General features: G+C 70.2%; 52 protein-coding genes and 4 tRNA genes (1 of these 56 cut by a window edge). 15 read left to right on the top strand and 41 right to left on the bottom strand.

What is annotated here, in order from left to right; genetic code table 11:
* Positions 1-152: the 5' portion of a nucleotidyltransferase domain-containing protein gene (locus ACYVGQ_RS17920; RefSeq protein ID WP_460786046.1), read on the bottom strand. 631 nt of this gene lie to the left of the window's left edge; 152 of the gene's 783 nt are visible here — the first part of the coding sequence; its start codon is at positions 150-152; its stop codon lies off the left edge, out of view.
* Between the two features lie 143 nt (positions 153-295).
* Between ACYVGQ_RS17920 and ACYVGQ_RS17915 the strand changes: the two genes are divergently transcribed.
* The 3 genes from ACYVGQ_RS17915 (at position 296) to ACYVGQ_RS17905 (ending at position 2,763) form a co-directional block, all read left to right on the top strand.
* Positions 296-670: an L-rhamnose mutarotase gene (locus ACYVGQ_RS17915; protein WP_460786045.1), complete on the top strand. Its 375-nt coding sequence runs from the start codon at positions 296-298 to the stop codon at positions 668-670.
* Positions 667-1,833 carry an L-rhamnose isomerase gene (gene rhaI / locus ACYVGQ_RS17910; RefSeq protein WP_460786044.1) on the top strand — a complete coding sequence of 389 codons (1,167 nt, stop codon included), beginning with the start codon at positions 667-669 and terminating at the stop codon, positions 1,831-1,833. The genes ACYVGQ_RS17915 and rhaI overlap by 4 nt, the downstream gene beginning before the upstream one ends.
* An 84-nt stretch (positions 1,834-1,917) precedes the next feature.
* Positions 1,918-2,763, top strand: coding sequence for an alpha/beta hydrolase (locus ACYVGQ_RS17905; protein ID WP_460786043.1), 846 nt, complete (start codon positions 1,918-1,920; stop codon positions 2,761-2,763).
* Between the two features lie 12 nt (positions 2,764-2,775).
* Here the strand turns inward: ACYVGQ_RS17905 and ACYVGQ_RS17900 are convergent, their stop codons facing one another.
* The 10 genes from ACYVGQ_RS17900 to ACYVGQ_RS17855 all read right to left on the bottom strand — a co-directional run bounded on the left by ACYVGQ_RS17900 (position 2,776) and on the right by ACYVGQ_RS17855 (position 14,664).
* The gene (locus ACYVGQ_RS17900) at positions 2,776-4,206 is read right to left on the bottom strand and encodes a xylulokinase (RefSeq protein WP_460786042.1); all 1,431 of its coding nucleotides are present in this window, start codon (positions 4,204-4,206) and stop codon (positions 2,776-2,778) included.
* A complete protein-coding gene (locus ACYVGQ_RS17895) occupies positions 4,203-5,258 on the bottom strand; it encodes a 2-hydroxyacid dehydrogenase (protein ID WP_460786041.1) in 1,056 nt (351 codons plus the stop codon). The genes ACYVGQ_RS17900 and ACYVGQ_RS17895 overlap by 4 nt, the downstream gene beginning before the upstream one ends.
* A gap of 81 nt (positions 5,259-5,339) precedes the next feature.
* Entirely contained in the window at positions 5,340-6,332 is a 993-nt protein-coding gene (locus ACYVGQ_RS17890) for a sugar ABC transporter substrate-binding protein (RefSeq protein WP_460786040.1), read from the bottom strand.
* Positions 6,333-6,386: 54 nt separating this feature from the next.
* Positions 6,387-7,379, bottom strand: a complete 993-nt coding sequence (locus tag ACYVGQ_RS17885; protein WP_460786039.1) for an ABC transporter permease — start codon at positions 7,377-7,379, stop codon at positions 6,387-6,389.
* Positions 7,376-8,878, bottom strand: a complete 1,503-nt coding sequence (locus ACYVGQ_RS17880; RefSeq protein ID WP_460786038.1) for a sugar ABC transporter ATP-binding protein — start codon at positions 8,876-8,878, stop codon at positions 7,376-7,378. The genes ACYVGQ_RS17885 and ACYVGQ_RS17880 overlap by 4 nt, the downstream gene beginning before the upstream one ends.
* 137 nt (positions 8,879-9,015) lie before the next feature.
* Positions 9,016-9,765, bottom strand: coding sequence for a DeoR/GlpR family DNA-binding transcription regulator (locus tag ACYVGQ_RS17875; protein WP_460786037.1), 750 nt, complete (start codon positions 9,763-9,765; stop codon positions 9,016-9,018).
* Between the two features lie 130 nt (positions 9,766-9,895).
* The gene (locus tag ACYVGQ_RS17870; protein ID WP_460786036.1) at positions 9,896-10,969 is read right to left on the bottom strand and encodes a substrate-binding domain-containing protein; all 1,074 of its coding nucleotides are present in this window, start codon (positions 10,967-10,969) and stop codon (positions 9,896-9,898) included.
* Between the two features lie 61 nt (positions 10,970-11,030).
* Complete coding sequence (locus ACYVGQ_RS17865; protein ID WP_460786035.1) at positions 11,031-12,038, bottom strand: ABC transporter permease; 1,008 nt, start codon at positions 12,036-12,038, stop codon at positions 11,031-11,033.
* On the bottom strand, positions 12,035-13,621 hold the full coding sequence (locus ACYVGQ_RS17860) for a sugar ABC transporter ATP-binding protein (RefSeq protein WP_460786034.1): 1,587 nt from the start codon (positions 13,619-13,621) through the stop codon (positions 12,035-12,037). The genes ACYVGQ_RS17865 and ACYVGQ_RS17860 overlap by 4 nt, the downstream gene beginning before the upstream one ends.
* A complete protein-coding gene (locus ACYVGQ_RS17855; RefSeq protein ID WP_460786033.1) occupies positions 13,618-14,664 on the bottom strand; it encodes an NAD(P)-dependent alcohol dehydrogenase in 1,047 nt (348 codons plus the stop codon). The genes ACYVGQ_RS17860 and ACYVGQ_RS17855 overlap by 4 nt, the downstream gene beginning before the upstream one ends.
* A gap of 144 nt (positions 14,665-14,808) precedes the next feature.
* On the opposite strand from ACYVGQ_RS17855, the gene ACYVGQ_RS17850 reads away from it, so the two are divergent.
* The gene (locus ACYVGQ_RS17850) at positions 14,809-15,741 is read left to right on the top strand and encodes a sugar-binding transcriptional regulator (RefSeq protein ID WP_460786032.1); all 933 of its coding nucleotides are present in this window, start codon (positions 14,809-14,811) and stop codon (positions 15,739-15,741) included.
* Positions 15,742-15,765: 24 nt separating this feature from the next.
* Here the strand turns inward: ACYVGQ_RS17850 and ACYVGQ_RS17845 are convergent, their stop codons facing one another.
* Entirely contained in the window at positions 15,766-17,214 is a 1,449-nt protein-coding gene (locus ACYVGQ_RS17845) for a rhamnulokinase (RefSeq protein ID WP_460786031.1), read from the bottom strand.
* A 27-nt stretch (positions 17,215-17,241) separates the two neighbouring features.
* A complete protein-coding gene (locus ACYVGQ_RS17840) occupies positions 17,242-18,027 on the bottom strand; it encodes an SDR family NAD(P)-dependent oxidoreductase (RefSeq protein WP_460786030.1) in 786 nt (261 codons plus the stop codon).
* Between the two features lie 117 nt (positions 18,028-18,144).
* Between ACYVGQ_RS17840 and ACYVGQ_RS17835 the strand changes: the two genes are divergently transcribed.
* The 3 genes from ACYVGQ_RS17835 (at position 18,145) to ACYVGQ_RS17825 (ending at position 22,531) form a co-directional block, all read left to right on the top strand.
* Positions 18,145-18,906, top strand: coding sequence for a DeoR/GlpR family DNA-binding transcription regulator (locus ACYVGQ_RS17835; RefSeq protein WP_460786029.1), 762 nt, complete (start codon positions 18,145-18,147; stop codon positions 18,904-18,906).
* Positions 18,907-18,999: 93 nt separating this feature from the next.
* A complete protein-coding gene (locus tag ACYVGQ_RS17830; protein WP_460786028.1) occupies positions 19,000-21,036 on the top strand; it encodes a bifunctional aldolase/short-chain dehydrogenase in 2,037 nt (678 codons plus the stop codon).
* Positions 21,037-21,124: 88 nt separating this feature from the next.
* Positions 21,125-22,531: a rhamnulokinase gene (locus ACYVGQ_RS17825; protein ID WP_460786027.1), complete on the top strand. Its 1,407-nt coding sequence runs from the start codon at positions 21,125-21,127 to the stop codon at positions 22,529-22,531.
* 63 nt (positions 22,532-22,594) lie between these two features.
* Here ACYVGQ_RS17825 and ACYVGQ_RS17820 read toward each other — a convergent pair whose 3' ends face one another.
* The 12 genes from ACYVGQ_RS17820 to serS all read right to left on the bottom strand — a co-directional run bounded on the left by ACYVGQ_RS17820 (position 22,595) and on the right by serS (position 33,212).
* On the bottom strand, positions 22,595-23,455 hold the full coding sequence (locus ACYVGQ_RS17820) for a MurR/RpiR family transcriptional regulator (protein WP_460786026.1): 861 nt from the start codon (positions 23,453-23,455) through the stop codon (positions 22,595-22,597).
* A complete protein-coding gene (phnE, locus tag ACYVGQ_RS17815; RefSeq protein ID WP_460786025.1) occupies positions 23,433-24,251 on the bottom strand; it encodes a phosphonate ABC transporter, permease protein PhnE in 819 nt (272 codons plus the stop codon). The genes ACYVGQ_RS17820 and phnE (ACYVGQ_RS17815) overlap by 23 nt, the downstream gene beginning before the upstream one ends.
* Complete coding sequence (phnE, locus tag ACYVGQ_RS17810) at positions 24,248-25,063, bottom strand: phosphonate ABC transporter, permease protein PhnE (RefSeq protein WP_460786024.1); 816 nt, start codon at positions 25,061-25,063, stop codon at positions 24,248-24,250. Before phnE (ACYVGQ_RS17810) ends, phnE (ACYVGQ_RS17815) begins: the two co-directional genes overlap by 4 nt.
* On the bottom strand, positions 25,060-25,845 hold the full coding sequence (phnC, locus tag ACYVGQ_RS17805) for a phosphonate ABC transporter ATP-binding protein (protein ID WP_460786023.1): 786 nt from the start codon (positions 25,843-25,845) through the stop codon (positions 25,060-25,062). The genes phnE (ACYVGQ_RS17810) and phnC overlap by 4 nt, the downstream gene beginning before the upstream one ends.
* Positions 25,846-25,869: 24 nt before the next feature.
* Positions 25,870-26,886 (bottom strand): phosphate/phosphite/phosphonate ABC transporter substrate-binding protein, encoded by a 1,017-nt coding sequence (phnD, locus tag ACYVGQ_RS17800; RefSeq protein WP_460786022.1) that lies wholly within the window; start codon positions 26,884-26,886, stop codon positions 25,870-25,872.
* Between the two features lie 7 nt (positions 26,887-26,893).
* A complete protein-coding gene (locus ACYVGQ_RS17795; RefSeq protein WP_460786021.1) occupies positions 26,894-27,592 on the bottom strand; it encodes an HAD family hydrolase in 699 nt (232 codons plus the stop codon).
* Positions 27,593-27,674: 82 nt separating this feature from the next.
* A complete protein-coding gene (locus tag ACYVGQ_RS17790; protein ID WP_460786020.1) occupies positions 27,675-28,304 on the bottom strand; it encodes an amino acid deaminase in 630 nt (209 codons plus the stop codon).
* A gap of 48 nt (positions 28,305-28,352) precedes the next feature.
* A complete protein-coding gene (locus tag ACYVGQ_RS17785) occupies positions 28,353-29,591 on the bottom strand; it encodes an LCP family protein (RefSeq protein WP_460786019.1) in 1,239 nt (412 codons plus the stop codon).
* 26 nt (positions 29,592-29,617) lie between these two features.
* Positions 29,618-30,901, bottom strand: coding sequence for an LCP family protein (locus ACYVGQ_RS17780; RefSeq protein WP_460786018.1), 1,284 nt, complete (start codon positions 30,899-30,901; stop codon positions 29,618-29,620).
* A gap of 47 nt (positions 30,902-30,948) precedes the next feature.
* A tRNA-Ser gene (locus ACYVGQ_RS17775) sits at positions 30,949-31,033 on the bottom strand.
* A gap of 41 nt (positions 31,034-31,074) precedes the next feature.
* Positions 31,075-31,938, bottom strand: coding sequence for an HAD family hydrolase (locus tag ACYVGQ_RS17770; protein WP_460786017.1), 864 nt, complete (start codon positions 31,936-31,938; stop codon positions 31,075-31,077).
* Positions 31,935-33,212: a serine--tRNA ligase gene (gene serS, locus ACYVGQ_RS17765; protein ID WP_460786016.1), complete on the bottom strand. Its 1,278-nt coding sequence runs from the start codon at positions 33,210-33,212 to the stop codon at positions 31,935-31,937. Before serS ends, ACYVGQ_RS17770 begins: the two co-directional genes overlap by 4 nt.
* Before the next feature lie 209 nt (positions 33,213-33,421).
* Between serS and ACYVGQ_RS17760 the strand changes: the two genes are divergently transcribed.
* Positions 33,422-34,420, top strand: coding sequence for a diacylglycerol/lipid kinase family protein (locus tag ACYVGQ_RS17760; RefSeq protein WP_460786015.1), 999 nt, complete (start codon positions 33,422-33,424; stop codon positions 34,418-34,420).
* Between the two features lie 265 nt (positions 34,421-34,685).
* On the opposite strand, the gene ACYVGQ_RS17755 is transcribed toward ACYVGQ_RS17760, so the two are convergent.
* The 3 genes from ACYVGQ_RS17755 to ACYVGQ_RS17745 form a co-directional block, all read right to left on the bottom strand.
* Positions 34,686-35,423 carry a hypothetical protein gene (locus tag ACYVGQ_RS17755; RefSeq protein WP_460786014.1) on the bottom strand — a complete coding sequence of 246 codons (738 nt, stop codon included), beginning with the start codon at positions 35,421-35,423 and terminating at the stop codon, positions 34,686-34,688.
* A gap of 39 nt (positions 35,424-35,462) precedes the next feature.
* Positions 35,463-36,908: a cardiolipin synthase gene (cls, locus tag ACYVGQ_RS17750; protein WP_460786147.1), complete on the bottom strand. Its 1,446-nt coding sequence runs from the start codon at positions 36,906-36,908 to the stop codon at positions 35,463-35,465.
* A 95-nt stretch (positions 36,909-37,003) separates the two neighbouring features.
* The gene (locus tag ACYVGQ_RS17745) at positions 37,004-37,180 is read right to left on the bottom strand and encodes a hypothetical protein (protein ID WP_460786013.1); all 177 of its coding nucleotides are present in this window, start codon (positions 37,178-37,180) and stop codon (positions 37,004-37,006) included.
* A gap of 122 nt (positions 37,181-37,302) precedes the next feature.
* Between ACYVGQ_RS17745 and ACYVGQ_RS17740 the strand changes: the two genes are divergently transcribed.
* Positions 37,303-38,421, top strand: coding sequence for a DUF4192 family protein (locus ACYVGQ_RS17740; RefSeq protein WP_460786012.1), 1,119 nt, complete (start codon positions 37,303-37,305; stop codon positions 38,419-38,421).
* 47 nt (positions 38,422-38,468) lie between these two features.
* On the opposite strand, the gene lysS is transcribed toward ACYVGQ_RS17740, so the two are convergent.
* Entirely contained in the window at positions 38,469-40,019 is a 1,551-nt protein-coding gene (gene lysS, locus ACYVGQ_RS17735; protein WP_460786011.1) for a lysine--tRNA ligase, read from the bottom strand.
* A 96-nt stretch (positions 40,020-40,115) separates the two neighbouring features.
* Between lysS and ACYVGQ_RS17730 the strand changes: the two genes are divergently transcribed.
* Positions 40,116-42,083: a DUF2207 family protein gene (locus ACYVGQ_RS17730; RefSeq protein ID WP_460786010.1), complete on the top strand. Its 1,968-nt coding sequence runs from the start codon at positions 40,116-40,118 to the stop codon at positions 42,081-42,083.
* Positions 42,084-42,130: 47 nt separating this feature from the next.
* Here the strand turns inward: ACYVGQ_RS17730 and ACYVGQ_RS17725 are convergent, their stop codons facing one another.
* The 10 genes from ACYVGQ_RS17725 to hpt form a co-directional block, all read right to left on the bottom strand.
* A complete protein-coding gene (locus ACYVGQ_RS17725) occupies positions 42,131-42,811 on the bottom strand; it encodes a DUF2520 domain-containing protein (protein WP_460786009.1) in 681 nt (226 codons plus the stop codon).
* Entirely contained in the window at positions 42,801-44,819 is a 2,019-nt protein-coding gene (locus ACYVGQ_RS17720) for a PH domain-containing protein (protein WP_460786008.1), read from the bottom strand. The genes ACYVGQ_RS17725 and ACYVGQ_RS17720 overlap by 11 nt, the downstream gene beginning before the upstream one ends.
* Positions 44,816-45,361: a PH domain-containing protein gene (locus ACYVGQ_RS17715; RefSeq protein ID WP_460786146.1), complete on the bottom strand. Its 546-nt coding sequence runs from the start codon at positions 45,359-45,361 to the stop codon at positions 44,816-44,818. Before ACYVGQ_RS17715 ends, ACYVGQ_RS17720 begins: the two co-directional genes overlap by 4 nt.
* Positions 45,362-45,419: 58 nt before the next feature.
* Positions 45,420-45,911, bottom strand: a complete 492-nt coding sequence (locus tag ACYVGQ_RS17710) for a DUF3180 family protein (RefSeq protein WP_460786007.1) — start codon at positions 45,909-45,911, stop codon at positions 45,420-45,422.
* Positions 45,908-46,438 (bottom strand): 2-amino-4-hydroxy-6-hydroxymethyldihydropteridine diphosphokinase, encoded by a 531-nt coding sequence (folK, locus tag ACYVGQ_RS17705; protein ID WP_460786006.1) that lies wholly within the window; start codon positions 46,436-46,438, stop codon positions 45,908-45,910. Before folK ends, ACYVGQ_RS17710 begins: the two co-directional genes overlap by 4 nt.
* Complete coding sequence (gene folB, locus ACYVGQ_RS17700) at positions 46,438-46,815, bottom strand: dihydroneopterin aldolase (protein ID WP_460786005.1); 378 nt, start codon at positions 46,813-46,815, stop codon at positions 46,438-46,440. The genes folK and folB overlap by 1 nt, the downstream gene beginning before the upstream one ends.
* Positions 46,816-46,817: 2 nt before the next feature.
* Positions 46,818-47,621 (bottom strand): dihydropteroate synthase, encoded by an 804-nt coding sequence (gene folP / locus ACYVGQ_RS17695; protein WP_460786004.1) that lies wholly within the window; start codon positions 47,619-47,621, stop codon positions 46,818-46,820.
* A gap of 145 nt (positions 47,622-47,766) precedes the next feature.
* Positions 47,767-48,360, bottom strand: coding sequence for a GTP cyclohydrolase I (gene folE, locus ACYVGQ_RS17690; protein WP_460786003.1), 594 nt, complete (start codon positions 48,358-48,360; stop codon positions 47,767-47,769).
* A gap of 2 nt (positions 48,361-48,362) precedes the next feature.
* Complete coding sequence (gene ftsH / locus ACYVGQ_RS17685) at positions 48,363-50,372, bottom strand: ATP-dependent zinc metalloprotease FtsH (RefSeq protein ID WP_460786002.1); 2,010 nt, start codon at positions 50,370-50,372, stop codon at positions 48,363-48,365.
* A 144-nt stretch (positions 50,373-50,516) separates the two neighbouring features.
* A complete protein-coding gene (gene hpt / locus ACYVGQ_RS17680) occupies positions 50,517-51,068 on the bottom strand; it encodes a hypoxanthine phosphoribosyltransferase (RefSeq protein WP_460786001.1) in 552 nt (183 codons plus the stop codon).
* An 86-nt stretch (positions 51,069-51,154) separates the two neighbouring features.
* Between hpt and ACYVGQ_RS17675 the strand changes: the two genes are divergently transcribed.
* Positions 51,155-51,745 (top strand): DUF937 domain-containing protein, encoded by a 591-nt coding sequence (locus tag ACYVGQ_RS17675; protein ID WP_460786000.1) that lies wholly within the window; start codon positions 51,155-51,157, stop codon positions 51,743-51,745.
* Positions 51,746-52,024: 279 nt separating this feature from the next.
* Here ACYVGQ_RS17675 and tilS read toward each other — a convergent pair whose 3' ends face one another.
* Complete coding sequence (tilS, locus tag ACYVGQ_RS17670) at positions 52,025-53,065, bottom strand: tRNA lysidine(34) synthetase TilS (RefSeq protein ID WP_460785999.1); 1,041 nt, start codon at positions 53,063-53,065, stop codon at positions 52,025-52,027.
* Positions 53,066-53,139: 74 nt separating this feature from the next.
* Between tilS and ppa the strand changes: the two genes are divergently transcribed.
* Complete coding sequence (ppa, locus tag ACYVGQ_RS17665; RefSeq protein ID WP_460785998.1) at positions 53,140-53,631, top strand: inorganic diphosphatase; 492 nt, start codon at positions 53,140-53,142, stop codon at positions 53,629-53,631.
* Between the two features lie 73 nt (positions 53,632-53,704).
* On the opposite strand, the gene ACYVGQ_RS17660 is transcribed toward ppa, so the two are convergent.
* The gene (locus ACYVGQ_RS17660) at positions 53,705-55,090 is read right to left on the bottom strand and encodes a M23 family metallopeptidase (RefSeq protein WP_460785997.1); all 1,386 of its coding nucleotides are present in this window, start codon (positions 55,088-55,090) and stop codon (positions 53,705-53,707) included.
* Positions 55,091-55,322: 232 nt separating this feature from the next.
* Between ACYVGQ_RS17660 and ACYVGQ_RS17655 the strand changes: the two genes are divergently transcribed.
* From ACYVGQ_RS17655 to ACYVGQ_RS17645, 3 genes are all read left to right on the top strand, one after another.
* Positions 55,323-55,395 (top strand) — tRNA-Glu (locus tag ACYVGQ_RS17655).
* 27 nt (positions 55,396-55,422) lie between these two features.
* Positions 55,423-55,496 (top strand) — tRNA-Asp (locus ACYVGQ_RS17650).
* Positions 55,497-55,568: 72 nt separating this feature from the next.
* Positions 55,569-55,641 (top strand) — tRNA-Phe (locus ACYVGQ_RS17645).
* Positions 55,642-55,681: the final 40 nt, after the last annotated feature.

Genomic DNA, 55,681 nt, shown 5'->3' with positions numbered 1-55,681 from the left:
GCCTCCGCCGTGACCACGAGGTACACGTCGACGTCCGAGTCCTCGCGCTCCGTGCCGCGGGCCACGGAGCCGACCAGCACCACGCCGAGCGTGTCCGGCGACGCGGCGACCTGATCGACGTACGCCGCCAAGGCGCGTTCCTGATGATCCATGTGCGCTCCTTCGCGTCGTGGCCTCGCGGCGGCATCCGTCCGATGCAGGGAAACCGTACAGCCTGCGCGCCGATGTTGCGCGATCGACCGCGCCGCACTACCCTTGAAACGATTCACTTCCCAGACCGAGGAGCTTGTCGACGATGACCTCCCCCACCCGCGTCTGCTTCCAGCTGCAGGTGCGCCCCGAGCTGCTGGACGAGTACCTGGCGCGCCATGCGCCGGTGTGGCCGGAGATGCTCGCCGAGATCGCCGCCTCCGGCCGTCGCAACTACTCGCTGTTCCTCGGAGACGGCGGCCGCCTCATCGGCTACTACGAGACCGACGACGATGCGGCCGCCCGGGCCTACCTCGCGGCTTCAGAGATCGCCGGACGCTGGGAGGCCGAGATGGGCCGGTTCTTCCTCGACCTGGACGGACGCCCCGATCAGGCGGCGACGCCTCTCGCCGAAGTCTTCAACCTGGCGGAGCAGCTCTCCGCCGCCGCATCCGCACCATCAGAAAGTGACCAGTCATGAGCATCCTGTCCGCAGAGAACCTCGCCGCCCTCGAACAGCAGGCCATCGAGCTGCCCAGCTGGGCGTTCGGCAACTCGGGAACCCGGTTCAAGGTCTTCGGGACGCCCGGCACCCCGCGCGACCCCTACGAGAAGATCGCGGACGCCGCGCAGGTCAACAGGTACACCGCGCTCGCGCCGACCGTGGCGCTGCACATCCCGTGGGACCTCGTCGACTCCTTCGACGACCTGCGCAAGCACGCGGAGGATCTGGGCGTGACGCTGGGCACGATCAACTCGAACACCTTCCAGGACGACGACTACAAGTTCGGCGCGCTGACGCATGAGGACGCCGCGATCCGGCAGAAGGCGATCGATCACCACCTCGCCTGCATCGACGTCATGGACGCGACCGGGTCCCGCGATCTGAAGATCTGGCTCGCCGAGGGCTCCAACTACCCCGGCCAGGCCGACATGCGCGGTCGCCAGGACCGCCTGCACGAGTCGCTGGAGACCATCTACGCGCGTCTCGGCGACGAGCAGCGCCTCGTCCTGGAGTACAAGTTCTTCGAACCGGCGTTCTACCACACCGACGTGCCCGACTGGGGCACCTCCTACGCACAGGTCAGCGCCCTCGGCGACAAGGCGCTCGTGTGCCTGGACACCGGTCACCACGCGCCCGGCACGAACATCGAGTTCATCGTCATGCAGCTGCTGCGGCTCGGAAAGCTCGGCTCGTTCGACTTCAACTCGCGCTTCTACGCCGACGACGATCTCATCGTGGGCGCGGCCGATCCCTTCCAGCTGTTCCGCATCCTCTTCGAGGTCGTCCGCGGCGGAGGACTGAACAGCCCGGACGTCGCCTTCATGCTCGACCAGTGCCACAACGTCGAGGACAAGATCCCCGGCCAGATCCGCAGCGTGCTCAACGTCCAGGAGATGACCGCCCGTGCGCTGCTCGTGGACGGCGAAGCGCTCACGGCGGCCCAGCGGTCGGGCGACGTGCTCGCGGCGAACGCGGTCTTCATGGACGCGTTCTACACCGACGTCCGCCCCGCTCTCGCCGAGTGGCGCGAGTCCAGGGGCCTCGCCTCCGACCCGATGGCCGCCTACGCGGCCTCCGGGTACCAGCAGCAGATCGCCGCCGACAGGGTCGGCGGAGTCCAGGCCGGCTGGGGCGCCTGACCGAGAGACCCGCCGGGGGCGTGGGATGCCGATCCCCGCGTCCCCGGCGCACCGCCGCACCGCCTCACCGTGCGAGACGACAGGATGGATGCTGTGATCGACCCCCGCCCCGCGGCCGATGGCCTCGTCCGGATCTACCCCGCTTCCGTGCCGGACGGCTCCGGCCTCGTCTGGGCGCACGGCGGAGGATTCCTGGCCGGGGATCTCGACATGCCGGAGGCGGACTGGGTCGCCAGACAGATCGCCGCGCGGGGAACGACCGTCATCTCGGTCGACTATCGGCTCGCCCCGACCCCGGCGGGACACGTCCCCGCAGTGCCCGCGCGCGACGGCGCGCACTTCCCCGCGGCCTCGGACGACATGGTCGCCGCCTGGCGGTGGACGCTCGCGCATGCCGCCGAGCTCCGCGTCGATGCGGCGCGCATCGCGATCGGCGGAGCGAGCGCGGGCGGCAACATCGCCGCCGGCGCCGCGCTGCGTCTCGCCGGAACGGACGCGGCTCCCGCCCTCGTCGTCCTGGCGTATCCGACGCTCCTCGCCGTGCAGCCCGTCCCGGACGCCGCCCTGCGCGCAGCTCTGGACGCGGACCCGGGGGCCGATCGCTTCGGGCCGGATGCCGTGCTGCGGATGTACGAGAACTATCTCGGCGGATCCGTCGAAGGCGCGCCCCTCATCGCGATCCCCGGGACGGCGACGGCGGCGGATCTCGCACAGTTCCCGCCGACGCTCATGATCAACGGCGATGCAGACGAGCTCCGCGTCTCCGGCGAGGCGTTCGCCCGCACCCTGGCCGACGCCGGGCGCGAGATCGACGTCTCCGTGGAGCCGGGCACCGAGCACGGGCACCTGAACCGTCCCGACGAGGCGGCGGCGACACGGTCGATCGAGCGCATGGCCGCGCGCCTCACCGCGCTCGCGGAGTCCGCCTGACCGCCGCGCGCCTCAGACCCGCCGCGCCTCGTTGAGCGCGGCGAGCAGCGCGAAGCGCTCCCGCGAGGCCGCGTACGCCTCGTGCCTCACCGGGTCGGGACGGAACTCCGCCTCGATCTCGCTCGAGGTGCGGTGCAGATCCCGCACCGAGGAGATCAGGCCGCTGGCGAGACCGGCGAGCATCGCCGCGCCCTGCGCGGCGCCATGACCGCTGGCGGGACGCAGGACGGGGACGCCGAGGACATCGGCCTTGATCTGCAGCCAGGCGTCCGACGAGGCGCCTCCCCCGGTGCTGACGATCCGGTCGACGCCGAAGCCGTGCGCGCGGAGCGCCTCGACGTCCCGGGACAGCGCGAGGGCATTGCCCTCCATGGCGGCCAGGAGCAGATCGGTGCCGTCCGTCGCGAGATCGATCCCGTCGACGATCCCTCGCGCCGAGGGGTTCCAGGACGGCGTCCGCTCGCCCGCGAGGCTGGGGACCATGACGATCCGTCCAGGGCGCTGCCTGGCGAGGATCGCCGCTGCCGAACGGAGATCCTCGTGCGGATTCAGCCCGTTCACCCAGTCGATCGTGGCCCCGGCGGTCACCTGCGCGGTGATGAGCAGGTCCGTGCCGCGGAGGCAGTGACGGGAGTGGATGAATCCCGGCACGGCGGTGCCGGCCGGCACGGCGAGCATGGTCACGCTGGAGAACCCGGTCATGTCCACGAGTGGATCGCCGGGTGCGAAGGCGCCGGCCTCGAGCGCCGAGCCGATCGCGTCGATCCCCCCGGCGACGACCGGGATGCCCTCCGGGAGACCCGACTCCCGTGACGCCGCAGCGGTCACGGCGCCCACGACGGCGTCGGAGGGCACGATCGGGGGAAGGGCGTCGAGCGCGGGGACGGCATCGCGCAGTCCGGCGGGGAAGTCGCCGAGCTTCTCGTCGAAGCCCTGCATGAGGGACGCCGTGCTGTCATCGAGCACCGAGACGCCGGTGAGCCGGCGCACCAGATATCCGTTCGTGGACAGCACGGCCGCGGCGTCGGCGAGCGTCTGGGGGCGGTGCGCGGCGAGCCACGCGAGCTTCGCGGTGCCGAAATAGGGATCGGCGCCGTTGCGCGAGCGGGGGACGATCTCGGCGATGCGCCGCGCCTCCGCCGTCGCGCGGCGATCGAGCCAGGTCAGGGCGGGCCCGATCGGATGCCCGTCGGCATCCACCGCGACGAACGTCGGCGCCTGGGAGGTGACGGCGACCGCCGCCACCCGCAGACCGGGGAGCACGCCGGCCAGCGCCTCCCGGAGGGCCCGCCACCAGTCGCCGGCATCCTGTTCGGCGCCGGTCCCGTCCGTCCGAGTGGGATACGGGACGGAACGGTCGGCGAGACGGCGGCCGGTGAGGTCCGTCGCCACGACCTTGACGGAGCTCGTCCCGGCGTCGATGCCGAGCAGAGCCTCGGTCACGACGACGTCACGCGGGACGGATCGGTCAGCGGGTTCAGGGCCGGCTCCCCGGCGAGGAAGCGCCGGACCTCCTCCGCGACGCCGCGCGCCGCGCGGACCGCGGTCTCCTGGCTCGCCCCGGCGATGTGCGGGGTGAGGACGACGTCCTTGCCCTCGTGCGCAAGGCGGAACAGCGCATGGTCGAAGTCGACGGGCTCCTCGGGGTACACGTCGAAGGCCGCTCCGCCGAGGCGCCCGTCCTCGATCGCCGCCGCGACCGCGTCGTAGTCGACGAGCCCTCCGCGAGCGGCATTGACGAGCAGGGCGCCTGGTTTCATACGCGCGATCGTACCGGCATGCACCATGTGCGCGGTCTCCGGGGTGAGGCGGGCATGCACCGACACCAGGTCGCTGCGCCGGAACACCTCGTCCGCCGAGTCGACGAGCTCGAGCCCCTCGGCGAGCGAGCCGGGGGCGAGGTAGGGGTCGAACACCAGCACCCGCGCGCCCATGCCCGCGAACGCCTTGGCGACATGGGAGCCGACGGCTCCGGCGCCGAGGAGGCCGACGACGGAGCCCGCGACCTCGCGGCCGACGGCGTCGGAGCGGTAGAGGTCCCCGCGCCAGGCGCCGGCCAGCAGGCTGTCGTGGGCGAGCGGGATCCTGCGCATGAGGGCGAGCGCGAGGCCCACGGTCATCTCCGCCGTGGCGACGCCGTTGCGCCCCGGCACGTTCGCCACCCTGATCCCTCGCTCGGCGGCCGCGGCGACGTTCACGTTGGTCGGGCCGCCGCGCGAGACCGCGATGAGACGGAGGTCGGGAGAGGCGTCCATGACCCGCTCGGTGAGCGGCGCGAGCTGCGTGACGATCGCCGTCGCGCCGGCGAGCGCCGCGATGAGCCCGTCCTCGGTGCCGGACGCCTCGTCGACCTCCGCGACGCTGCCGAACGGCTCGTCCGGCCAGGCGAACTCCAGTTCGGCGACGTCGATGCCCTTGGGCACGGCGGTCTCGAGCTCGGCGCGAAGGAGCGCGGAGCGGATGAAGCGATCGCCGGCGGCGAGCACTCTCGTCATGATGCTGTCCTTCCGTCCGCGGCGGTCCGCGGTTCGTGATGAGGGGGATCGGCCGCCCGCCGAGGCGGGCGGCCGGGCGGGTCAGCCGCCGAACACCTCGTCGTAGTACTCCTGCGCGTTGGACGAGTCGATCACCGTGATCGGCATGTACTGATCCTTCTCCACGTCCTCGCCGGCGAGCAGGTCGAGGGTGATGTCGATCAGCGTGCGGCCGTGCGCCTTGCCGCCGCCGAGGCTGACGGTGGACTTCTGCGGGTCGCCGTTGATGATGTTCTGGATCTCGTTCTCGGTCGCGTCGATCCCGAAGAGCCCGAAGGAGTCGTAGTCGGTGATGCCCGCCGACTTGACCCCTTCGTTGCCGCCGACGGCGCCGCCGCCGCCGATCGTGGCGATGACCTTGAGACCGGGGTTGGCCTGCAGGAAGTTCTCCGCGTTCGCGACGCCGTCCTCCGCCGTCAGCGCGGGAGCGGTCGCGACGAGCTCCGCGTTCGGCGCGAGCTCGGCGATCGCCTCCTTGATGCCGTCCGCGCGCTCGATGATCTCCGGGAATCGCGGCAGGTCCATCAGGGCCCAGGGGACGGTCTCGTCGGCGTCGAAGTTCTCGTTGATCCATTTCGCCGCGGCCTCGCCGTTGGCGTAGCCGGTGTTGTAGGCGTCCACGAGGTACTGCGCGTCGTAGTTCTCCAGCACCTGCGTGTAGCCGACCACCTTGATGCCGGCGTCCTGCGCCCGCTGGGTCACGTCGACCAGGGCCTTCGCGTCGACCGCGCAGACGATGATCGTCCCGACGCCCTGCTGGATGAAGTTCTCGATCTGGGTGACCTGGGTGGCGGAGTCGTTGCCCGCGTCGACGTAGTTGACCGTGAGGCCCTTCTCGGAGCCGTACTCCTGGGCCTCCTGGACGAGCTCGGCCCAGACGGGGTTGCTGAGATCGGAGAAGGTGATGCCAACGCTGTCGTTCTGCGTCTCCGACCCAGCGGGTCCCTCCGATTCGGGGATGGTGGTGCAGCCGGTGAACAGCAGCGCGGCCGCAGCGACGGAGGCCGCGAGCAGGGCGATCTTCTTCTTCTTCACAGTGAAGTCCTTTCTTCGGGTGTGATGGGGGGTGATGCGGATGCGCGGACCGGCTCAGCCGGCCTTCGCGGGGACGAGGGGGACGCCGCCGATCTGCGCCCGGCGCCCGCCGGAGCTCTTCGACATGGCGTCGTAGATCACCGCGGCGAGGAGGATGGCGCCCTTGATGACCAGCTGCACGTATTCGCTGACGTTCAACAGGACGAGGCCGTTGTCGAGGACGCCGACGATGAGCACGCCGACGAAGGCGCCGAAGAGGCTCCCCCGGCCTCCCATGACGCTGATGCCTCCGAGCACGCAGGCGGTGAGGACGCTGAACTCGAATCCGGCGCCGGTCGCCGACTGCGCGGAGTTCAGGCGCGACAGCAGAAGCACGGCGCCGATGGCGGTGAAGAAGCCGCACAGCGCGTACACCAGGATGATCGTCCTGCGGGTGTTCACGCCCGAGAGGCGTGCAGCCTCGACGTTGTTGCCGATCGCGTAGAAGTAGCGGCCGATATAGGTCTTGTTGAGGATGAAGAGACCGATCGCCCAGACCAGCACGAGGACGTACACGGACACCGGGATGCCGGCGATGGCGCCCTGGCCGAGCATCGAGAAGCCGGCCGGGAATCCGAAGATCGGCAGCCCCTTGGAGAGCAGGTAGCTCACGCCGTTGAGGATCATCATCATCGACAGCGTCACGATGAGGGGCGCGACCCCCGTCAGGGTGATGATGAGCCCGTTCAGGAGTCCGACCGCCGTGCCCAGCACGAGGGCGATGAGGACGGCGACTCCCCAGGGCACTCCGAACTGGGCCATGAGCATGCCGGTGACGACCACGTTGAGCGAGATCTGGTAGCCGATGGAGAGATCGATGCCGCCGGTGATGAGCACGAACGAGAAGCCGACGGCGCAGATGCCGAGCGTGGCGATCTGGCGGGCGATGTTGAGGATGTTCGTCGGGTCGAGGAAGTGCGGCGTCATCAGGCTGAACGCGATCACCAGCACGATGAAGACGAGCAGGATCCCGAGCTCCTTCACTCGGGGCAGCAGCGCGGATGTCATTCGATGTCTCCTTGGGCGGCGAGGGCCAGCACGGCCTCTGGGGTGATGTCGGTCCGGGAGAGGATGCCCTCCTGGACGCCTTCGCGGAGGACCACGATGCGGTCGGCCATCCCGATGAGCTCCTCCATGTCGGACGAGATCATGAGGATGGTCTTCCCGGCCTCGGCGAGGCGGTTCATGATGAGGTAGATCTCGGCACGGGCTCCGACGTCGATCCCTCGTGTCGGCTCGTCGAAGATGAGCACCTCCGGCTCCATGGCGAGCCATTTCGCGAGCACGACCTTCTGCTGGTTCCCGCCGGAGAGGTTCCCGACGATCGTGGCCGGTCCCGGGGCCTTGATCCGCAGGTCGGCCATGTAGGCCTCGGTCAGCTCGCGCTCGGCGCGCGGCGAGACGACCGTCGCCCGCGAGAGCCTCTTCGCCAGCTGCGGGAGCGTGACGTTCTGCTGGATCGAGAACGGGAGGACCAGCCCGTGGCGCTTGCGGTCCTCCGGCACGAGCGCGATCCGGTTGCCGATCGCCTGGATCGGGGAGCGGGACACGACCGATCGACCGTGCAGGGTCACCTCGCCGGAGGAGATCGGCTTCGCGCCGAAGAGCACCTCCATGAGCTCGGTGCGCCCTGCGCCGATGAGCCCGGCGAACCCGAGGATCTCCCCCGCCCTGGCCTCGAAGCGGATGTCCCGGACCCCGTTGCCGGTGAGCCCGTCCACGCGGAGCGTGACCTCACCGGGCGCGAAGGCGCGTTCGGGGTATCCCTCGGTGAGCTCGCGGCCGACCATGAGGCTGATGAGCTCCCGCCGGGAGGTCTCGGCGATGTCGCGCGTGGCGATGTACTGTCCGTCGCGCAGCACGGAGACGCGGTCGGCCAGCCGGAAGATCTCCTCCATGCGGTGCGAGATGTACACGATCGTCATGCCCTCGGCGCGCAGGGCCTCGACGACGCCGTACATCGCCTCCACCTCGCTCGCGGTGAGCGGCGCCGAGGGCTCGTCCATGATGAGCAGCCGCGCGTCGCGGGAGAGGGCCTTGGCGATCTCGACGATCTGCTGGTATCCGGTCGTCAGCTCTCCGACCAGGCGGCGCGGGTCGATCCGCACGCCCAGCCGTTCGAAAAGGCGCCCCGCCTCGGCGTGCATCCGCTTGCGGTCGAGCACCGGACCGCGGCGGATGTAGTGGCCGAGGAAGACGTTCTCGGTCGCGTTCAGCGTCGGGACGAGCGTGAACTCCTGATAGATCACGGCGATGCCCAGCTCCTGCGCGGCCGCGGGCGTGAGGCGCTCGTGGTCGACGCCGTCGACGGTGATGACGCCGTCCGTCGGCTCGATGGCGCCGGCGAGCACCTTGATGAGCGTGGACTTGCCCGCGCCGTTCTCCCCCACGATCGCGTGCACCTCGCCGGGACGCAGCTCCAGGGAGACGCCGTTCAGCGCGCGCACACCGGGGTACACCTTGGTGATGTCCGAGACGGTGATCTCGATCGCCGGGCGCCTGCTCATCTGAACACACTCCTTCGTGGGTTGTCGTCCCCTCAGGATGTTACATTATGTGAAGCAATGTCAAGTCGTGTTAGAAATGGCGAGCGTCACACCGAGGAGAGGCGCCGGGAACTCGGCGCGCAGGACCCCGCCGGCGCTCAGAGGACGGTGGGGAGGATCCGCCGGTAGGCCGCGAGGTCGGCGGACTCCGGCGACAGCTCGGTGGCGAGCACGCCGATGCGATCCAGCAGCACGGCGGCGGCCGTGGCCACGTCGTCGAGCTTCTCGCTGTGCACCCCGAGCACGACGCGGGCGGACGATCTCGCGAAGGCGCGCTTGACCTCGGCCTCCTCGAGGGTGTCCTCATAGGAGGCGCGCTCGTCCACCGCCGCCGCCGAGGCGAAGAAGGCGGAGAAGCGCATGTTCTCCAGGAAGGCCGTCGCGACCGGCCCGACGAGGGAGTCGGAGCGGCGATCGGACTCTCCCCCCGTGAGGATGGCGGTCACGCCCGGCCGATCCTGAAGCGCCTGGAAGGTCAGCAGTCCGTTGGTCACGATGGTGAGATCCTCTGCGCCGACGACCACCTGGGCCAGCCGGTTCATCGTCGTCGAGGAGTCCATCGCGATCACGCCGCCGGTCGGGACGAGCGGCAGGAGCTTCTCCGCGATGACCGCCTTCTCCTCCACATGGGAGCGCTCGCGCCCCTGGAAGCTCACGGGGCCGGCGTAGACGGCGCCGCCGCGCACGCGGCGCGCGATGCCGCGCTCCTCCATGGCCGTGAGATCGCGGCGCACCGTCATCTCGCTCACGTCGAGGGCCTGGGCGGCGTCGCTCAGCGAGATCGCCTTGGACTCCTGCAGCTGGGCGAGGAGCCAGCTCCAGCGTTCTTCGGCCGCGAGCGATTTCACAGGTCCATTCTAGGAACACGACCCGTTCTCACAAGTTCTCACACGCTGGGCGCGTCGGCGCCCATGCGCACGGATGCCCCGGACACGGCGCGAACCGTGGCCCGGGGCATCCGATGCCTGGGAAGAAGCCTTACTGCTCCTGACCGGTCAGCCCCTCGAAGGCGATGTTGCCGGAGAGGAGGTTGGCGTTGGTCATCTCGGTGAGCTGCGCGAGGAAGTCCTCCCGCTCCGTGACGACGTGCGCGATGGCCTCGTCGACATTGTCCTTCGTGATGGCGGGCATCAGGTAGATCGGGTTCTCCACGACGTCCTCGCCGCGGACGATCGCGGCGGCATACGCGACGCCGGCCGACAGCTCGACGGTGCCGTTCTGCAGCGAGGTCCCGATGAAGTCGCCGTTCTTGACGGCCTCGAGGCCGTCGGCGATGCCGTCGATGCCCACGATCGGCACGTCCGTCATGCCCGCCTCCTTGAGCGCCTGCAGAGCGCCGAGGCCCATGTCGTCGTTCTGGGCGATGACGCCGTCGATGTCGTCGCCGAAGGCCGAGATCCAGTTGCTGACCTTGTTGACGGCCTCGTCGCGCTTCCAGTTCGCGGTGTCCTTGGCGAGCACCGTGACGCCCGGATTCTCGGCGAGGACGTTGTCGATGCCCTTGCCTCGGTTGATCTCGCCCGAGCCGCCGAGCGGCCCCTGCAGGATGATGACGTTGCCCTCGCCGCCGAGGGCGTCCATCATCATCTGCGCCTCCTGCTCGCCGGCCGCGACGTCGTCCGGCTGGACCGAGCCGGTGAGGTCCTCGCTGTTCAGCGAGGCGTTGACGTCGAAGAACGGGATGTCGGCGGCCTTCGCCGCCGCGATCTGCGGTTGCAGCGAGTCCGCCTGCACCGGGATCACCACGATCGCGTCGACGCCGGCCGTGATGTACTGGTCCACCTGGCTCGCCTGGGTGTTGACGTCGAGGCCGGCGGAGTTCCACAGGATCTCGATGTTGTTCTCGTCGGCGTAGCGCTCGATTCCCTCCTTGCCCTCGGTGACGAAGGACGACATGTCGTAGACGCTGACGCCGATGGTGATGCGCTCGGCGCCGCCGTCATCGCCTTCGGTGTTCGCGTTCGGATCGCCGGCGCCGCAGCCGGCGAGCATCAGCGCCGCGACGGACGTGATGGCGAAGGACGCGGCGATGCGGCTCTTCTTGATGAACATGGGGTTCCTCTCATTGATGGTGCGGTGGAGCTGTGGTTCGGAAGAAGCGGGGGCGATGGGGCTATCGGCTTCGGCGCCGGGTGGCCCAGACATCGACGGCGACGGCCGCGACGATGAGCACGCCCTTGATGACCTTCTGCCAGTAGGCGGGGACGGTCAGGATGTCGAGGCCGTTGTTCAGCGTCTGGATGAGGAGGAGCCCGAGGGCCGTTCCCCAGATCGAGCCGCGGCCGCCGAGCAGGCTCGCGCCGCCGATCACGACGGCCGCGATGGCGTCGAGCTCGTATCCGACCCCGAGGTTCGGGGCGCCGAGCGTCACGCGGCTCGCGAGCATGACCCCGGATATCCCCGCGAGCATGCCGGAGATGGCGTACACGCTGAAGATCGTCCTGCCGACGTTGATCCCTGCGATGCCCGCGGCGACCGGGTTGCCGCCGATCGCGTAGACGCGCATGCCCCAGGTGGTCCGGCGCATCACGATCGCGAGCCCGAGGATCCCGACGATCATGAGGATGACCGGGAGGGTGAGTCCGCCGAACTGGGCGTTCGCGATGCTCGAGAAGTCCGCGGGCAGCCCGGTGATGGGGGCGCCGTCGCCCGCGACGTAGGCGACGCCGGACGCGAGCGTCAGCATCCCGAGCGTCGCGATGAAGGGCGGCACCTTGATCACCGACACGACGAACCCGTTGATGGCCCCGGCGACGAACCCGACCGCGATGCCCGCGACGATCGCGAGCCAGATCTGATCGGGGAACGCCTTGGCGGTGAGGCTGCCGAACACGGCCGCGGCGGCGATGACGCTTCCGACGGAGAGGTCGATGCCGCCCGTGAGGATCACCAGCGTCTGCCCCAGCGCGATGAGCGCGAACGGCGCCGCGGCGACGAGGATGGTCTGCAGGTTGTCGACCGTGCCGAACCGCGCGCTGCGGTAGAGGAAGAACGCGATGATGAGCACCATCACGATCACCATCGCGTAGCGGATCACGAGGTCGCCGAACCAGGTCGGGCTGAAGCGCTTCACGCCGGACTCCGGCGCGAAGGTCTGCGGGGCGGGGCGGGTGTCGGTCATTGGTCGTCCTTTGCGGAAGAGGCGGCCGAGGGCGCGCCGGAGGTGTCGAGGCCGCTCGCGAGCCGGAAGATGCGGTCCTGCACGTCGGGCTGCCCGAGCGCGGCGCGATCGAGCTCGGCGACGATCCCGCCGTCCTTGAGCACGAGCGCCCTGTGCGACAGGGCGAGGATCTCCGGCATGTCGCTGGAGGCCATGACCACCGCCATGCCGGATGCGGCCAGATCGGTGATGATCCGGTAGATCTCGCTGCGCGCTCCGATGTCGACGCCGCGCGTCGGCTCGTCGAGGAGCAGGACCTTCACCTCGCCGGTGAGCCATCGAGCGAGCACGACCTTCTGCTGGTTGCCGCCGGAGAGGGTCTCCATGAGCTGTCCGAGCCCGCGGCTGCGCAGCCGCACGGAGCCCATGACGGCGGAGACGGCGTCCACGCGGCTCCGGCCTCTGAGCCATCCGGCGAGCGAGAAGGCGCTCATCCGCGGCAGGGTCGCATTGGCGAGGATGTCCATGCTGAGCACGGCGCCCGCTCCCTTGCGGTCCTCGGGCACGAGCGCCATGCCCGCGGTGATCGCGTCGGCGGGGCGTCCGCGACGGACACGGCGCCCGCCGACGCTGATCTCGCCCGCGGTGGAGGCCCGGACGCCGAACAGCGCCTCGATGAGCTCGGTGCGCCCGGCGCCGACGAGACCCGCGAGGCCGACGATCTCCCCCCTGCGCACCTGCAGGTCGACCGGCTGCGGAGCGGGCGCGTACGCGAGTCCGCGCACCGAGAGGGCGACCTCCGCGGCCGCGGGAGGCAGGTCGGGGAAGAGGTCCTCGAGCTCGCGGCCGATCATCGCGGTCACGATGTCGTCGTCGCTGAGCTCGGAGAGGGGCTCGTCCGCGACGAGGCCGCCGTCGCGGAGCACGACGACGCGGTCGGCGACCGCGCGGATCTCCTCCATCTTGTGCGTCGTGAACAGGATCGCGACACCGCGGTCGCGGAGCATCCGCATGCTCGCGATGAGCCGGGCGACCTCGCGGTCGGCGATCGCGCTGGTGGGCTCGTCCAGGAGCAGCACGCGGGCGCCGGTGCTCGTCGCCTTGACGATCTCGACGATCTGGCGCAGCCCCACCGGCAGGGATCCCATGCGGGCGGCCGGGTCGATGTCGACGCCGAACTCGGCGAGCATCCGCCTGGCCTCCCTGGCCATGCGCCGGCGATCGGCGAGGCCGAGGCGGCCGCGCAGCTCGCGTCCGACGAAGATGTTCTCGTACACCGTCGTGTCGAGGATCGAGGCGAGCTCCTGGGGGACGATGGCGATGCCGCGCTGGTGCGCGTCGCGCGCGGACCCCGCGGCGAGCTCCTCGCCGCGCACGAGCACGCGCCCGCCATCCGCCTTCATCTGACCGGAGACGATCTTCATCAGCGTCGACTTGCCCGCGCCGTTCTCCCCGGCCAGCGCCGTCACAGTGCCCGGTTCGAGACGGAGCCCCACTCCCTTGAGGACCGGCACCCCTCCGAACGCCTTGCGGATGTCGATGCACGCCAGCATGTTCGGCTGCTCGTCGAGGGCGATGCTCCCCGTCCGCCCGAGGTCTGTCACGATTCCCTCCCGAACTCGCGGTCGGGGCGCACGATGCTCTTCAGCGTCGACGGATGCGACGCGGCGTCGAGCGCTTCCCGCACCTCTCCGAGACCGAAGGAGCCGGTGACCAGCGCATCGAGATCGACCGCGCCTGAGGCGACCAGCTCGATCGCGGTCGGCCAGGTGTTCGCGTAGCGGAAGATCCCCGTGATGACCAGTTCGCGATTCTGGATCGTCGACACCGGCAGCGCGATCTCGTCGGCCCCCATCCCGACCAGGACGGCGACGCCCCCGGCCTTCAGCGCCGAGATGCCCTGCTTCACGGCCACCGGCGATCCGGAGGCGTCGACGAAGGCGTCGTATCCGGAGCCGAGCGGGCCGGCGGCCGGGTCGACCGCGTCCGTCGCGCCGAACCGGAGCGCGACCTCGCGGCGCTCGGCCATCGGATCGCTGATCACGATCTCCGTCGCGCCGAACGCGCGCGCGGTCTGCGCCGTGACGATGCCGATGGGCCCGGCTCCGGCGATGAGCACTCTGCTGCCCGGTCGCACGCGGGCCTTCTGGATCGCGGCGATCGCCACGGAGAGCGGCTCCATGAGGGCCGCCGCGTCGTCGCTGACGGATGAGGGCACCGTGTAGGCGAAGTCGTGCTGGATCGCGACGTACTCCGCGAAGGCCCCATCGATCGGCGGCGTGGCGTAGAACTCGATGCGCGGGCAGAGGTTGTACCTGCCGCTGCGGCAGAACTCGCAGACGCGGCACGGGCGCTGCGGCTCGATGGAGACGCGCTCGCCCAGGCGCGAGGAGTCGACGTCCGTCCCGACCGCGACGATCACGCCGCCGGACTCGTGGCCGAGCACGAGGGGCGACTCCACGACGAAGTCGCCGATGCGGCCCTCGTGGAAGTAGTGGACATCGGATCCGCAGATGCCGACCGCGGTCACCTGGACGATCACCTGATCGGGGAGCGGCTCGGGCACGGGACGGGTCTCCACCGTGAGCTCGCCGGCACGCACCAGCACGCTCGCACGCATGGTCGTCGGCAGTTCAGTGCGCTTCATCGGGCTCCTCCGGGGTGCAGTCGTGATTGCTCGACCGACATTAGGCCATGCTCGACGAATGAGACAACCTACCGCTCATATGAGCGGTGAGGTCGATCTCGGGATATGCTGGGTCGACTGACGGACGCGAGACGAAGAGGCGACATGGGCCCCGATGAACTGGTGCGGATCTCGCATGTGGCGCGCCGTCACTACCTGGACGGCCTGACCAAGGTCGAGATCGCCGACGAGCTCGGCCTGTCCCGGTTCAAGATCGCCAGGATGCTGGAGGAGGCGCGCGATCAGGGACTGGTGAAGATCACGATCGAAGCGCCGGACTCCCTCGACCTCGATCTGTCGATGCAGCTGCGCGCCCGCTTCGGTCTCACGCGCGCTCTCGCGGTGATCACGCCGGGCACGACCCCCGACCTCATCCAGGATCGCCTGGGACGTGCGGCCGCAGACCTGCTCAGCGAGATCGTCACGGAGGGCGACGTCCTCGGCCTGACCGCAGGACGGACGCTGACCATGATGGCGGGGCATCTGCGCACCCTGGCCACGTGCGAGGTCGTGCAGCTCGCCGGCGTCGCCGCCCCCACCCCGGAGAACGGCGTCGAGGTCATCAGGCAGGTGAGCAGGATCTCCGGAGGCCGCTCCCGCGCGATCTTCGCACCGCTGCTCGTCGAGACCGCCGCGACGGCATCGGCGCTGCGGCGCGAGCCGGGGATCATGGAGACCTTCCGCCGGTTCGACTCCGTCACCAAGGCCGTGGTCGCGATCGGCTCATGGAGCCCGCCCGACTCGCAGCTCTACGACAACGCGGGACGCGCCGGCGTGCTCGACGAGCTGCTGGCCGCCGGCGTCAAGGCGGAGATCTGCGCGACGCTCATCGATGAGAACGGGGTCTCGGTCGGGTCCGTCGCCGAACGCTCCCTCGCCGTGTCCACGGAGCAGCTGCGCCGGATCCCCGAGGTCATCGCGGTCGCCGGCGGGCCGTCGAAGACGGGCGCGGTCGCCGCCGCGCTGCGCTCAGGACTCGTCGACTCCCTGGTGACCGACGCCGCCCTCGCCCGTCGCCTGCTCGAGACCGCCGCCTGACCGGAGGCATCGGGGACCGGGCGGTCAGCGCCGAGCGGGCTCGTACCGGCGCAGCTCCGTCGACGCGCGCACGATGCGGCGCAGATCGCCGAGACCGCCGCGCGCCGCGCCGTGCGCGCGGGCCTGCACGAGGACGTTGCCCATCGAGGTCGCCTCCGAAGGCCCGGCCTGCACGCGACGTCCGGAGCGGTCGGCGACGGCCTGCGCGAGGATCGGCGACTCGGAGCCGCCCCCGACGAGGTGGACCACCCGCACATCGACGCCGGAGAGGACCGCGGCCTCCTCGATCTGACGCGCGACGAAGGCGCCGAGGCTCTCGAGCACCAGCCGGACGATCGCGGCCCGATCCGCCGGCATCCGCCCTCCGGCCTCGGCGACGAGCTGGGCGATGCGCACGGTCATCTGGCCGGGGCGCATCAGACGGGGGTCGCCGGTGTCGACGATGACGTCGGATGCCGGCGCCGCCTCCGCGCGCTCCAGGAGCTCGAGGCGGGCCGCGGTGCTGCGGGCTCCCCAGCCGTCGAGGCCCCATTCGCGCATGCACTCGTTCACGATCCACAGCCCCGCGGCGATCCGGAGGAATCGCACGGTGCCGTCGAGGCCGAGCTCGTTCGTGAAGCCGGCCGCCCTCGCTCGATCGCTCGTGATGATCCGATCCACCTCGACCCCGGTGAGGAGCCAGGTGCCGCAGGAGACGAAGGCGAAATTCTCGTCGCGGGCGGGAACGGCGACGACGGCGCTGGCGGTGTCGTGGGAGGCGACGACGGTGATGTCGGTGGCGTCTCCGCGCGCCAGGATGCCGTCCGTCACCCGACCCGTGACCGTCCCCGGATCGACGGTCTCGGGGAAGACCCGCGACGGCAGGCCGAGCGCGTCGATCCTGCGCCGATCCCACCCGCGCCCGTAGGGCAGCGCCAGTCCGGTGCTGGAGACGTTCGTCGCCTCCGCGGCCTCCTCGGCGCCGAGCCAGTGCGCGAGGAGATCCGGCATCAGAAGCATCCGGCGAGCGGCGTCCAGCCGGCCGGCCGCCTTGTCGGCCATGAGCTGGTAGACCGTCATGATGGGAAGGGCCGTGACACCGGTCTCCCGGAAGGCCTCGTCGGCGGGGAGGACGGCGTCGACGAGGGGGAAGCTGCGATCGGTGCGCGGGTCGCGCTGATGGAACGGGGCGTCGATGAGGCCGTCGTAGGCGAGCAGGCCGTAGTCGCCCGACCATGCATCGACGCCGACGCTGGCGAACGCGGGGCCGTCCGCACGCAGCGATCTCAGCCCCGCGACAGCGTCGCGGTACAGCCGCTGCGCATCCCATCGCAGTCCGAGCTCGTCGGTGAACGCGCGGTTGCGGAATCGGCGCACCCCGTCGATCCGCATCCGTCCGTTGTCGACCGTCGCGCTCACCACGCGGCCGCTCGACCCACCGAGGTCGACGGCGGCGGCTCGGAAGGTCGCCGAGCCGGCGGGCAGTACGGGCATGCCTCTCAGCCTAGGTCCGCGGGGCGCTCACACGCTGGTGTATCCCCCGTCGATCAGGATGCTCTGACCGATCACGTAGCCGGACCGCTCGCTCGCGAGATAGACGAGGAGATCGCCCAGCTCCTCGGGCTCGCCCATGCGTCCCGCGGGAACACGACGCACCCATTCGTCCGCCATCTCGGGGTTCTCCGCCACGAAGTCCCTGGTCATGTCGCTGGCGAAGTATCCGGGGGCGATCGCGTTGACGCGGATGCCGTGGGGCAGCCACTCGATCGCCGCGCTCTTCGTGAACATCGACACCGCGGCCTTGGAGGTGTTGTACGCCGCCTGGGTCTGCGGGATGTTCACCGCGAAGGCCGACATCGACGACACGTTGACCACGCTCGCCGGATTGCCCCGTGCGGCGTCGATGTGCCGCCGGGCGAACTCGCTGCTGGTGACGAAGGTGCCGGTGACGTTCACGTCCAGCACCCGCCGCCAGCTCTCCAGCGGCGTGTCCACCAGCGGGGTGCCCGAGGTGATGCCCGCGCTGTTGACGAGCACGTCCGCGACGGAGAGGCGTTCGGCGACGGCGTCGAAGGCGGCGGCGACGGAGGCCTCGTCGGTGACGTCGACGCCGACGCCGACGCAGCGGCGCCCCGATGCGTCCTGCAGCTGCCCTGCGGCGTCCTCGACGGTGTCGAGCCGGTCGAGGAGCGCGACGTCGGCTCCGGCGTCGGCGAGCGATCGGGCCATGGCGTAACCGAGGCCTCGTGCACCGCCGGTGACGACGGCGACCCGGCCCAGGAGGGGTTCAAGGGTGTTTCCAGACATGAGGCGAGCTTAGCCCCCGCGCTCACTTCAAAACATAGTGCGCTCATATGAGCGAACTATGTCGAGGGCCGCGAGCGATCCCCTCCCGGCGCGACGCGCACGGGATAGATTCCTCCCATGGCTCTTTCCGGGAATCTCGAGGCGCGACGACGACGCGACGAGCTCGTCGAGCTCGCGAACGGACCGCAGGGCGTGATGATCGACGCGGCCGCCGAGCTCTTCTCGGTGTCGTCGATGACGATCCGGCGCGACCTTCTCGAACTGGAGGCCGAGGGCAGGGTGCGTCGCGTCCGCGGCGGGGCGACCGCGGCCCCGAGGGCCCGCCCGTTCGACGCCCGCCAGGCCATCCGGGCGAGCGCGAAGCGGACGATCGCCGAGAAGGCGCTGCGCCTCGTCCCCGACCACGGCAGCATCGCGCTCGACGCCTCGACGACGGTCAGCGTGCTGGCCTCGATGATCGGACCGCGGGCCGGGCTCACCGTGTACACGAACTCCTTCGAGTCCTTCCAGCTCCTGCATCCGCTCGACGGCGTGACGGCGGTGATCTCCGGCGGCGTCGCCGAACCGACCACCGGCAGCCTCGTCGGCCCGATCGCGCGCCGGAGCATGCGCGCGGTCTACTTCGACATCTTCTTCTCCTCGGCGGATGCGCTCGACAGCGTCGACGGCACATCGGAGGTCTCCGTGGACGAGGCAGAGCTGAAGCAGACCATGGCCGCGAACGCCGGGACCGCGGTGGTCTGCGTCGACTCCAGCAAGCTCGAACGCCGTTCGGTCGCCCGCGCGCTCGAACGCGAGGAGATCTCGGTCCTCATCACGGAGCTCGATCCCGGCGACGAGCGGCTGGCCGCGTTCCGGGATGCCGCCGACATCCTCTGATCGCTTCTCTCAGAGGTTGGTTCATGTTATCTTTCACATAAAACAACATCGCGAATGCACGCCGACTGTGCATCGCCTCGTCCGGGAGACTTCATGACCAACCCCACCGCCGCAGCCCTCATCGAGCGGTCGAACCGCTTGGGCGCGGACCCGAAGAACACGAACTACGCCGGCGGGAACACCTCCGCCAAGGGCACCGAGATCGACCCTGTGACGGGCCAGCCGGTCGAGCTTCTCTGGGTCAAGGGCTCGGGCGGCGACCTCGGCACGTTGAAGGAGCAGGGGCTGGCCGTCCTGCGTCTCGACCGCTTCCGTGCGCTCGTGGACGTGTACCCCGGTCTCGACCGGGAGGACGAGATGGTCGCGGCGTTCGACTACTGCCTGCACGGCAAGGGCGGGGCGGCCCCCTCGATCGACACGGCCATGCACGGTCTCGTGGACGCCGCCCACGTCGATCACCTGCATCCCGACTCCGGCATCGCGATCGCGACCGCGGCCGACGGCGAGGAGCTGACCGCGAAGATCTTCGGCGACAAGGTCGTCTGGATGCCCTGGCGCCGTCCCGGCTTCCAGCTGGGCCTGGACATCGCCGCGATCAAGAAGGCGAACCCGGCCGCGATCGGATGCATCCTCGGCGGGCACGGCATCACCGCCTGGGGCGACACCTCCGAGGAGGTCGAGCAGAACTCGCTGTGGATCATCGACACCGCGGCCGCGTACATCTCCGCGCACGGCGCGGCGCAGCCCTTCGGCGGCGTCCGCGGCGGATTCGAGGCCCTCGGCGAGACGGAGCGCCGCGAGCGCGCCGCCGCCCTCGCTCCGACGATCCGCGGCATCGCCTCGCACGACAGGCCGCAGGTCGGCCACTTCACCGATGCGGACGTCGTCCTGGACTTCCTCGCCTCGGAGAAGGCTCCGGAGGTCGCCGCGCTCGGCACGAGCTGCCCCGACCACTTCCTGCGCACCAAGGTGAAGCCGCTCCTCCTCGACCTGCCGGCGACGGCATCCGTCGAAGAGCAGATCGCCCGCCTGCACGAGCTGCACGAGGAGTACCGCGCCGACTACCAGGCCTACTACGACGCGCACGCGACGAGCGAGAGCCCGGCGATCCGCGGCGCCGATCCCCTCATCGTCCTCATCCCGGGCGTCGGGATGTTCTCCTACGGGGCGAACAAGCAGACCGCGCGCGTGGCCGGCGAGTTCTACGTGAACGCGATCAACGTGATGCGGGGGGCGGAGGCGCTCTCGATCTACTCCCCCATCTCGGATGCCGAGAAGTTCCGCATCGAGTACTGGGCGCTCGAGGAGGCGAAGCTCCAGCGCATGCCGAAGCCGAAGTCGCACCAGGGGCGCATCGCCTTCGTCACCGGCGCCGCCAGCGGCATCGGCAAGGCCATCGCCACCCGACTGGCGGCCGAGGGCGCCTGCGTCGTTGTGGCCGACCTGGATCTGGAGAAGGCGCGGGCGGCTGCGGCCGAGCTCGGCAACGCCGACGTCGCGATCGGCGTCGCGGCGAACGTCGCGGACGCGGATGCCGTCCAGGCGGCCCTGAACGAGGCGGTGCTCGCCTTCGGCGGCGTCGACCTCGTCGTCAACAACGCGGGGCTGTCGCTGTCGCGGCCGCTGCTGGAGACGACCGAGAAGGACTGGGACCTGCAGCACGACGTCATGGCGAAGGGATCGTTCCTCGTCTCGAAGGCGGCGGCGAAGGTGCTCATCGAGCAGAAGCTCGGCGGCGACATCATCTACATCTCCTCGAAGAACTCCGTCTTCGCCGGCCCGAACAACATCGCCTACTCCGCGACGAAGGCCGACCAGGCGCACCAGGTGCGGCTGCTCGCCGTCGAGCTCGGCGAGCACGGCGTTCGCGTGAACGGCATCAACCCCGACGGCGTCGTGCGGGGCTCTGGCATCTTCGCCTCCGGCTGGGGCGCGAACCGCGCCGCCACCTATGGCGTGAAGGAGGAGGACCTCGGCCAGTTCTACGCCAACCGCACGATCCTCAAGCGCGAGGTCGTGCCGGAGAACGTCGCGGATGCCGTGTACGTGCTCACCGGCCCCGAGCTCAGCCGCACCACCGGCCTGCACATCCCTGTCGATTCCGGCGTGGCCGCCGCGTTCCTGCGATGACCCGCGAATCTGCGACACCACGCCGAGTAGTGGGCGATACGCCCACTACTCGGCGTGGTGTCGCGGTCTCGACGATAGGAGAGAGGCGATGAGCGTCAGAGCCGTCGCGGCGGTCGACCTCGGAGCCACCAGCGGGCGAGTCGTGATCGGGCGGATCGGGCCGGACACGGTCGACCTCGAGCTCGTCTCGCGGTTCCCGAACGGACCGGTCGAACGCGAGGACGGCCTGCACTGGGACTTCGACGCGCTCTTCGCGCACATCGTCGAAGGCCTCGCCGAGGCCGTCCGCCGCGAACCGGCCATCGAGAGCATCGGCATCGACTCCTGGGCGGTGGACTACGGCCTGCTGAAGGATGGCGCCCTTCTCGCCGAGCCGTTCCACTACCGGGACGAGCGCAGCGAGCGCGGCGTCGCGGAGGTGCACGCGATCGCGCCGTTCGCCGAGCTGTACACCCGCAACGGGCTGCAGTTCCTGCCGTTCAACACGCTGTACCAGTACCGCGTCGACGCACGCGCCGCCGAGGCCGACACCGCCCTCCTGATCCCTGATCTCATCGCCTTCCTCCTCACCGGCGAGGCCGTGGCCGAGCGGACGAACGCCTCGACGACCGGGCTGCTGTCGGTGCGCACGTCCGGATGGGATGTCGAGCTCGCCGATCGGCTCGGCATCCCGTCCGGCATCCTGCCTTCGCTCGTGGACCCCGGCACGGTGATCGGGACGCTCCGACCGGAACGGGCCGAACGCATCGGCAAAGAGCTCCCGGTGATCGCCGTCGGCTCGCACGACACGGCTTCCGCCGTCGTCGCCGTGCCGCTGTCGACTCCGGACTCCGCCTACATCTCCTGCGGAACCTGGGGCCTGGTCGGCGTCGAGCTGACGGAGCCCGTCCTCACGGACGCCGCCAGGGAGGCGAACTTCACGCACGAGCTCGGCGTCGACGGGCGCTACCGATTCCTCCACAACGTCACGGGGCTCTGGCTTCTCAGCGAGACGGTGCGCGCGTGGGAGGCCGAGGACGGTGCGGCGATCGACCTGCCAGAGCTGCTGGCCGATGCCGCGGCCGTCGAGGGCGATGCCCCGCTGTTCGACGCGAACGACCCCTCGCTGAGCGCGCCTGGCGGGATGCCGGAGCGCATCGCCGCGGTGATCTCCGCCTCGGGAGCGCAGGTGCCGGAGGGCCGGGCGGCCTTCGCGCGCGCGATCGTGGAGTCGATCGCCGCGGCCTTCGCGGATGCCGTCCGTACCGCGGCCGCGCTCTCGGGACGCACGCTCGACAGCATCCACCTCGTCGGCGGCGGCTCGCTGAACCGCCTGCTGTGCCAGGCGACCGCGGATCGTACCAGACTGCCCGTGCTCGCAGGACCGGTGGAGGCGACCGCGCTCGGGAACGTGCTCGTCCAGGCTCGCGCGCTCGGCGCCGCGCCCGCCACACTGGAGGCGCTGCGCGCCCTCGTCTCGCGGACGCACGAACCCGTGCGGTACGAACCGCGCTGATCGCACGACGCCGACCCGCGCTGAACGATCCTCAAGACCGCTCAGACCGCTCCGTGACCGCCGCTATTCCAGGATTCCGCCGCCCAGGACCGAGAGCGAGGCGGCCTGCGCCTCGCGCCCGCGCTCGCCCCGGTGGGCGATGAACAGATCGACCAGCTGCTCGATGAGCAGCATCATCGCCGCCCTGGAGGTGTGGATCAGCTCGTCCTGGAAGCTCTCGTTGACCGGCGGGACGACGAGGGCGACGTCCGCCGCATCCGCCACCCTCGAGCGGGCGAACGAGGTCAGCGCGACGAGCTTGGCCCCTCCCGCCTTCGCGGCCCGCATCCCGTCGAGCGTCGAGCGATTCGCGCCCGAGCCCGAGATCACGACGCAGAGCGACCCGGCGCCCAGCTGTCGGGCGGAGATCTGCTGGGACAGCGCATCGGGCAGGATCTCGGCCGGCCGGCCGGCCGAGTTCAGACGCAGCACCAGATCGGCCCCGAGCGAGCCCGAGAGGCCGTTGGCGAGCACGAGGACCCGGTGCGAGGTGTCGAGCAGGTGGATGAACTCCCGCAGGTCCTCCTCGGTGAGGGCCGACACCGTGTTGCCCAGCTTCGCGGCGAAGCGGTTCACGCCCGCGCGCACGGCGCCGACGAGCGTCCCGTCGGTGTCCATCGTCGCGGTCGACTCGAGCGCGACCTCCTGGGCGAGCGCGACGCGCAGCTGCGGATACCCCTCGTAGCCGAGCGACCTGGCCGCCCTGATGACGGTCGTCCGGCCGACGCCGACGGCGTCGGCGAGCTCCTGCGCCGTACGTTCGACGGCCGTGCTGCGATCGGCGAGGATCGCCTCGACGACCCGGCGCTCCCCCGGCTGCAACGATGGCATCAGCGCGGCGATGCGCGCGAGAGGTGGAGCGTCAGGGGATCCTTGCCAGCTCACGGGGGCGGGCTCCTTCCATGATCCGACGGCGAACCGCACCCGAGATCGCGTCGATGATCATGGTCGCGACCACCACGACGATGAGCAGCATGCCCACGGTGTCCCATTCACGGAACTGGGTGTAGTTGGAGAGCATACTGCCGATGCCCCCGGCGCCGACCATCCCGAGCACGGCCGAGGTGCGGATGTTGATCTCGAAGCGGTAGAGCGCGAAGGACATCAGAGTCGGGGCGACCGCGGGCCAGAGCGCCCAGCGGGTCACCTCCGCCGTCGACCCTCCCGCGGCCCGCACGGCCTCCGAGGCCCCCTCCTGCGCGGACTCGACGGCCTCGTACACCCACTTCCCCTGGGTGCCGATGCCCGCGATGCCGAGGGCGAGCATCCCGGTGAAGGGGGTGAGGCCGGTCACGGTGAGCAGGATGAGAGCGATGATGACCTCCGGCACGGCCCTGATGACGGCGAAGACCGCTCGGAGGATCGTCCGCAGCCAGGCCGGACCGACGCCCCGCGCGGCGAGGATGCCCAGCGGGACGGCGACGAGGACGCAGAGGATCGCGCCGAGCCATGCCATCGAGATCGAGCGCCACATCTCCAGGAGGGCCCGCGGGAGCTTGTCCCAGCTCGGCGGGCCGAACATCAGACCGAGGTACTTCGCGACGTTGCCGGGGATGGCGGGCACGTCGGACCAGGCGATCGGAAGCCCGCCGGCCGCGACGAGGACGACGACGCCCGCGATGAGGGCGAAGACGGTCGGCCACAGGCGCGACGGCCGCGGGGGCAGGGCGGATGCGATCACGTCAGCCTCCTGCGCAGGGCGTTCGAGAGCAGCTCGATGAGCACCACGACGACGAGGATCTCGAGGATGATGACCGAGACGTCTCCGTAGGCGTAGAAGCCCCGCCTCTCATCGAGGAGCCGCCCGATCCCGCCCGCCCCGACGAAGCCGAGGATCGCCGAGACGCGGACGTTGAGCTCGAGCGTGTACAACCATTGGTTCGCGAAGAGCGGCATGGTCTGCGGGAGCGCGGTGACGCGGTTGATCTGGAACGGCGTGCCGCCGGCGGCCTTGCCCGCCTCCATGTAGCCGTGATCGGCGGAGTCGATCGCCTCGGAGACGAGCTTCACGACGATGCCCAGGTCGAAGAGGACGAGCGTGACCAGTCCCGGCAGGACGCCGACGCCGACCATCGCCACCAGAACGGAGGCGTATACGAGGTCGGGCACCGAGCGGACGATGTTCACCAGGGTGCGCACGACGCCGCGGCTGACCGGGTTGGCATTGGTCGGCTTCGCCGCCCACAGCGTCAGAGGCACCGAGAGGAGCGCCGAGACCACCGCGCCCACCAGCGCCATCTGCAGCGTCTCGAGCATCGGCAGGACCGTACGGGGCAGGAAGGCGAAGTTCGGCTGCAGCATCTGTCCGAGCTTGTTCGCGCCGTTCGACCAGTTCTTCACGATCGAGGCGAGGTCGATCTCGACGCCGCCGATGGCGGGGATGCACGTGGCGACCGTGAGCGCGACGAGGACGGCGACGATCGCGACGGTGCGGCCGATCCTCCGCGGCTTCGGAGGGAGGGCGCGGCGATCGGCGGCGGGCACCGCGCTCATCCGACGTCGCCCAAGCGGTCGCGGACCTGGATCGGACGCCCGTAGATCTGCTCGAAGTCGGCGTCCGTGGCGTCGCCCGCCGGGCCGTCGTACACGATCTCACCGGCACGGAGGCCGATCATCCGCGTCGTGTACTCACGCGCGAGGTCCATGAGATGGATGTTGACCATGACGGTCAGGCCGCGCTCGGCGTTGATGCGCCGCAGGTCGTTCATCACCGCATGCGCCGTCGGCGGATCGAGCGACGCCACGGGCTCGTCCGCGAGCATGACGCTGGGCTCCTGGGTGAGCGCCCTGGCGATGGCGACGCGCTGCTTCTGCCCGCCCGAGAGCGCACCGCCGCGCGCCCAGACCTTCTCGAGCATCCCTACCGAGTCGAGCGCGGCGATCGCGAGCTCCCGGTCGGCCGCAGAGGGCAGGCCGAGCAGATTGCGCCAGGCCGGCGAATGGGCGAACCTCCCGACGAGCACGTTGCGGTAGACATCGGTCCGCTCGGCGAGGTTGAAGCCCTGGAAGATCATCCCCACGTGCCCGCGCAGCTCGCGCAGGCTCCGTCCGCGGAGGGACGTGACCTCGTACGGGCCGACGGTGACCATGCCGCCGGTGGCCCGTACGAGGCCGTTGATCGTGCGGATGAGCGTGGACTTCCCCGAGCCGGACAGCCCGACCACGGAGACCATCTCCCCCGGTTCGATCCGCAGGGACACGCTGTCGAGGGCACGGGTGCCGTTCGGATAGGTGACCGAGACGTCATCCAGTTCCACCTGCCAGGACGTGTCCATGCGTTCGCTCCTTCGCTCGGTGTGTCAGTTGGCGAACTGGGCCAGGATCTCGCCGTAGCGGTCGATCTCGTCCTGGTTCGTCTCGGCGGTCCAGTCGGTGAGGCTCACGAGGTCGGTCATGACCTGCTTCGCCTCGTCGGAGGAGTCGACGTAGTCGTCGAGGAGCTCGGTGAGCTTCGCGACCAGGTCGTCCGGCAGCGTGCTGCTGACCGCGACACCGCCGTTGGGGATCATGTCCGTGTAGGCGAAGGCCACGACCTTGTCCGCGACGTCGGGAGCCTCGGCCAGCACGCTCGAACGCGCGTCCCAGAATCCGAAGCCGACCTCCGCGTCCCCGTTGTAGACCGCGAGGACAGCGTTGTTGTTGCCCTCGACGGGGACCTGCACGATGTCCGCGTCGGTGTCGATGCCGGCGTCGCGCATCGCGACGATCGGGTACTGGTAGCCGGCGGGCGAGGTGGCGGCCTGGAGGGCGACCTTGGTGCCCGCGTCGATCTTCTTCAGCGCGTCGAGTCCGGCGGGGCCTTGACCTGTGGAGTCCGAGCCCTCCTCCTCGATGCCGTTGCAGAAGCTCAGGTCGACGTCGTTCGCGACGTAGTTCGCGACGACGGGAGCGTCCTCGCAGTACTTGTCGGGGTTGTTCGTGAACGCGACGGCGGCGTAGGAGCTGGCGCCGAAGCGGACGTCGCGCAGGATGAGCTTGGCGTCGAACTGGTTGATCGCCTGGTACAGCGAGCCGGCGTCGGTGATGACGACCTGCGCCTGATCGGCGCCGAGCGCCTCGACGGTGGCGGCGTAGTTGTCGGCGACCACGCCGTGCACGGCGATGCCCAGTTCGTCGCTGAGGTAGTCGGTGAGCGGGGTCAGCGCCTCGGCGAGATCGGCGTTCTCTGTCGACGGGACGAGGGAGATGGTGATCTCCTCCGGCCAGGTCGTGTCGCCGCTGCCGTCGGCGGGGGCGGGGTCGCCTCCGGCGCATCCGGTGAGGGCGAGGACAGCGGCGGCGAGGACGCCTGCCGCGGCGATGGAGGAGGTGCGCATGCGCTGGTTACCTTTCGATGCGGGTGGTGCTGAGGGATGGGGCGGAGAGACTGAGCGCGTCCTGCGCCCAGCGCTGGATGCCGGGGACCAGGTCCGCGAGGGTGTCGGCGCGCAGCGTGGGAGCTGCGGCCGAGGTGCCTGCGGTGGCGCCGACGAGTGCGGTGTGCGCTCCGAGCGACTGCGCGGGAGCGAGATCGAAGTCGAAGATGTCGCCGACGGCGAGCACGGGTCCGCCGCCGAGCGCCTCGCGCAGGATCGGTTCGAGACCGGCCGGCTTCCCCACGGTGAAGTGCACGGCGGAGAATCGCTCTGCGATGCCCCACGTCGACAGCAGCTCGCGGATCCCGGTCTCCGGGGCGTTGGTCGCGAGGACGAGACGCGCCCGGGGGTCGAGCTCGGCGAGGAGCTCCGCGAGTCCGGAGGCCATCTGCACCGGAGCATCCGCCGTGCCCAGCCGCTCGCGACTGTGCCGGTAGGCGGCGTCGAGGAGCGGAGCGGTCACGCCGTCGGCGCGGGCGAGCGAGCCGACGATGTCGTAGCCGTCGCGGTACTCGGAGGCGCCGCGCCCGTATGCGTCGAGCTCGGTCTCGACGCGCGCGAGATAGTCATCGGCTGCGGCTTCCGCGGCGAAACGGGCGTAGGCCAGCACAGGGCCGTCGCCGACGGCGACCGTGCCGTCGAAGTCGAAGACGATGGTGGGGATCACGGGCGCTCCTTGCTCCTGGACGATATGTCCAAGAGTACGACGCACTCGCGGTCGAAATGTCCGTTGTTCGATGAACGTCCGGTTAAGAAATCGGCTGCTCCGCGGCATTCCATCGCCAGCGACGATCGGCGACGAAGTCCTGAATGAGATCCTCGGCGTCTCCCTGGAACGGGAACGTCGTGATGAGCCGCCAGCCGTCGCCGCGGTCGACGCCGTAGACGAGCGCGGCGGACGAAGGGTCCGCACCGGTCAGGACGACGCGGGCCTGCAGACCGTCCAGATCGATCCGCGCCTGGGCGCGCACGGATGCCGGAGGATGCTCGAGCAGGGGCAGCGCCGCCGTGGTGACGCGCTGCAGAGGAGTGGAGCTCTCGTCCCCGAAGAGGTGGAAGGCATCGGCTCGCTGCCCCAGCGCGAGGGCGAGCTCACCGTCCGCCCAGCGCGCACGCTTGTACCCGTACGGGGTGAGCACCGTGGAGAACCAGTAGCCGTACACATGGATCACACCCGCGTTGCCGACCGGGAACCGGGCTCGGACGCCTGCGGCTCGGTGGAGCCGGTCGAACAGGATCTCGCCGATGACCGGCTCGCCGGTGTTCTCGTCGACGACGGTGGACGCGCCCCAGTGCGAGAGCCGTCCTTCACGCGCATCGGCAGCGAGGAACTCCAGGGCCAGGGCGAGATCGGGCAGAGGGGGTCGAGAAGGCTGCACCTGCCGACTATCGCACGTCGATCGCCTGCGCCGCGAACGGGCCTGTCGCTACCGGCCGTTCCCGTGGGAGCAGGTCTTCTGCGCCGCGGTCGTCCCGGAGACCGAGGAGGGCAGCTCCACGGCCGTCTCGGTGGGCGCCGGAGTCGCCGTGCCGGTCGGCTGGGGGGAGGGCGTCTCGGCACCCTCGTCCTCCACGACGACGCCGTCGTACCTCGTCTCCTCGTGGGTGATCTGCAGCGGCCGATTCGAGTTGATCGCCGCGAAGAGCTCGTCGGCCGCCCCGCTGATCGGCACCACCCGGTTGGCGTCGGCGGGATCCGTCGCGACCGGGTACCTGAGGAACACGATGTCCTCGAAGGGCACATCCTTCACCGCCAGGGCGATCTGCGCGATCATCAGCGGATTCGCGAGCGAGGTGCTGGCGGTGAGGTTGCTGAGGCCGACGTTCGCGAGCTTCAGCACGGTGCCGACGTCGCCGAGCGTCTCATCCGCCCTGAGCTTGCGCACCAGGGCGTTCAGGTAGACCTGCTGGTTCCCGATGCGGGCGAGATCGCTCTCCCCCACCAGACCGTGCCGGGTGCGCAGGAACTTCAATGCGTCTTCCCCGGCGAGCGTATGCAGCCCCGCGTCCAGATCGAGTTGGGTGTGCCGATCCTTGATGCTCTCGGCCAGGCACACCTCGACACCCCCGATGGCGTTGGTGATCTCGATGACCCCGCCGAAGGTCACCGCCGCCGCGAACTGGATCGGCTGGCCGGTCAGCTCCGAGATCGTCTTGGCGACGCAGTTCAGCCCGCCCCGGTCGTATGCGGTGTTCAGCTGCCCCTTGCTCGTGCCGTAGCGTTCGTTGCCGTCCTCGTCCGTGCAGGACGGCATCCCGATCATCAAGTCCCGCGGAAAGCTCACCGCCGTGATCCGGCGCGGCGCGTCGGAGACGTGGACGAGCATGTTGACGTCGTTCAGCGAACCTTCGGCGTCCGGGCCGTCGCAGCGCTTGCCGAACAGATGCGCATACTTCGGCTCGCAGGTGTCCACGCCGGTAAGCAGGAGATTGAAACCGCCCTCATAGGCGCTGATATCGGGCGGGAGCGACTCCGTGCCCTCCAGCTCGACGGCATCCGCCGTCACCTCGGTGACAAGGGTCGCGGTGACGGCCGCGACGACGCCGAGGCCGCTGACGAGCAGGACGACGAGAGTCACGCCGACGAGCCTGAGGAGCTGACCGGCAGCGCCGGGAGTGCGCAGCTGACCGTGGCGCGCTACCGTGCGGCGCTTCCTGATGCCCATGCCTCGCCCTCCGGATCGGGGCGGACTCAGCCCTGGTTGCCGTTCGAGCAGGTCTGCTGCGCGGCCGAGTTGCCCTTGATCGAGTCTGGCAGTGCGACAGCGGTTTCGGCGGGATCCGGAGCCTGAGTCGCGCTTTCGCCCGGCTTCGGCGTCTCGCCGTCGCCCTGGCCCTCCGAGCCCTTCGCCGGGTTCTCGATCGTGCCCTCCTCGACGACGACCCCGTCGTTGCCGGTGTTCTGGTGGGTGATCTCGAGCGAGGCGTTCGCCTCGATCGCCTCGATGAGCACCTCGGCGGCCGTGAGGTTCGGGACGACCTTCGCGGCGTTGTCCGGATCCGTGCTGGTCGGGTACTGCACGAACACGATGTCCTCGTAGGGGACGTCCTTCACGGCGAGCGCGATCTGCGCGATCGTCAGCGGGTTGGTCAGCGACGTGCTGGGCGTGATGTTGCTCAGCGCCGTGTTGGCGAGCTTCAGCATGGTGCCCGCGTCGCCGAGCACCTCGGAGCTGATCAGCTTGCGCGCGAGCGATGACATGTACTGCTGCTGGTTGCCGATGCGTCCGAGGTCGCTGCCGTCGCCGACGCCGTGACGGGTGCGCAGGAACTGCAGGGCCTTGAGGCCGGAGATCGTATGCGTTCCGGCCTTCATGTCCAGGCCGGTGTACCTGTCCTTGATGCCGCTGGCCAGGCAGACGTCCACGCCGCCGATCGCGTCAGTGATCTCGATGACCCCGCCGAATGTGACGGAGGCGGCGAACTGGATGTCCATGCCGGTGAGCTCGGTGACCGTCTGCGCGACGCAGTTCAGGCCGCCGTAGGACCAGGCGCTGTTCAGCGGCTGCTTGCTCATCGCGGAGTGGGTGATGTCCTCCTCATCGGTGCACGAGGGGATGGGCAGCATCGTGTCGCGGGGGAAGCTGATCGCCGTGATGCGGCGGGGCTCGTCCGAGACGTGCACCAGGAGGTTCACGTCGTTGAGCGTGCCGCCGGCGTCCTTGCCGGTGCACCGCTCGCCGAAGTAATGGGCGTACTTCTCCTCGCAGGTGTCCACGCCCACCAGGAGCAGGTTGAAGCCACCCTCGTAGGCGCTGATGTCCGGGGGCACCGTCTCCGACCCCTCGAGCTCGACGGCGTCGGCGGTGACCGAGTTGAAGAGCGTCGCTCCCACGATCCCCACGACGCCGATGCCGCTGACGAGCACGACCGCGAGCACGAGCCCGACGATCTTGAGCAGCTGCCCCGCCGGACCGGGGGTGCGCAGCTGACCGTGCCGCGCGACGGTACGACGACGACCGATCTTCTCGCTCACACGGTGCCTTTCAGGATCTGCCGGCGGTCACGGGCCCGCCTTCGATGCGGAGGGTGTGGGATTCGAACCCACGGGACATCTCTGCCCACTGGTTTTCAAGACCAGCTCCATCGGCCGCTCGGACAACCCTCCTCGACGATCGCTCGTCGACAAGCCGTGAGTCTAGCCGAGTTCTATTCTCCCGTGCCGACCTGGGCAGGTGCTGGAAGCGTGTTCAGCGCCAGCGCGAGGCCGCCGACGACGACGTCCTCCGTGATCTCCCCCGCGGCATCCTTCACCTCGACCGGCGCCTGGCCCATCGCCACCGCGCGCCCGCCGATGCGGCCCGCCCAGGCGAACATGCCGATGTCGTTGCGGCCGTCGCCGGCCACGAGCACGCGCTCGCCGTCGAAGCCGAGCTCGGCGCGCACGCGTTCCAGCGCTGTCCCCTTGTCGACTCCCTGAGGCGCGATGTCCAGCCACGCGGTCCAGCCGATCGCGTAGGAGACCTCGTTGAGCCCGGTGTCCGCGACCAGGCGGTGGAAGTCCTCCTCGTCGTGCCCCGGCGAGACGACGACGATGCGGGACACCGGCTCCGCGCCCAGTTCGTCGAAATCGACCTGGCGCCCTCCGTCGAGGGTCCAGTCGTCCATCTGAGCGGTGTACAGCCGCTGCCCCGAGGCGAGCTCGACCATGTATCGCGCATCGGGCAGGCGCTCGCCCAGGAGCGTCAGGACGGCATGGGGGTCGAACACCTCGACACTCCAGCGCTCCCACTCCTCGCCGTTTCTGCGCATCGTGACCGCGCCGTTCGAGCAGACGACGAACTCGGGAGTCAGGCCGAGCGCCTCGACCCACCGCCGAGTGCCCATCCAGCTGCGCCCCGTCGCGATCGTCACCTCGTGACCGGCATCGCGCAGCCGTGCGACCGCCTCGGGCACCCCGGGGCTCAGGGTCTCGTCCGGGAGCAGGATGGTGCCGTCGACGTCGAGGCCGACGAGCCAGCGCGCGGCGGCGGATGCGTCCTGGCCGGTCAGGACGGTGCGCTCGTCGGTCACGACACGGGCTCCAGGATCTCCAGGCCGCCGAGGTAGGGCCTGAGCACCTCCGGCACCACGACCGAGCCGTCCGCCCGCTGGTGCGTCTCCAGGATCGCGACGATCCACCGCGTTGTGGCGAGCGTTCCGTTGAGCGTCGCCACGTGCTGCGTCCTGCCTGCGGAGTCGTCTCCGGGGCGGTGCCGCACGTCGAGGCGGCGCGCCTGGAACGTGGTGCAGTTCGAGGTGGAGGTCAGCTCGCGGAACGCATCCTGCGTCGGCACCCACGCCTCGATGTCGTACTTGCGCGCGGCGCTCGATCCGAGATCGCCCGCGGCGACGTCGATGACGCGATAGCTGAGGCCCAGGGCCTGCAGCATCTCCTCCTGGAGGGCGACGAGACGCAGGTGCTCGGCCTCGGCGTCCTCCGGCGTCGTGTAGACGAACATCTCGAGCTTGTTGAACTGGTGGACGCGGATGATGCCGCGGGTGTCCTTGCCGTAGGAGCCCGCCTCCCGGCGGTAGCAGGTCGACCAGCCGGCGTAGCGCAGGGCGCCCTCAGTCAGGTCGACGATCTCATCCTTGTGATAGCCGGCGAGCGCGACCTCGCTCGTGCCGACGAGATACAGGTCGTCGTCCTTGTCGAGGTGGTAGACCTCGTCGGCGTGCTCGCCGAGGAAGCCGGTGCCCTGCATGATCTCGGGTCGGACGAGGGTCGGCGTGATCAGGGGCACGAACCCGTTCTGCAGCGCCTTGTCGAGCGCCATGTTCATCAGGGCGATCTCCAGCCGGGCTCCGACGCCGCGCAGGAAGTAGAAGCGCGAGCCGGACACCTTGACGCCGCGCTCCATGTCGATGGCGCCGAGGGCTTCGCCGATCTCGAGGTGGTCGCGCGGCGTGAAGTCGAAGGTCGGGATCTCTCCGACCCGGCGCAGCTCGACGAAGTCCTCCTCTCCGCCCGCCGGAACGCCGTCGATGACGACGTTCTCGATGCGGGCGAGAGCGGATGCCGCCGTTTCGGCGGCCTCGGCGGCGGCCTGCTGAGCCTGCTTGACGCGCTCGGCGAGATCCTTGACCTGGGCGACGAGCCCGGCCTTCTCCTCCTTGGGCGCCTGGGCGACCCGCTTGCCGAAGGCGTTCTGCTCGGCGCGCAGCTCCTCGAACGCCGTCAGAGCCGCACGGCGCGATCGATCGGCCACGATCGCCGCATCGACGGTGGACGCATCGTTGCCGCGGGCGGTCTGCGAGCGGCGGACGAGGTCGGGGTTGTCGCGGAGAAGAGCGAGGTCGATCATTGCTCAAGTCTAGGCCGCGATGCCGCCCGCCCTCGCGGCCTCCGCCTCGACGCGCACCGTTCCGCCTCCCCACCCGGCAGGTGTCCCCTCCGGCCGCCTCCCCACCCGGGAGGGGTCTCTTCCGGCCGCTTCCCCACCATGCAGGCGGCCGGAGGGGGCACCTGCCCGGTGAGACCGGCGCCGCGGCGCGCAGGTCGTAGAGTATGGCCATGACGACGCGCCACTCCGATCAGCGGCATCTCGCGCTCGTCTACAACCCGATCAAGGTCGACGAGAAGCGGTTGCGTGCGACCGTGCGGTCCCTGTCGAAGGATGCCGGGTGGCCGACGCCGTCCTTCCATCCGACGAGCGTCGAGGATGCCGGGCAGGGCGGCGCCCGCGCGGCGCTCGAGCGCGGTGCGACCGCAGTCCTCGTCGCCGGCGGCGATGGCACGGTCCGCGCGGTCGCCGAGGCGATGGCGGGCACCGGCATCCCGCTGGGGATCGTCCCGAGCGGGACCGGCAATCTGCTGGCGCGGAACCTCGGGCTGCCGCTGTCGGACGCGGCTGCCATCGTCCGCGCCGCTCTCGAGGGCAGAGTCCAGCCGATCGACGTGGGCTGGGCCCGCCTGACTCGCGAGGACGGCACGCAGGAGGAGCACGCCTTCGTCGTGCTGGCCGGCATGGGACTCGACGCCGACATGATCGCCAACACCCGCCCCGATCTGAAGAGGTCCGTCGGCTGGGTGGCCTACGTCGACGGCGCGGCGCGCTCGCTCGTCGCGGCCAGGCCGTTCCGGATCGTCTACCAGGTCGACGACTCGCGCCTGCACTCCACGAAGGCGCACAGCGTCCTCTTCGCCAACTGCGGGATGCTGCCTGCCGGGATCTCGCTCGTCCCGACCGCCTCCATCACGGACGGCGTGCTGGACGTCGCCGTCATCCAGCCGGCAGGGCCCCTGGGATGGTTCGGGGTGTGGCGGAAGATCTGGTGGGACAACTCGGTCCTGCGCCGATCGCGCATCGGACGCCTCGTGCTGGAGCGCAAGGGCAAGAACGCCTCGGTGCGCTACCTGCAGGGCACCGCCGCCGAGGCCGCCGCGACGGAGCCGACGCCGATCGAGCTGGACGGCGACGAGTTCGGCGTCGCCGTGCGGATCGTCTGCCGCGTCGCGCCGGACGCGCTGCTGCTCGCCATCCCCCACGGCGTCGCGGTGGACGCGCTCTGACCACTCGCCCCTCGCGGAGTTTCCCCGCGCAGCCGCATCCCGCGAAGCATCCCCGAGGAGGTTCCCCGCGCAGCCGCATCCCGCGAAGCATCCCCGAGGAGGTTCCCCGCGCAGCCGCATCCCGCGAAGCATCCCCGAGGAGGTTCCCCAATGAGCCGCCTCCCCCCGGCGGGAAGCGGCAGCACGAGGAACCGCTCTTCGCCGAAGCAGTCGCACGAGGAGCCCGACCGCCGGGACGGCGTCCCGGACCCGGGAGGCGAGGCGCTCAGCCGCGAACGGCCACCGCCCCGTCGAGGCCTCCGCCGACGAGGGTGAGCTGGAAGCCGTCATCGTCGATCTCGTCGTCCCCGAAGGAGAGGATCGTCGTCCTCGGGGCCATGTCCATGGTGCAGACCCGGGTGTCGTCCGTGACGAACGCGACGGTGCCCGCCGTGCCGCTGCCCTCGACGGAATCGATCACCGGCGGGCAGGACGAGGAGCCCCAGGTCAGCAGCACGAGGCCGCCGTCGTCGAACCAGCCGGCGCTGGGCTCATAGAGGGTCGGGGAGCCGGGGACGCCGGTGAGTGCCGGGTCGCCGTCGAGATCGGCATCCTCGGTGATGCCGTCGAAGGAGATGATGAGCTCGACGTCCTTCGTCGGATCGACGCCCTCCGGCAGCGTCCCCACACTGGCGCGCGGGGCGAGGTCCGCGGTGCAGACCGCGTCGGCCGCTTCGGTCTGCACGAGCGACACCGCGACCTGCTGCCCGTCCGCCTCGACCGTATCGACGGCCGGGACGCAGCTGGAGGACCCCCAGCTGATCACCGCGAACAGGCGGCCTTCGTCGAGCCAGGCGGCCTCGAAGCCCTCGGTGCCGCCGTCTTCGGGCGCGGTGGAGGGCGTCGCGTCCGCGCTGCTGCTCGGCGTCGATGACGAGGGCGTGGTCGCGCAGCCCACGGCGGTGAGCGCGAGCACGGCGATCGCGGCGACGGACGGGACGAGACGGAGCGGAGTGATCCTCATGCTCCTCAGTGTCCCCGAGATCCGATCCGTCTCAAAGCCCTACTGCAGCGCGGAGGTCAGGCGGGCGAGATTGTCGAGCACGGTGGACCGCAGCGGCTGCTGCATCCACTCCTCGAGGGTGAGCTCCCGGCTCAGGCGCCGGTAGCGATCCTCCACCTCGCGCATCTCGTCGACGAACTCCTGACCGCGCACGAGCATCGAGATCTCGAGGTTCAGGCCGAAGGAGCGCATGTCCATGTTGCTCGAACCGATCACGGCCACCTCGTCGTCGATCGTCAGGCTCTTGGTGTGCAGGATGTACGGCTTGCGGTACATCCAGATGCGCACCCCCGCCTTCAGCAGCGCCTCGTAGTAGCTGCGCTGCGCGTGATAGACCATCGCCTGGTCGCCGTCCTCCGAGACGAACAGCTGGACCTCGACGCCGCGGTCGACGGCGGCCGTGACGGCGAGGAGCAGCGCCTCGTCGGGGACGAAGTACGGGCTCACGATCATGATCTGGCGTCGGGCGGCATACAGCAGCCCGAGGAAGAGCCTCAGGTTGTTCTCGACCTCGAACCCCGGGCCGGAGGGCACGATCTGACAGTCCAGATCGCCGGAGCCGGGAGCCGGCTGCGTGATGTCGACGCCCTCCGGGATCTGGTCGGTCTCGCTGTACCAGTCCGAGAGGAAGATGCCGTTGACGCTGGCGACGACCGGCCCGTCGACTCGCACCATGAGGTCGACCCAGTGCAGACCGCGCTTGATGTTCTTGGGCAGGTTGTATGTCGAGTCGGTGATGTTCTGCGAGCCGAGGAAGGCGACGCGGCCGTCGACGACGAGGAGCTTGCGGTGGTTGCGCAGATCGGGGCGCTGCATCCTCCCCTTGAGGGGCTGGACGGGAAGCATGAGATGCCAGTCGGCTCCCATCCGGTTGAGCCGCTCGATCGTCTCTCGGTACCGCGGCTTCCAGCGGTTGGCCCAGTGGTCGAGGAGGACTCTGACGGGGATGCCGCGAGCCGCCGACTCCTCCAGCGCGCGGAAGAAGTTGTCGGTGGAGGCGTCCGACTGCAGGATGTAGAACTCCACGTGCACATACGTCGTCGCCGTGCGGATCTCATCCGCCATCGCGTCGAGGGACTCCTGGTAGTCGGCGATGAGGTGCGCGCCGTTGTCCCCCGAGATCGGCATGGCGCCCATGCTCTGGTTCATCCGCACGAGCGCGTTGAACCAGTGCGGGGCGTCAGGACGCAGGGTGCCGAAGTGCAGGCGCTCGCTCGTCTCGGCGATCACCTCGTTGATCTGCTGCTGCTTGCGCCGTCGAGCACGCGGCAGACGGGGGTTGCCGATGAGCAGGAAGAGGAAGACGCCGATGAAGGGGATGAAGAACACCGCCAGCAGCCAGGCCATGGCCGCGGTCGGCCGCCTGTTGCGGGGGATGACGATGACCGCCGTGACGCGGATGATGACGTCGACGACGAAGTACCCCGCGAGGAGCCACCCCGACAACGTGTCCACGGCGTCACCCCCGACCTCGTCCGCACCGCACCTGCGGCGCAGCTTCTGGTCTCAGCGTACTGCGTGGCTCCGACGAGGCCGGCAGGTCACGAGGAGCGCGGCGGAAGGCCCCTGGCGGCGCGCTCCTCGGCTTCGATCTGCGCATGGACCTTGCGCTCGGTGCGGTCGGATCGCAGGATGCCGCGGAGCACGAACCAGAAGACCAGGCAGACGGCGATGGTCGGAAGGATCGACCAGGCGAGAGCCGTCCAGAAGCTGTCCATGCCTCCATCGTACGCCGCGCCGGAGACGACGCCGGCGGCCCACTCGTCCTGCACATCCGGAAAATCCCTGAAATCCATACACACCCGCTCCACAGGCACGCTCCGTCAGCCAGACTCCCGGCATGACGACCCTGATGAAGGCCACTGGCTCCGCCGACTTCCTCGGCATGGTTCCCGCTCTCGCCGGCTGCACGCCGACCCGGAGCATCGTGCTGCTGCCGTTCGAGGGCAGGCGCACGTACGGCGCACTGCGCATGGATCTCCCCGACGACGAGCACGTCGAGGACTTCGTCGAGCAGGCCGCGGCGCTCGCGTCCCGGGTCGAGCACGCGGATGCGGTCGCCCTGGTCGTGTACTGCGATCAGAAGGTGCTGCCGACGCCGGAGGGACTCGTGCTGCCCCATGCCGTGCTCGTCGATCGCATGATCGACGAGCTGGAGGACGCCCGCCTCGACGTCGTCGACGCCCTGTGCGCGACGCCGGAGGGGTGGTCGAGCTACCTCGACGAGGACCCGCGGCTGCGTCCGCTTCCGCCCCGGCGGGAACTCCCCGGAGGTCGGGCCGTCCTGGACGGGGATCAGAACGACGGCGCCGATGGTCCGCCGGTCGATCTCGCCGAGAAGGAGCGCGTCGGTCGTGCCCTGGCCGCACTGCGAGAGGTCGCGGGGCGGCTGTGCTGCAGCGGACGGCCCGACGACGGCCGCACGGATCCGCAGGCGATCGCGGCGCTGGCGATGCTCGACGACATGCCCCTGTTCGCCGAGCGCATGCTGCACGCCGAAGACCCCGCGCCTTTCGAGACGGCGGCGATGCTCTGGGTGCTGGAGCAGCCGGTGTTCCGCGACGCCGTGCTGATGCAGTGGACGACCGATCGGGAGCAGGGGGAGGAGGCGCTCGCCCGTCAGCTGTCCTTCCGCAGCGAGGGGACGCTCCCCGCGCCGGAGCACGGGAGGATCCTCATGGGCGAGGGACCCCGGCCCGACCCGGCACGCCTGGAGCGGATGCTGCGCGCCGCCCTGGCGCTGTCGGCGCGGGCGCCCCGCCGTCAGCGCGTCGGACCGCTCTCGCTCGCCGCCTGGGCCTCCTGGGCGCTCGGCCGCTCGACGCACGCCGCGCACCATCTCGCGAAGATCCACGCGATCGATCCGGAGTACGGCCTCGCCCGTCTGCTGAACACGCTGATGAGCGCCAGGCCGCTGCCGGAATGGGCGTTCCGCCGTCCCTCCGCCGACGCCCGATGAGCGTTCTCGCGCAGACCGCCCCCGTCACTTCACAGGAGGGGCTCCGGTCACTTCACGAGGGGGAAGAGGATGGTCTCGCGGATGCCGAGCCCGGTGATCGCCATCAGCAGCCGGTCGATGCCCATGCCCATGCCCCCGGACGGCGGCATGCCGTGCTCGAGCGCCCGCAGGAACTCCTCGTCGACGCGCATCGCCTCGACATCGCCGCGGGCGGCGAGCTTCGCCTGCTCGACGAACCGCTCCCGCTGGATGACCGGGTCGACGAGCTCGGAGTATCCCGTCGCGAGCTCGAAGCCGCGGATGTACAGATCCCACTTCTCCACGACGCCGGGGGTCGATCGATGCTCGCGCACCAACGGCGACGTGTCGACCGGGAAGTCCATGACGAACGTCGGGCGCACGAGCCCGCCCTTGACGAAGTGCTCCCAGAGCTCCTCGATCAGCTTGCCGTGCGTGGCCTGCGGCGGCAGGTCGACGCCGTGCTGCTCGGCGAACGCGATGAGGTCCTCGACGGAGTCGTCGACGGTGAACGTCCGCCCCGCGGCGGCGGAGAGCGAGCCGTACATCGAGATGCGATCCCATTCACCGCCCAGGTCATACTCGGCGCCGTCGGCCCAGGTGACCGTGGTGGAGCCGCTGACCGCGACAGCGGCCCGCTGGACGAGCTCCTGGGTGAGCTCGGCCATCTGGTTGTAGTCGCCGTAGGCCTGGTACGCCTCGAGCATCGCGAACTCCGGGCTGTGCGTAGAGTCGGCGCCCTCGTTGCGGAAGTTGCGGTTGATCTCGAAGACCCGCTCGATGCCGCCGACGACGGCGCGCTTGAGGTACAGCTCCGGCGCGATGCGCAGATACAGCTCGGTGTCGAACGCGTTCGAGTGCGTGACGAAGGGACGAGCCGAGGCGCCGCCGTGCTGCACCTGCAGCATCGGCGTCTCGACCTCGAGATAGTCGTGGCTCGCGAAGGTCGCTCGGAGGCTGGCGTTCACGGCGGCCCTGGCCCGAACGGTGGTCCGCGCCTGCTCCCGGACGATGAGATCGAGGTAGCGACTGCGGACGCGGCCCTCCTCGCTGAGCTCGGCGTAGGCGTTCGGCAGCGGGAGGATCGCCTTGGAGGCGATCGCCCATCCGTCCGCCATGATCGACAGCTCGCCGCGGCGGCTGGAGATCACCTCGCCGTGCACGAAGACGTGGTCGCCCAGATCGACGTACTCCTTCCAGTCGGCGAGGGACTCCTCGCCGACGCTGGCGAGCGAGATCATCGCCTGGATGCGCGAGCCGTCGCCGGCCTGCAGCGTCGCGAAGCAGAGCTTTCCGGTGTTGCGGCTGAACACGACCCGGCCCGCGACGCCGACGACGACACCGGTCTCGGCGCCGGCCTCGAGTTCGCCGTACTCGGCGCGGAGCGCTGGGATGGTCGCGGTCACGGGCACGCCGACGGGAAACGCCCCTCCCCCGGCATCCGCCCGCCGTGCGATCAGGCGCTCGCGCTTGGCGAGCCGGACGGCCTTCTGCTCGTGGACGTCCTCGTTCTCGAGGCCGCCCGATCCCGTCGAGGGGTCGGCAGGGGTGTTCTCCGGCGCGTCGGGCGCGTGCGTCATTCAGGGCTCCTTGGAAGTCGGGCTTCAGTTTACCGTGGGGCGGTTCTCCCCCCTGCGGAGGATGCCGGCAGGAGAGCCCCGGGTTAGCGTGAGGGGATGAGCGCTCTCCGCATCACTCGTCCGGCCGCCTCCGCCGCCCTGGCCACTGGTCTGCTGCTGCTCGGCGCAGCCCCGGCCGCGGCAGCCATGTCGCCCGCCGCTGACGCGCCGAGGGCTGCTGCTGAGACGCCAGGGACTGCTGCGGCGATGCCGGCTCCGGCGTCCGCGGAGACGGCCACCGAGGCATCGAGAACCACCGCCCCGCCCAGGCTGCCCGCCGCCGCTTCGCTCGCGCTGCCCGCCGCGCCCGCCGCAGCGGACGTCGATGACTTCGGCTACTCGTCCTGGGGCGCACGGTACGAGCTGAGCCTGGACGACGAGGGGCGCGCCCTGCTCCACGTCGAGGAGCATCTCGTCGCGGACTTCCCGGACGTCGATCAGAACAAGGGCATCGTGCGCGGGCTCGCGACCCGCTATCAGGGGGCGGATCTGGGCACGACGATCCTCTCGGTGACGGATGCCGAAGGGGCGGCGATCCCGTTCGAGACCGACGAGGACGACGGCACGCTCTTCGTCCTCACCGGAACCGACGAGTACGTGCGCGGACCGACCGATTACGTCATCTCCTACGAGATGCACGATGTCCTCCTGACCGCGCAGGACACCGGCGGCGACGAGTTCTCCTGGGACCTGCTGCCCCTGGACAGCACGCAGGCCATCGAGTCCTTCCGCACCGAGATCGTGCTGGACGACGACCTCGCGACGAGGCTGACCGGAGAGGCCTCCTGCTACCAGGGGACCGAGGGATCGGAGCAGCGCTGCGAGATCACCGGTCCGGAGCAGGGCGACGGCACGGTCTCGTTCTCGGTCGCCTCAGGGTACCGGGATGCCGGTGACGGCGTGACGATCGCGATCGGGTTCGAAGCCGGAACGGTGCAGCAGCCGGCCGCCAGGCAGCCGGATCCCGTGGCAGACATCGGCCCGTTCGCGGCCGGTGCGACCGCCGTCGGTGTCGCCGTGGGCGGATGGTTCGCCGTGGGCGCGCACCGACGCCGCAGCCGCAGGGCGGCCGGGATCATCGTCGCCCAGTACGACGTCCCCGCCACGATGCCGCCGCTGCTCGCGGCGGAGCTCATCCCCGGGGCGCGCACGCCTATTGCGGCAGAGATCATCCACCTCGCCGTCGGCGGAAGGTTGCGGATCGAGGACCGTGGCGACAGGCAGCCCGTGCTCCACCGGGTCGAGGGCACCGCGGAGGGCGACGCCCTCGACGAGCAGACGCTGGCGCGGCTCTTCCGCAAGGGCGCCACCACGGTGAAGATCCCGCGCGCGAGCGAGTCCTTCGCCGAGCGGATGCAGAAGCTCGAGAAGACGGGCGCGGGCGCGGCTGCGAAGCGCGGGCTGACCGAGCGGAGGCGCAGCCCGCTCGCCCGCACGCTGGCGCTGCTCTCGCTCATCCCGCTCGCCGTGGCGCTCGGACTGGCCGTCTGGAGCATGATCCAGGGTCGTGAGAGCGCGGCGCCCGCCCTGCTCGTCGCGATCGTGGCGCTCATCGTCGTCCTGCTGAGCATGATCTTCGCCTTCGTCAGGCACACCGTCCTGACGAAGGCGGGCGCCCAGCAGCACGAGCACCTCCAGGGCGTGCGGGAGTTCATCCGCGTCGCAGAGGAGGATCGGCTGCGGATGCTGCAGTCCTACTCGGGCGCGGAACGCTACACCCGCGACGGCGTCGAGCTCGTGCATCTATACGAGCGACTGCTCCCCTACGCGATCCTCTTCGGCATGGAGACCGAGTGGGGACGGGTGCTGGAGACGCGATACGAGGCGGACGGATACGAGCCCTCCTGGGTGACGGGCTACCAGACCGGATTCATGATCGGCTATCTCGCCCGATTCGGCCAGACCACGCAGAGCGCGGCGCACTACTCCGCCCCGTCCACGGGCAGCTCGTCGTCGTTCTCCGGCGCCGCGGGAGGCGGCTTCTCCGGCGGCGGTGGTGGCGGCGGCTTCTCCGGCGGACGCTGACGGTCACGGCCGCACGGGAAGCCCTCGGGCGGCGGACGCTTCGCACCTCAGGCGTCGGATGCTTCGCGCAGGGCGCGCTCCACCGTGGACTGCACGAGGGCGGAGAGGTATCCGCCGGGGTTCTCCACCCCTATCCCCCGCAGCAGCGACGTGGCCTGTCCGATGATCGACCGGGAGAACTCCGTCGCCGTCGCGATCGCCTCCGCATAGGCCGGACGGTCGGCCTCGGCGATGACGATCGGCTCGCAGCCCAGCTCGACGGCGAGCGCCTGCGCGATCGGCAGCACGGGCGCCGGCGCGCTGACCGCGGCGAAGCTCGCCGGCAGCTGACGGAGGTCCATCGACGTGCCGGTGAACGTGATGGCCGGGTGCACGGCGAGTGGGATCGCACCGCGACGCTGGACGGGCTCGAGCACCCCGATGCCCCAGGCGGGATCGGTGTGCAGCACGAGCTGTCCCGGTTGCCAGGCATCCAGTTCGGCGAGTCCCGCCACGAGGCCGGGAAGCTCCTCGTGCGGCACGGCGAGCACGACCAGCTCGCTGCGGCGGAGCACTTCCGGAGCATCCAGCACGGGGACTCCGGGGAGCACCGCCGAGACCCGCTCGTCGTCCGAACCGCCGGTGATCCCGACGACAGCGTGACCGGCGCCCGCGAGCGCGGCGCCGATCACGGGACCGACCCGCCCGGCGCCGACGATGCCGACACCGAGTCTTCCGTCACGACTCACGGGTCTCCTGCGGATCAGAGGGTGCAGCGGGAGGCACAGGCGGCAACGACGGCGGATCGGAAGGCACGGGCGGCCGCTCCGGCGCGCCGGACTGCGGCACAGGAGGCGCAGCGGGCGGCTCGACAGGAGACGAAGCCGCTCCCGCAGGGGGCGCGGGAGGCGTGAACGGCGGAGGCGGCGCGACCGGGAGCGCCGAAGGCGCCGCTTGCGCGGCAGACGGCGCCGGGAACTCCGAGGGGAGGGGGAACCGCGGCGCCACCGTGGGCGCGGGGACGACCGGCGCCGCGGCATCCGGCCACGAGGCCCCGGCCGCCGCTCCCGCCGCGGAGGATCCGACGGACCCTCCGGCGGCATCCTGCTGCGCCCACCGGTGCGAGCGATCGCGTCCCGCAGCGAGCGACGCACGCCGGTCGACGTCCTCGAAGGCCGCGACGATCGCCGTGCTGTCGATGCCGACCACCTCGCCGAGGACGGGGCCGGTGACGCTGTGCGCCTTCATCCACCCCACCCGCTGGAGGCGGTCGACCGGCCCCTGCGATATGGAGACGCCCTGCAGGCGCGCGAGCGGAAAGACCGCGAGCTTGCGCCACAGCACGCCGCGACGGAGGATCAGCCCGAAGTCGGTCACGGTGAGACCGTGCCGCCTCCAGGAGACCGGACGTCGCCACCACGCGCGGGGCTGCATCCGGATGTACGGGTCGCCCTGCTGCGGACCGAGGATCCCGTGCTCCCAGATCAGGGGCAGATCCGCGGCGGGGAGGTCCGGCATGATGAGCCCGAGCACGCGCTCGACGTCCGCCCGCTTGCCGACCGGGAGCACGATGTTGAACTGCTGCGCGGTGCCGGACTGCTGCTGCGAGGCGCTCTTCCCCGTCATCCGGTTGATCTTGATCGTCCACCATCCGAACGGCCGCCACAGCAGGGACTGGGCGACCTCCACGGCGAAGATGCGTCCTGGAGGGATGGTCTCCGTCACGGTGGTGAACAGGCCGAACGTGATGCGGACCCCGTCCGCGGTGGGGGCGATGGAGTAGCGCAGGGACTTGGAGATCTGCGCCCAGGTGATCGCGACGGTCGCCAGGATCAGGGGGATGCCCGTGCCCAGAGCGATCCCGATGATGGCGAACGAGGCGCCCGGCCCCTCATCGCGCAGGATCGCGGGGATCGTGCTCAGCAGCACGATGCCGACGATCACGAGGAAGAACACGAACCAGAGCACGGCGCTGAGCAGCTGAGAGCCCACCAGGCGGCCGGTGGGGATCTTCACGACGCTCTCCGGTGCGACGTCCGCGAGATCCACGCCGCCGATGAGGCCGTTCACCCCGGCGTTGAACTCGCCGACGAACTGCTGGCGGATCGACGCCGGCGGCTGCCCGCTGCGCGCGGCCTCCCTCGCGGCGCGCGCGCCGGAGGCGAGCCGCAGGATGTCCGAGCGCACCTTCTCCGCCTTCGCGGTCGAGAGGTACTCGAGCGGCACGTTGGCGTCGGTTCCGGCGCCGACGACCTCGAGCTTGGCCATGCCGATCAGCCGCGCGGGGAACGGCCGGGTGAGGTTCACGCCCTGCACGCGGTCGAGCGGGGCACGACGGTGCGAGCGGAAGACGATGCCCTTGCGGACCTCGACGTGCTCGTCGGTGATGCGGAACTGCTGGAAGCGCCAGACCAGCCAGAACGCCAGGCACAGCACCACCACCACGCCCAGCACGCCGAGCAGCACGACGAGGATGAGATTGTTCGCCAGAACCCAGTCGACGGGGTCGCCGCCGGAGAAGTCGTCGACGTGCACCTCGCTGGGCGTGAACAGGCCGACGAACCAGTAGATCAGTCGCTCGCGGAAGCTGTTGAACGCGATGCCGGCGACGATGATGAGCGCGAGCCCGCCCTTGAACAGCGGCGTCAGCGGATGAAGGCGATGCCATTCGCCGTCCGCGAGCGAGTCGGACGAGACGCTCTGCGCGACGGTCGGCGCCTGCATCTCCGGCCGACCGGGGTTCTCGGGGACGCTCACAGCCCGGTCCGCCGGGTCTCCGCCACCTCGATGAGCGTGTCGCGCAGCGACTCCGCCGCGGCCTGGGTGAGCCCGGGGATCTGCACGCCCGTCGTGGCTGCCGCGGTGACCATCTTGAGCTGCGAGACGCCGAAGGCGCGGTCCAGGGGCCCGTGCGTGATGTCGACCAGTTGCATGCGACCGTAGGGCACTGCGATCATGCGCTGCCACAGGATGCCCTTGCGGAACACGATGTCGTCGGCGCGGAGCATGTATCCGATGGCCTTCGCCTGCCGGGGCAGGATGAACATCGTGAGGAGGGTCAGCAGGACGATGACGCCGGCCGGGATCCACACCCAGTCCTGCTCGAGGACGATGTTCAGCACGACGGCGGCGATCACGACGATCGCGAGGAAGATTCCCTCCTGCACGAACTGCGAGACGACGTAGCGGGGGGAGATCTGATGCCACCGACCGTCCAGTGCGAGGCGGCCGGCGCCGCGCGGCTCGCGCAGACGCTGATACGTGCCCTGATCGAGCACAGGAGCGCCGTCGATCGACATGTCCGTCGCGATCCCGGGCACAGGAGCGCCGGGGGCAGGAGGGGGCGCCGCCGCCTGCTCAGCGAAGCCCTGGTTCGGCTCCAGGGGAGGTGTCGTCGAGCTGTCGGTCATCAGGATCCTTCGGCAGGGTGCAGAGGTGTTCGGCGACGAGTGCCGCGGCGACGAGCACGAGAGCGCTCACGACCAGGGCGGCCATCGCCACCATCGACCCTACCTGCGGACCGACGGGACGCGACAGGAGGAACAGCAGAAGTCCGGCGCCGAATCCGGCGAGCAGCGCGCCGAGCAGGCTGGACGCCTTCGCCAGGCTGGCGACCCGCACCGCGCGGAACGGGTCGACGCGCGCGCCGGACACTCCCCGGGCACTGCGGCGCACCTGCCAGGCGAGGGCCAGCACAGCAGCCGCGAGCAGAAGCAGGAGGACCGGGAGCAGCCCGGAGGGTGTGAAGGTCGCCCGCCCACCCGCGGTGAGGAGGTGGTCGAGCAGGTACCCGGCGGCACCGCCCACCAGGGCGAGCAGCACGAGGATCCCGGGAGAGGTGCGTCTCATCGTCCACCCGCTCGGAGGACATCGACCAGATCGGCGACCCTTCCGGCATCGGGGAGCTGAGCCTCGGGATCCAGCTCCAGCCAGGGCTCGAGCACGAACAGCCGCTCCGCCGCCCTGGGATGGGGCAGCCGCAGACGCGGCTCCGACGAGCGCACGTCGCCGTAGGCGATGAGGTCGAGGTCGAGGGTGCGATCGCCCCAGCGCTCACCGCGCTCACGCCCGTTCTCGGCCTCGATCGCGTGCAGCATCCCGAGCAGGACCTGAGGAGCGAGGCGGGTGCGGACCAGCGCGACGGCGTTGACGTATCCCGGTGCATCGGGGTCGGGGCCGTCCGGACGCACCGCGACCGTCTCATGCAGCGACGACAGCGTCACCTCGTCGACCAGCGGCAGGCGCGCGATGCGCTCGGCTGCCCGGCGCACAGTCCCCTGCCGGTCGCCGAGGTTCGACCCGAGCGCGACCACCGCGACGGTGTCGCCCCGACGCGGTCGCGGGTCGAGCGGGGGCAGCGGAGGCATCCGGACCATCAGCGGGTCTCCGTCCTGCCGCGGTGCAGGGTGACCGCGACGTCCGAGAACGTCTGCGCGATCGGCGCCTGCGGCTTGTGCACCGTGACCGCGACGTGCAGCACCCGCTCGTCGGCCAGCACCACGTCGGCGATGCGCCCGGCGAGCGTCTCGATGAGGTTCACCGGCTCCCCGGCGACCACGGCCGCGACGCGATCGGCGAGCTCGCCGTAGTGCACGGTGTCTGCGACGTCGTCGGACGCGGCGGCATCCGCCAGGTGCAGGTGCAGCCGCAGGTCGACGACGAACTGCTGGCCGTCCTCGCGCTCATGGTCATAGACCCCGTGCCGTCCGAAGACGCTCAGCCCGGCGAGGAGAATCTCGTCGACGAAGTCCATGCTCAGCCCTCCCAGGCGTGTGCGACGGCGAGGGCATCGCGAGTCGCGGCGACATCGTGGACGCGCACGGCCCAGACGCCGGCGCGGGCGGCGAGGGCGCTGGTGACGGCCGTGGCGAGGTCGCGGCGCCGCTCGGAGACCCCCCCGTCCGCATCTGCGGCGAGCGCGGCAGTCAGGAACCTCTTGCGGGAGGTCCCGATCAGCACGCGGAAGCCGAGCGCGGTGATCTCGTCGATCCCGCGCAGGACCTCCCAGTTCTGCTCCCCCGCCTTCGCGAACCCGATCCCGGGGTCGAGGATGATCCGCGAGGGGGCGATCCCGGCGGCGGCGGCGCGCTCCACACCCTCCCGCAGCTCGCCGGCGACCTCGCGGGCGGGCCTGCGGTACTCGGCGTTCGCATACATGTCCGCGGAGGGCCCGCGCCAGTGCCCGAGGACGAAGTCCGCGCCGCTGTCCGCGACGGCGGCGAGCATCCCGGCGTCGGCGAGCCCTCCGGAGACGTCGTTGACGATGCGCGCACCCGCCCGCACGGCGGCCACGGCGGTGTCCGCGTTGAGGGTGTCGATCGACACGGGCACGCCGCCGCCGGAGAGCGCCTCGATGACGGGGAGGACGCGCGCCTGCTCCTCCGAGACCGGCACGCGCTCCGCGCCGGGTCGCGTCGACTCCCCGCCGACATCGATCACGGTGGCGCCCTGATCGCGCATCCGCTCGGCGTGGGCGAGCGCGCGCTGCGCATCGAGGTAGCGCCCGCCGTCGCTGAACGAGTCGGGAGTCACGTTGAGGATGCCCCAGATTCCGGTCATGCCCGGGCTCCTCTGTCCGTTCTGCAGGACCGCCCGTCCGTTCTGCAGGACGCAAGACCCGATTCCGGCCGGTTCCCTGCGGTTTCGCGGTGATCGTGAACGGATGCTCCTGCGGAACGACCGGTGGCTCCTGCAGAACGGCCGGTCACGAGGCGCTCCCCGTGCCGATCAGCGCGATGATCTCGCCGCGGGCGACCGGATCCTCGTAGACGCCGCGGGCGGCGACGGTGAGGGTGGACGCCTCGGGCTGGCGGCCCCCGCGCATGGTCACGCACTGGTGCACCGCGTCCAGGACCACGAGCACACCGCGCGTGTCGAGATGCTGGGCGATCGTGTCGGCGATCTGCTCGCCCAGCCGCTCCTGCACCTGCGGACGGGCCGACAGGATCTCGACGACCTTCACCAGGGCGCCGAGGCCGACGACCTGCTCACCGGGCAGATAGGCGATGTGGGCATGCCCCGAGAAGGGCAGCAGGTGGTGCTCGCAGACCGAGCGGAAGCGGATGTCCCGGAGCACGACGGCGCCGCTGGGGAGGGTGTCGGGCGCTGGACCTCGCGACACGCTGATCGTGTGCGCCAGGGGCGCCGCCGGATCCGCGCCGACGCCGGCGAAGAACTCGGCGTACAGCTCGGCCATCCGCTGCGGCGTCTGCTTGAGACCGGGGCGCTCCGGATCCTCGCCGATCGCCTGCAGCAGCTCCCGGGTGAGAGCCGCGACCCGCTCCCTGTCGACGCTCACGATCAGGCGGTCGCCGGCCGCGGGCGTCCGGGGGAGACGTGCTTTCCGCTCGTGCCCGATGCGGACCCGGCCGGCGCGGCCTCGCTCGCCGCGGCGTCCGCGGGGATGACGCGCTTGGGCACCTCGATCGGAGGGCGATCCGAGACCGGTCGACCCTGGCTGGAGAGCCACAGCGGACGCTCCGGGAGCTTGCGGATGCCCTGGAAGATCTCCGCGATCTGGTTGTGGTCGAGCGTCTCCTCCTCGAGGAGCGCCAGGGCGAGCCGGTCGAGGACGTCCCTGTTGTCGCTGATGACCTGATAGGCCTCGTTGTGAGCCTGCTCGATGAGAGCGCGCACCTCGACATCGACGCGTTCGGCGATGCTCTCGGAGTAGTCCCTGCCATGGCCGAAGTCGCGCCCTGCGAAGGGCTCGCCTCCCTCGGTGCCCAGCTTGACCGGACCGAGCTCGGTCGTCATGCCGTACTCGATGACCATCTTGCGGGCGATGCCGGTGGCTTTCTCGATGTCGTTGGACGCCCCGGTCGTCGGATCGTGGAACACGATCTCCTCCGCGACCCTGCCGCCCATCGCGTAGGCCAGCTGGTCCTGCAGCTCGTTGCGGGTGACCGAGTACTTGTCGTCGACGGGCAGCACCATCGTGTAGCCGAGGGCCCTGCCGCGGGGCAGGATCGTGATCTTCGTGACCGGATCGGTGTGGTTCATCGCCGCCGCGGCGAGCGCATGCCCGCCCTCGTGGTAGGCGGTGATGAGCTTCTCGCGGTCCTTCATGACGCGGGTGCGGCGCTGTGGGCCGGCGATCACGCGGTCGATCGCCTCGTCGAGGGCGCGGTTGTCGACGAGCTGCGCGTTCGAGCGCGCCGTGAGCAGGGCGGCCTCGTTGAGGACGTTGGCCAGATCCGCGCCGGTGAAGCCGGGAGTCTTGCGGGCGACCACCTCGAGGTCGACCGACTGCGAGAGCGGCTTGCCCTTCGCGTGGACCTCGAGGATATGCAGACGGCCCTTGAGGTCGGGGGCGTCGACGCCGATCTGGCGGTCGAACCGGCCAGGGCGCAGCAGCGCGGGGTCGAGGATGTCCGGGCGGTTGGTCGCCGCGATGACGATGACGTTCGCGTTCGGGTCGAAGCCGTCCATCTCGACGAGCATCTGGTTCAGCGTCTGCTCGCGCTCGTCGTTGCCGCCGCCCATGCCGGCGCCTCGGTGGCGGCCGACGGCGTCGATCTCATCGATGAAGATGATCGCGGGGGCGTTCTCCTTGGCCTGGTTGAACAGGTCGCGGACGCGGGAGGCGCCGACGCCGACGAACATCTCCACGAAGTCCGATCCGGAGATCGAGTAGAAGGGGGCGCCGGCCTCGCCGGCGACGGCGCGGGCGAGGAGCGTCTTGCCGGTTCCCGGGGGGCCGTACAGCAGCACGCCCTTCGGGATGCGGGCGCCGATCGCCTGGAACTTGCCCGGGTCCTGCAGGAACTCCTTGATCTCCTGGAGCTCCTCGATGGCCTCGTCGGCGCCGGCGACGTCGGCGAAGGTGACCGTCGGGGTCTCCTTGTTCACGAGCTTCGCCTTGGACTTGCCGAACTGCATGACCTTGCCGCCGCCGCCCTGCATGGAGGAGAGCAGCCACCAGAACAGCAGGCCGAGCAGGACGAGCGGGATCAGCAGCGAGAGGATGCTGTCGAACCAGGTCGCACGCGGCACGACGTCATCGAAGCCGTCCTTGGGGTCTGCCGCGTCGATCGCGGCGACGACCTCGTCGGCGCGGGCGTCGACGTAGTAGAACTGGACGTTCGTCGCGCCCTCGTACTCCTTGGAGAGCGTCATGTCGACGCGCTGATCCCCGTCGGTGTTCGTGACCTCGGTCACGGTCTCCTTCGAGAGCAGCTCGAGGCCCTCCTGGGTGGTGATCTGCTTGGGAGCGCCGAGGTTCGAGATCAGCAGAAAGCCGCCGAACAGCAGCACGCCGATCAGCGCCACGTAAATCAGCGGATTCCGGGTGATCTTCTTCACGTCCATGATCCGATCAGCGTACCGCCCGCCCGCTTTGCGCCTGCTGTGATTCGCCCACGGCGTACGGCGGCATCCCTGCATCTCTCTGTGGTGCAGGTGAACGGATTCCGGGTGCGGAAGCAGTCCGTCTGCGCCATCCGGCGGGACTCGTCAGCTGTAGACGTGCGGGGCGAGCACCGCGACGTCGCGCAGGTTGCGGTAGCGCTCGTCGTAGTCCAGGCCGTAGCCGACGACGAAGTCCGTGGGGATGTCGAAGCCGACGTACTTGCAGTCGATGACGACCTTCGCCGCCTCGGGCTTGCGCAGCAGCGCGAGGACCTCGATGGACTCCGCGCCGCGGGATTCGAAGTTCTCCAGCAGCCAGCTGAGGGTGAGACCGGAGTCGATGATGTCCTCGACGATGAGGACGTGCTTGCCGTGCAGGTCGCTGTCGAGGTCCTTGCGGATCTGCACGACGCCGCTGGACTTCGTGCTCGCGCCGTAGCTCGACACGGCCATCCAGTCCATCGGCGCGTGGAACGGGAGCGCGCGGGCGAAGTCGGCCATGACCATGACGGCGCCCTTGAGCACGCCGACGAGGAGGATGTCCTTGCCCGCGTAATCCACGGCGACGCGGGCCGCGAGCTCGTCGAGCTTGGCGTGGATCTCCTCCTCGGTGACGAGGATCTCGGCAAGGTCGGACTGGATCTCAGCGGCGCGCATGGATTGATTTTAGGCGACGGAACGCGCGGCATCCGCACTACTGTGAGCAGTGAACCGGGCGATGCCCACAGACGGAAGGATCCACCATGGCCCTCGACGACATCCTCAAGCAGGTCCCGCTCGACGACATCGCTGCGAAGCTCGGCGTCTCGACCGACGTGGCCAAGCAGGCCGTGGAGCAGGGCGGCGCGGTGCTGCTCGGCGGGCTGGCGAAGAACGCGGAGAGCGATGAGGGCTCCGCGGCGATCCAGGCGGCGCTGAAGAAGCACGAGAACGCCTCTGCCGCGTCGACGGTGGACGACATCGATCAGGCCGACGGAGGCAAGATCGTGAAGCACATCCTCGGCGACAAGGAGCAGGAGGTCACCGCGAAGCTCACCGAGTCGAAGAAGACGGCGGGCATCGACTTCGGGAAGCTCCTGCCGATCCTCGCTCCGATCGTGATGGGACTGATCGCGAACGCCAACAAGGGCAAGGCAGAGAAGGCGGATGCCGGCGAGCAGTCCGGCGGCGGCATCGGCGATCTGATCGGCGGTCTGCTCGGCGGCGGCGGATCCTCGTCGGGCGGCGGGATCGGGGACATCATCGGCGGCGTCCTGGGCGGCGGATCGAACGCGTCGACCGGCGGGGGCATCGACCTCGGGGGCATCCTCGGCGGGCTCTTCGGCAAGAAGTAGCGGTCCCCGCCGACGATCGCAGGGGCGCATCGTCTTCGATCCGATCGCGCGGGCTCAGTTCGGTACCTCCAGGGCATACCGGAGGTACCGAACTGAGCCCGTGTCGAGGTGCAGGCCATCGAGCCCGCGTCGAGGATGCGGGTCGTGAGACCCGAACCCAGCCGGACACGGCCAGCGCGAACACGACCGGACACAGCGAGCACGAGAACGGCCAGCACGGGTGCGGCCGACACCGTGGGCACGCAGATGTGCAGAGCAGCCGCGACGGCCGGAGGCGCGTCAGGGACGGGCGGCGAAGACGATCTGCGCGCCGCGCCGGGCGGCCGTGCAGCCGGGGAGGTCGATCGGCCCCTGTCCCGACCAGTCGGTGACGAGCCGGGCGACCTCGACGGTCTGCGATCGCGTGAGACTCACCCCGAACTCGCTGTCGACGACGAGGCGGATCACCCGGTTGCGCAGGGCCGCGGGATTGGCGGCGAGCGCGGCGACGCTGACGGCGATGCCCGCCTCGGCATGCTCGACGATGTCCTCGATCGTCTCGTGGATCATCTCGTCGAACGCCTCGGCATCCTCGCGGAGCTGCTCGGCGGTGCGGGCGAGCGCCTCGGCGATGCCGGGACCGAGCTCCGCCTCGAGCATGGGGAGCACCCGCTCACGGACCCGCACGCGTGCGAAGCGGGCGTCGCCGTTGTGCGGATCGTCCCAGACCTCCAGCCCGGATGCCTCGCAGAAGGCCCTCGTCGTCACGCGCCGCACGGCGAGCAGCGGTCGGATCCAGCGGATGCCGTCCTCGTCCTCGCGGACAGGCGCCATGCCCTGCAGACTGGCGGCGCCCGAACCGCGGGCGAGGCCGAGCAGCACGGTCTCGGCCTGATCGTCGAGGGTGTGCCCGAGGAGCACCGCCGCTGCGCGCTCCGACACCGCGATCCCGCGAAGTGCCGAGTAGCGGGCGTCGCGCGCTGCCGCCTCGAGTCCGCCGCTGCCGTCGACGTCGACCCTGCTCTGCAGCGCGTCGTCCACGCCGAGGGCCTCGGCCCGCACGGCCGCCGTCGCGGCGACGGCATCCGATCCCTCCTGCAGGCCGTGATCGATCGTCGCACTGACGACCCGGATGCCGCGGGGGCAGGCCTCGAAGACCGTGGCCGCCGTGAGGGCGAGGGAGTCGGCGCCGCCGGAGAGGGCGACGAGGACCGTCGATCCCTCGGGGACGCCGGCGAGCGCGGCGCGCACGGCGAGGCGGATCTCGGCGATGGCGGGATTCAAGGAGGGCACACCACCACGGTAGGGCACGCCGCTGCGGGCATCCGCGCGGGACCGCATCGCCGGAAGTGCGGCGGCGTCCTCGCGGGTAGGCTTGTCCCGGCATCCAACCGTCTTTTCCAAGGAGCACACGCATGGGCGCACACGACGCCGTCATCGAGATCCCGCGCGGCAGCCGCGTGAAGTACGAGGTCGACCACGAGACCGGGCGAGTGCACCTCGACCGGGTGCTGTACACGACCTTCGGCTACCCGGCGGACTACGGCTACTTCGACAACACCCTCGGCGAGGACGGCGACCCGCTGGACGTGCTGGTCCTCCTCGACCAGGCGATCTATCCCGGAGTCGTCATCGAGGTCCGCCCGGTGGCCGTGCTGAAGATGAGCGACGAGGCCGGCGGCGACGACAAGCTCGTCGCCGTGCTGAGCAAGGACCCGCGCTGGGCGCACATCCAGGACATCGAGGACGTCGCCGAGTACACGAAGAAGGAGATCGAGCACTTCTTCGAGCACTACAAGGACCTGGAGCCCAACAAGTGGGTCAAGGTCGACGAGTGGGGGAACGCCGCCGAGGCGCAGCGCATCCTCGACGAGGCGATCGCCCGGTTCGGCGAGCAGGGCCACTGACCGCTGCCATCGCGAACGTCGAAGCCCCCGGTTCCGCATCAGCGGGCCGGGGGCTTCGTCCGTCGCGGGCGGCTCAGACGTTGATGCCGCGCGAGCGCAGGAACGGAGCGGGGTTGACGGTACCGCCCCGATAGACCTCGAAATGCATGTGGCAGCCCAGGGAGTTGCCGGTGTTGCCGGCGTAGGCGATGAGCTGCCCGGCTTTGACGCGCTGACCGCTGCGGACGAGGATGCCGCCCTGACGGATGTGCGCGTACCCGGTGCCGATGCCTCCGGAGTGCTGGATGCGGATGTAGTAGCCGTAGCCGCCGTTGTAGCCGGCGTAGTCGACGACACCGCCGGATGCGGCGTAGATGCCGGCTCCGCATCCGTTCGCGAAGTCGAGTCCGCGGTGGTAGCCGGAGGAGCACTTGCCGTTGGAGCAGTGCACGGGGCGCGGCCCGTACCCCGAGGAGATGCGCCCGCCATGCGGGCGGGCCCAGCCGCTGGAGCCGACGTTTCCGCCGCCTCCTCCTCCGCCACCGCCGCCACCGCCTCCTCCGCCGGCGTTCGCGGCCGCCTCCTCGGCTTCCTTCTTCCTGCGCGCCGCCTCGATGCGCGCCCGCTCCTTGACCCCGGCCTGGTAGGCGGCGACCGTCTTGGCGGTGTCGTCCTTGAGGGCTGCGAGCTGGGATTGGAGCGTGTCGAGGTTGGCCGACTGCTCGTCGAGAGCCGCCTGCGCGGCATCCGCCGCCTCCTGGGCGGCGACCATCTTGTCCTCGGCGACCTGCTGGAGGCGGTCGCGCTCCTCGCGGGCGACGACGGCCTGATCGCTCAGCTGCTGTGCGGAGTCGCGCGCGGCGACGGCGTCGTCGTAGACCGTCTGGTTGTATTCGAGGAGCTTGTCCATCGTCCCGAGCCGGGACAGCAGCTCGTCGGCGTTCGCCGCCGAACCGGAGAAGAACAGCTGGAGGGCGGTGTCGTCTCCGCCGTTGCGGTACAGCTGCGCAGCCACCTGTGCGGCCTTGCGAGCCGACTCGTCGGCGATGGCGGACTGCGCGTCGGCCTGCGCCTGGAGGTCCTCGGCCTCGGAGGCGGCTTCGAAGTACGCCTGCTGGGCCTCGTAGAAGGCGTCGGATGCGATCCGCGCGGCCTCCTCCGTCTCCGCCACCCTCTGGGTGAGGGAGTCGATCAGCCCCTGGATGCGGGTGATCTCGGCCGACTTGGCTGCCTCGCTCTTCTTGGCCTTCTGGACGTCGTCCCAGCTGGGGTAGGTGGCGGCGTATGCGGCGCTGACGCCGTTGGAGATGCCGAACGCGCTGAGCGCGACGACGCTGAGGGCGCCGAGACCGAGCGCGGTGCGTCGCGTGACGCCGCCCTTGGTCCAGAGCGCTCGGCGCTCGGCCGGACTGGGCGCGCAGCCGCATTCGTCGGATGCTGCGAAGGCAGCATCATCCTCCGCAAGAGTGTCCTCGTTCACACGGCCCCTTCCGCCGGTTTCACAGATGCCACACTAACAACAACTTTCACATCCGCAACAGTGCTGCAGGGCATCCGCCGGGCCGACCGGGCTCGACCCGACACGACTCACGCGACCCATCGTCCTCCCGACACGCCCGATCGGGAGGAGGGCGCGCCCTCGATTCGCGTTTTCCCCGGGACTTCCCTTATGCTTGAGCGTCGGCAAGGAAGTCCTCTTGAGGACAGACTTCGGCCCCATCGTTTAGCGGCCTAGGACGCCGCCCTTTCACGGCGGTAGCACGGGTTCGAATCCCGTTGGGGTCACCCGATCGGATACAATTGAAAAGTTATGGCCCTGTAGCGCAGTTGGTTAGCGTGCCGCCCTGTCACGGCGGAGGTCGCGGGTTCAAGTCCCGTCAGGGTCGCTCTGAGCGACAGGCCCTTTTCTCGAAGAGGGCCTGTCGTCTAGGACGCGGCAGATCCCAGATGTGCCGCGAGGCTCTGTAGCTCAGTTGGTAGAGCGCACGACTGAAAATCGTGAGGTCACGGGATCGACGCCCGTCGGAGCCACACGAACCGTCGTTACAACGGTTCCAGAAACCCTCGCCTA

Source organism: Microbacterium tumbae, from assembly GCF_054780175.1.
This window is presented reverse-complemented; position numbering and strand designations above follow the sequence as displayed.

What these genes read in the sequence shown, in the direction of transcription:
- ACYVGQ_RS17715 (WP_460786146.1), bottom strand. Translation starts at nt 45,361, where the DNA reads ATGTCGATCGACGGCGCTCCTGTGCTCGATCAGGGCACGTATCAGCGT.
- folB (WP_460786005.1), bottom strand. Translation starts at nt 46,815, where the DNA reads ATGGACTTCGTCGACGAGATTCTCCTCGCCGGGCTGAGCGTCTTCGGA.
- folK (WP_460786006.1), bottom strand. Translation starts at nt 46,438, where the DNA reads ATGGTCCGGATGCCTCCGCTGCCCCCGCTCGACCCGCGACCGCGTCGG.
- ACYVGQ_RS17850 (WP_460786032.1), top strand. Translation starts at nt 14,809, where the DNA reads ATGGGCCCCGATGAACTGGTGCGGATCTCGCATGTGGCGCGCCGTCAC.
- hpt (WP_460786001.1), bottom strand. Translation starts at nt 51,068, where the DNA reads ATGCGCGCCGCTGAGATCCAGTCCGACCTTGCCGAGATCCTCGTCACC.
- ACYVGQ_RS17675 (WP_460786000.1), top strand. Translation starts at nt 51,155, where the DNA reads ATGGCCCTCGACGACATCCTCAAGCAGGTCCCGCTCGACGACATCGCT.
- lysS (WP_460786011.1), bottom strand. Translation starts at nt 40,019, where the DNA reads ATGACGCACGCGCCCGACGCGCCGGAGAACACCCCTGCCGACCCCTCG.
- rhaI (WP_460786044.1), top strand. Translation starts at nt 667, where the DNA reads ATGAGCATCCTGTCCGCAGAGAACCTCGCCGCCCTCGAACAGCAGGCC.
- ACYVGQ_RS17905 (WP_460786043.1), top strand. Translation starts at nt 1,918, where the DNA reads ATGGATGCTGTGATCGACCCCCGCCCCGCGGCCGATGGCCTCGTCCGG.
- ACYVGQ_RS17730 (WP_460786010.1), top strand. Translation starts at nt 40,116, where the DNA reads ATGAGCGCTCTCCGCATCACTCGTCCGGCCGCCTCCGCCGCCCTGGCC.
- ACYVGQ_RS17840 (WP_460786030.1), bottom strand. Translation starts at nt 18,027, where the DNA reads ATGTCTGGAAACACCCTTGAACCCCTCCTGGGCCGGGTCGCCGTCGTC.
- ACYVGQ_RS17755 (WP_460786014.1), bottom strand. Translation starts at nt 35,423, where the DNA reads ATGAGGATCACTCCGCTCCGTCTCGTCCCGTCCGTCGCCGCGATCGCC.
- ACYVGQ_RS17870 (WP_460786036.1), bottom strand. Translation starts at nt 10,969, where the DNA reads ATGTTCATCAAGAAGAGCCGCATCGCCGCGTCCTTCGCCATCACGTCC.
- ACYVGQ_RS17785 (WP_460786019.1), bottom strand. Translation starts at nt 29,591, where the DNA reads ATGGGCATCAGGAAGCGCCGCACGGTAGCGCGCCACGGTCAGCTGCGC.
- ACYVGQ_RS17855 (WP_460786033.1), bottom strand. Translation starts at nt 14,664, where the DNA reads ATGAAGCGCACTGAACTGCCGACGACCATGCGTGCGAGCGTGCTGGTG.
- phnD (WP_460786022.1), bottom strand. Translation starts at nt 26,886, where the DNA reads ATGCGCACCTCCTCCATCGCCGCGGCAGGCGTCCTCGCCGCCGCTGTC.
- ACYVGQ_RS17825 (WP_460786027.1), top strand. Translation starts at nt 21,125, where the DNA reads ATGAGCGTCAGAGCCGTCGCGGCGGTCGACCTCGGAGCCACCAGCGGG.
- phnE (WP_460786024.1), bottom strand. Translation starts at nt 25,063, where the DNA reads ATGAGCGCGGTGCCCGCCGCCGATCGCCGCGCCCTCCCTCCGAAGCCG.
- ACYVGQ_RS17740 (WP_460786012.1), top strand. Translation starts at nt 37,303, where the DNA reads ATGACGACCCTGATGAAGGCCACTGGCTCCGCCGACTTCCTCGGCATG.
- folP (WP_460786004.1), bottom strand. Translation starts at nt 47,621, where the DNA reads ATGACCGGAATCTGGGGCATCCTCAACGTGACTCCCGACTCGTTCAGC.
- ACYVGQ_RS17745 (WP_460786013.1), bottom strand. Translation starts at nt 37,180, where the DNA reads ATGGACAGCTTCTGGACGGCTCTCGCCTGGTCGATCCTTCCGACCATC.
- ppa (WP_460785998.1), top strand. Translation starts at nt 53,140, where the DNA reads ATGGGCGCACACGACGCCGTCATCGAGATCCCGCGCGGCAGCCGCGTG.
- ACYVGQ_RS17885 (WP_460786039.1), bottom strand. Translation starts at nt 7,379, where the DNA reads ATGACATCCGCGCTGCTGCCCCGAGTGAAGGAGCTCGGGATCCTGCTC.
- ACYVGQ_RS17760 (WP_460786015.1), top strand. Translation starts at nt 33,422, where the DNA reads ATGACGACGCGCCACTCCGATCAGCGGCATCTCGCGCTCGTCTACAAC.
- ACYVGQ_RS17845 (WP_460786031.1), bottom strand. Translation starts at nt 17,214, where the DNA reads ATGCCCGTACTGCCCGCCGGCTCGGCGACCTTCCGAGCCGCCGCCGTC.
- tilS (WP_460785999.1), bottom strand. Translation starts at nt 53,065, where the DNA reads ATGCGGTCCCGCGCGGATGCCCGCAGCGGCGTGCCCTACCGTGGTGGT.
- ACYVGQ_RS17835 (WP_460786029.1), top strand. Translation starts at nt 18,145, where the DNA reads ATGGCTCTTTCCGGGAATCTCGAGGCGCGACGACGACGCGACGAGCTC.
- ACYVGQ_RS17915 (WP_460786045.1), top strand. Translation starts at nt 296, where the DNA reads ATGACCTCCCCCACCCGCGTCTGCTTCCAGCTGCAGGTGCGCCCCGAG.
- ACYVGQ_RS17865 (WP_460786035.1), bottom strand. Translation starts at nt 12,038, where the DNA reads ATGACCGACACCCGCCCCGCCCCGCAGACCTTCGCGCCGGAGTCCGGC.
- ftsH (WP_460786002.1), bottom strand. Translation starts at nt 50,372, where the DNA reads ATGGACGTGAAGAAGATCACCCGGAATCCGCTGATTTACGTGGCGCTG.
- ACYVGQ_RS17710 (WP_460786007.1), bottom strand. Translation starts at nt 45,911, where the DNA reads ATGAGACGCACCTCTCCCGGGATCCTCGTGCTGCTCGCCCTGGTGGGC.
- phnC (WP_460786023.1), bottom strand. Translation starts at nt 25,845, where the DNA reads ATGGACACGTCCTGGCAGGTGGAACTGGATGACGTCTCGGTCACCTAT.
- ACYVGQ_RS17895 (WP_460786041.1), bottom strand. Translation starts at nt 5,258, where the DNA reads ATGACGAGAGTGCTCGCCGCCGGCGATCGCTTCATCCGCTCCGCGCTC.
- serS (WP_460786016.1), bottom strand. Translation starts at nt 33,212, where the DNA reads ATGATCGACCTCGCTCTTCTCCGCGACAACCCCGACCTCGTCCGCCGC.
- ACYVGQ_RS17830 (WP_460786028.1), top strand. Translation starts at nt 19,000, where the DNA reads ATGACCAACCCCACCGCCGCAGCCCTCATCGAGCGGTCGAACCGCTTG.
- ACYVGQ_RS17880 (WP_460786038.1), bottom strand. Translation starts at nt 8,878, where the DNA reads ATGAGCAGGCGCCCGGCGATCGAGATCACCGTCTCGGACATCACCAAG.